Below are 57,177 nucleotides of genomic sequence, written 5' to 3' on the forward strand. Positions count from 1 at the left end.
CGAAGGAGTGGGGGCAACAGCAGCTGCGCTGGTAGACTTATCCACAGTTGCTGGTAACAAAATCAGCAATCCGCCCTGGGTCAAATTTCAATCGGCAGGGTGGGTCAATTTTCCATCAGCGCCAACACTAGTGTCGACAGTGAGTGATTCGCTTCAGGATTTTGGATTCGGAAATCCAGCGAAGAAAAGATCTGACCAAAATGCGCGACAAGCCCCGTACTTTTAGTGCGGGGAAGGATAGCGCTGGAAGGCTGTAGCCTTCCTTAATGGGGTCGGGTTTGCTGCTCGATGTATTGGCGTATCACTGAAATAGGCGCACCACCAACACTACCGGCGTAGTAACTGGGACTCCATAGCGCGTTCTTCATATACGCAGGCTTGATTAACTCTGGGTGCAGTTGCTTGAGCCTCCGACTCGACACACCTTTCAGGCTATTAACCAGTTTCGACACAGACACCTTCGGCGGAAAGTTCACCAGCAGGTGAACATGGTCGGCTTCACCATTAAACTCCACAAGCTCCGTTTCAAAGTCCTCACACACGCTGCGAAAGATACTTTCCAGCGACCTAAGATTTTCATCAGTGAACACTACGCCTCGGTACTTTGTAATAAAGACCAAATGAGCATGTAGCTCAAAAACGCAGTGCCTGCCTGTTCTGTATGGGTTGTTTTCTTTCATAGACCAATTATAATCGAATATATGAAACACACCAAGACCTTGAAAGTCCGTGTCCGAGACAAGCATCGACCGCTGCTGAACCAAATGGCACGGTCAGTCAACTTTGTCTGGAACTATGTGAACGAACTCAGTCACCGCTCTATCAAAGAGCAGGGTGTGTTTTTGTCTGCCTACGATATTCAGAAGTACACTCAAGGCGCACACAAAGAACTGGGGCTGCACAGCCACACGGTTCAGAAAGTGGGTGCTGAGTACGTTATCCGCCGTAAGCAGTTCAAGAAGGCGCGGCTCAACTGGCGTAAATCCGGGGGTGCTCGCCGCTCGCTGGGTTGGGTTCCAATCAATACCGGCATGGCGAAGTGGAAAAACGGGCAGGTGTACTACAACGGACACTACTTCAAGGTCTGGGACAGCTACGACCTAGCGTTGTACACGTTCAAGTCTGCCTCGTTCAACGAGGACGCCCGTGGTCGCTGGTATTTCAATGTCGTGGTTGAAGTTGAGGCGGACATGCCCGCCGGTCAAGACAAGATCGGTATCGACCTTGGGCTGAAAGATACCGCTACCTGCTCGGACGGCACCAAGCTAGAAGCTGGCCGGTTCTACCGTGATCTGGAGTCGAAGCTGGCTGTTGCACAACGCGCCGGAAATAAAAAACGTGTCAAAAACATTCACGCCAAGATTGCCAACCGGCGCAAAGACGCCTTGCACAAGTTCAGCCGTCAATTGGTGAACCGTGCGGGGGAAGTCTACGTTGGCAATGTGAAATCATCCTCGCTGGCCAAAACCAAGATGGCCAAGTCAGTGCTGGACGCTGGCTGGTCGATGCTGAAAACAATGCTGGAATACAAATGCGATAGCGCAGGCATTGTTTTTAAAGAGGTCAGCGAGTCGTACACCACCCAAGCCTGCTCGTGCTGCGGTTGCATTTCCGACAGTAGTCCGAAGGGTAGATCAGGTTTGCGAATAAGAGAATGGACTTGCAGTGAGTGTGGTGTCACTCACGACCGCGACATCAATGCGGCCAAGAACATTCTTGCGGTCGGGCATGGCCGTCCTGTAGAGGGAATCCCCGTCCTTTAGGGCGGGGAGGATGTCAAGATTTCCGTCCCGCTTGCTGGAAGTAGTACACGAAGTTGGTTCCGTGCTGCATCTGGCCAAAACCCGCTAACTCAAACCCACGCAACGCTGCTCAGCTTGCTGGGCCATCGTACCGAAAAAACTCAGTGAGTGAATGCATCGCTGCGGCTGTGTATTGCCGAGGGATCAGAACAGCGTCAAATTTTTATTGCTCGACGCCTGGACACCGCAACACACGCTGGGACGGCCGTGACTGCGAGGCACAAGCCTCTGCCCGCGAAAGCAGGTAGGCCAACGTTTGTGGCTCATGCCACCCCTACAACCGCAACTGCGGCTTAGTGGGAGGGAGAGTCCATGTTTTCCTAAGAGTTTTCTTAGGCACAGCAGGCAGCACTCATAATCGCCAGTGCTTCCGGCGTACCAAAAATGTCTGGGCACAGAACGGGCACGATATGGGCACGAGGCCAAATCTGCCTGTTTCCGATGGTTGAGGGCAGGTGTCATTCCAGCAAACAGCGAAAGAAGTAAGCGCAGGCGCACGCAAGAGCCGTAGCAAACCGGCAATGGTTGCTTGGTTCTAGTAAGTTTCTGAGTTTCAAGGAGAAATGGCGCACCCGACAGGATTCGAACCTGTGACCCCCGCCTTCGGAGGGCGGTACTCTATCCAGCTGAGCTACGGGTGCGTAGCGGTAAAATATCGTGCTTTGACATCTTTCTGCACCTTGGCTCAACTCAATGAGTTCTGCCTTCGGAGGGCAGTACTCTATCCAGCTGAGCTACGGATGCGTTGCGGGGCGCAATCATACGCATGTCGTTGACGGGCGTCCATGCTGGTGCGGCCGGACGGATACGGTCCAGGTGCGGCTTTTTCGCAGCTGCCCGAGGCTGGTCCGGCTGGTACCCTTGCGTGTCGCGGCCGGGGGCTGTGGGTGTTCGAATGGCGAGGGGATGGAGATGTCGGGCCATATCAAACTCTGGGATGCGCCGCTGCGGCTGTTTCACTGGTTGTTCGCCGGGGCGGTGATCGCAGCCGTCGTCACCGGCTGGGTGGGCGGCAATCTGATGCCCTGGCATGGCCGGCTCGGTCTGCTGGTGCTGGGGCTGCTGGTATTTCGTCTGGTGTGGGGCTTCGTCGGGTCGACCTACGCACGCTGGTCGCGGATCTTCGCGGCAACCGTCGGTGTGAAGGACTATCTGCAGGGCAACTGGCGCGAGGCCGGACACAACCCGCTTGGTGCTTTTTCGGTGCTGGCCATGCTACTGCTGGTGAGCTTTCAGGTGACCAGCGGCTTGATGGCAACCGATGACATCGCCTTCCAGGGCCCGCTTTATACGTTGGTCAGCAGCGAAACCGGCAGCGCGCTGAGCGGCCTGCATCGGCAGGCAAAGTGGCTGCTGCTGGTGCTGATCGGCATGCACATCGGGGCCATCATCTATTACACGCTGGTGATGCGCCGTCCGCTGGTGCGCGCGATGATTGCAGGAGGAACGCAGCGCGAGCACCCGACCCAGCAGGATGCCCGCGGTGGTTCGCTGTTTGCGGCGGTGCTGGCGATTGCGCTGGGTGCGGCTTGCGTATGGGGTGTGCAAGCGGTAGGGGATTGGCTGGAGCCGGAACCCGCCGCGGTCGCACCGAGCCTGGACTGGTAAGCCAGCCGACGGGTTGGTGTCGGCTGGCTGCGATGGGTCAGTCGGCGCGGAACTTGTCGTGGCAGGACTTGCAGCTGCCGCCGACGTCACCGAAGGCCTTCTTGATCGCGGCTTGGTCGCCTTCCGCTGCGACCTTGGCGAGCTGGTTGGCGGCGGCGGTGAAGTCGCGGCCGATGCGCCCGGCTTCGTCGAGATTCTGGAAGAACTCAGGCTTCAGGCGAGTCGTCTTGCCCAGCTGTGCGGTGGTGGTGTCCGGGCTGTACAGGCTGCCCATGCCGGAGTTTGCGATGGCGGCGATGGCATTGGCAGCGGCAGCTACCTTGGCCTGGTCGTAGGGCTCCTTGCCATCGACTACCTGGGCCTTGATCTTGCCCATGTTCCACGACATGAACTGGTAGCCGGCCTGGCGGGTTTCGACCATCTCTTCCGGTTTCATCTGCGCCTGGACGGCAGTGCTGGCCAGCAGGGCGGCGGCCATGGCGCCTGTCATCAATGCTTTCACGGTAACTCCTTATCGATCCTTGGTTATCGGCGGCCGAGGCCGCTCGCGCGCAACTATACCCCGGCCAGTAGTAGGGTTTGGGTAACAAGTCGTGACAGGCCGTGCGATGTATCAGGCTGGTCAATGGCGCGACAACGTCATGCGTCATGAGCTTGCCGGGCCAGTGGCTGCGGTCCTAGCATGGCCGTTCGCAGTGCAATGCGGCGACAGGAACCGGGCGGCGAAGGACGGTTCAGATGATCGTCGTATCAGCCAAACTTTCCGCAGCGGGCCTGCCGCTACGATGCCCGAGGAGACTGCCATGCAACTCAAAGACACCGCTCTGTTCCGTCAGCAGGCCTATATCGATGGCGCCTGGGTCGATGCCGACAGCGGCCAGACCATCAGCGTGAACAACCCGGCCACCGGCGAAACGCTCGGCACGGTGCCGAAGATGGGCGCCGCCGAAACCCGTCGCGCCGTCGATGCCGCCGAGCGTGCGCTGCCGGCCTGGCGTGATCTGACCGCCAAGGAGCGTTCGCAGAAGCTGCGCCGCTGGTTCGAGCTTTTGATGGAGAACCAGGACGATTTGGGCCGCCTGATGACCCTGGAGCAGGGCAAGCCGCTGGCCGAGGCCAAGGGCGAGATCGCCTACGCGGCCTCCTTCATCGAGTGGTTCGCCGAGGAAGCCAAGCGCATCTACGGCGATACCATTCCTGGCCATCAGAAAGACAAACGCATCATCGTCATCAAGCAGCCGATCGGCGTGACCGCGGCGATCACGCCGTGGAATTTCCCGGCAGCGATGATCACCCGCAAAGCCGGCCCGGCACTGGCTGCCGGCTGCACCATGGTGATCAAGCCTGCGTCGCAGACGCCGTTCTCGGCACTGGCGATGGTCGAGTTGGCCGAACGCGCCGGGATTCCCAAGGGCGTGCTCAGCGTGGTCACCGGCTCGGCCGGCGACATCGGCAACGAGCTGACCGCCAACCCCAAGGTCCGCAAGATTTCCTTCACCGGCTCCACCGAAGTGGGTGCCAAGCTGATGGAGCAGTGCGCGCCGGGGATCAAGAAGGTGTCCCTCGAGCTGGGCGGCAATGCGCCGTTCATCGTCTTCGACGACGCCGATCTGGACGAGGCGGTGAAGGGTGCCGTGCAGTCCAAGTACCGCAATGCGGGGCAGACCTGCGTCTGCGTCAATCGCATCTATGTGCAGGATGGCGTGTATGACGCCTTCGCCGAGAAGTTTCAGGCGGCGGTGGCCAGGCTGCGGGTCGGTAATGGCCTGGAGGAGGGCACGGATCTCGGCCCGCTGATCGATGATCGCGCTGCCGCCAAGGTCCGCGAGCATATCGAGGATGCCGTCGCCCAGGGCGCGCGACTGGTGGCGGGCGGCCAAGCCCATGCGCTTGGCGGCAGCTATTTCGAGCCGACCGTGCTGGTCGACGTGCCGGACAGCGCCAAGGTGGCCAAGGAAGAGACCTTCGGCCCGTTGGCGCCGCTGTTCCGCTTCAAGGACGAGGCCGATGCGATCACCAAGGCCAACGACACCGAGTTCGGTCTGGCCTCCTACTTCTACGCGCGCGATCTGGGCCGGGTGTTCCGCGTCGCTGAGGCGCTGGAGTACGGCATGGTCGGCATCAATACCGGGCTGATCTCTACCGAAGTGGCGCCGTTCGGCGGCGTGAAGTCCTCCGGTCTCGGCCGCGAGGGCTCGAAGTACGGCATCGAGGATTACCTGGAGATCAAGTATCTCTGCATGGGCATCTGAGCCACCTGCGACAGCTGGCCTCAGGGGCCGAGGCTGGCTGTTTGCTATAGGTCCGTGCAGAATCGCGCCCCCACTGGCGCGATCCCTCATCAAGGATCTTTCGCCATCTACCTACACCGTCGCTAGGCTGTGGTGACATCTCCAGCGAGCAGTGCAGTGAGCATCTCCGCCCAAGTTTCATTCGTTCTGGTTGCCTACAACGAGCCCTGGCGCGCGGATCAGCTTTGTCAGCTGGTGCGCGAACTGCGCCCCGGTATGCGCGTGCAGCCAGCGGCCGATGGGCATGCTGCGCTGGAACTGTGCAAGCGTCAGGTGCCCAGCCTGTTGATCGTCGATGGTGAGCTGGATGGCCTTGATGGCCGCCAACTGCTGCGCGAACTGCGTCGCCACGGTCCGACCCAGCGCCTGCCCTGCGTGCTGATCAGCGCGCGTACCGATACCGCCAGCGTACGCACCGTGCTGCCGCTGGCACCCGCCGCCTACCTGGGCAAACCCTATGATCTCGACGACCTGCGCCAGCGCCTGGACAAACTGTTGCCGCGTTCGGCCGGTCGTGCAGGGATAACGACGCCTGCATCGACAGACAGCGTGGACAGTTTTCTCGAGCGCATGCGCCCGCATAACCGCGGCGCGCCGCTGCAGGAGGGGGTGCTGGTGGCGCTGCAGCGTCTGCAGAGCGGTGATCAGGATTTCGCCGAGCTCGAAGAGCTGTTGGCCCGCGACCCGCAGGTGACCGCGCGGCTGATCAGCGTCGCCAGCAGCGGTACGCAACAGGCCGCACCATGCCTCAGCCTGGGCGAGGCACAGCGCCGACTCGGCGCTGCGCGCAGTCTCCAGCTGGTGACCGAGCTCGCGCTGCAGCACAACGCCCGGCTGATCGAGCCACGTCTGGCCGAACTGGGTGCGCAGCTTGGCGCGCAAGCGCTGCGCACCGCACGCCTGGCCAGCTGGTTGGCGCGGCAGCTGAAGCTGGACAGAGAGCTCTGCTTCAGCGCCGGCCTCCTGAGGAACATCGGAGAACTGGCGCTATTACGCAGCCTTCAGGACTGGCTCGACAGTGGCGGTGAGCTGGATGAGTCGAGTCTTCAACGCTGCCTGCGGGAACGGGCCGCAGGCTTTGGCTCGGCGTTGCGCGCGCAATGGGCGCTGCCGCTGGAGTTGCGCCAGGTGATCGCGGCCTACTACGCCCTAGGCGCCGGCGCACTCAGCCGCGAAGCGCTGGTGCTCAACCTGACGCGACTGCTGATCGATCTGCCGGAAGGCGTCGAGCCCGCCTCCCTTTCCGGCGAGCGGACGGTGCGTTTGCTGCGTATCGACCCCGACCTGCTCGCTCGCGCCCCGCGGCACGCCGTTTCCGCTGAAGCCGCCGCGCCCGCTTTGGCGGCGACATTCCTCTGACTGATAGTGCTGTCCGACGCCGGTCCGGCTGCCGGCAATATCAAGCGCTGACGCGCATTACGCGCCTTTGCCCCGCCTGATTGCTGGGCAATGCCGGCCTATCGACATGCGTAACGTGACTCCTTTATTCTGCTGTGCGAAACATGATTCCGTGAAATTACAATTCCAATCAGCATTTCACTCAGCGGAGGCCAGTCATGACAGATGTCGTACGGCTCGAAATTCAGGGCGATATCGCGCTGATCACGGTCAACAACCCACCGGTTAACGCCCTTGGCCAGGCAGTGCGTGAAGGCCTGCTGAAGGCCTTTCAGCACGCCGAAGCGGACCAGCAGGTCCGTGCCGTGGCGCTGGTGTGCGAGGGCAATACCTTTATTGCCGGCGCGGACATAAAGGAGTTCGGCAAGCCGCCGCAGGCGCCGAGCCTGCCCGAGGTGATCGAGGTCATCGAAGGCTGCAACAAGCCGAGCGTTGCAGTCATTCATGGCACCGCACTCGGTGGCGGGCTGGAAGTCGCGTTGGGCTGTCATTACCGGATCGCCCGCAAGGACGCCAAGGTCGGCCTGCCCGAAGTGAAGTTGGGTCTGTTACCCGGTGCCGGTGGTACCCAGCGATTGCCGCGTTTGGCAGGCGTCGAGAAGGCGCTGGACATGATTGTCAGCGGCACACCCATCGGTGCGGCGGAGGCGGTCGAGCACCACATCGTCGACGAGCTGTTCGAGGGTGATCTGCGCGAGGCCGGCCTCGCCTATGCCCGTCGTATGGTCGGTGAAGGCCGCGCCCCGCGACGCACCGGCGAGCAGACCAGAGGCATTGAGGGCGCCGACAACGAGGCGCTGATCCGCGCCAAGCACGCAGAAGTCGCCAAGCGCATGCCCGGACTGTTCTCGCCGCTGCGCTGCATTGCGGCGGTTGAAGCCGCGACACAGCTGCCGCTGACCGAGGGCCTCAAGCGTGAGCGCGAACTCTTCGCCGAGTGCCTGAACTCGCCGCAGCGTGGTGCCTTGGTCCATTCATTCTTCTCAGAACGCCAGGCTGGCAAGATCAATGATCTGCCATCCGATGTGAAACCTCGCTCGATCAAGACCGCCGCGGTGATCGGCGGCGGCACCATGGGTGTCGGTATCGCCTTGAGCTTCGCCAATGCCGGTGTTCCGGTGAAGCTGCTGGAAATAAATGACGAAGCGCTGCAACGCGGCCTGCAGCGTGCCCGCGACACCTATTCAGCCAGCGTCAAGCGCGGCAGCCTGACCGAGGAGGCCATGGAGCAGCGCCTGGCGCTGGTCGAAGGCGTCACCGAGTACGCCGCGCTGGCCGATGCCGATGTAGTGGTCGAAGCGGTCTTCGAGGAAATGGGCGTCAAGCAGCAGGTCTTCGAACAGCTGGATGCCGTGTGCAAGCCCGGTGCGATCCTCGCCTCGAACACGTCATCGCTGGATCTGGACGCCATCGCCGCCTTCACCAAACGGCCGGAAGACGTGGTCGGCCTGCACTTTTTCAGCCCGGCCAATGTCATGCGCCTGCTGGAAGTGGTACGCGGCGCGAAGACCAGCAATGAGGTGCTTGCCACCGCCATGGCCATCGGCAAGCAGCTGAAGAAGGTCTCGGTGGTGGTCGGCGTCTGCGACGGTTTCGTCGGCAACCGCATGGTCTTCCAGTACGGCCGCGAGGCGGAGTTCCTCTTGGAGGAGGGTGCCACGCCGCAGCAGGTCGATGGTGTGCTGCGCAACTTCGGCATGGCCATGGGGCCGTTCGCCATGCGCGACCTGTCCGGTCTCGACATCGGCCAGGCGATCCGCAAACGCCAGCGCGCGACGCTGCCGGCGCATCTGGATTTCCCTACGGTCTCCGACAAGCTCTGCGCGGCCGGCATGCTCGGGCAGAAGACTGGCGCCGGCTACTACCGCTACGAGCCGGGCAACCGCACACCGCAGGAGAATCCCGACCTCGCGCCTATGCTGGAAGCCGCGTCGCAGGAGAAAGGCATCGAGCGAAAGGCGCTGGACGAGCAGTACATCGTCGAGCGCTGCATCTTCGCGCTGGTCAACGAGGGCGCGAAGATTCTCGAAGAGGGTATCGCCCAGCGTTCCAGCGATATCGACGTCATCTACCTGAACGGCTACGGCTTCCCGGCCTTCCGTGGTGGCCCGATGTTCTATGCCGACAGCGTCGGCCTGGACAAGGTGCTGGCGCGGGTCAAGGAACTGCACGCACGTTGCGGCGACTGGTGGAAGCCAGCGCCGCTGCTGGAAAAACTGGCCGCCGAAGGCCGCACCTTCACCGACTGGCAGGCCGGGCAATGAGTGCCGCCCGCCTGCAAACCGAACGCAGCATGAGGACTTTCCCATGAACGTCAACTACACGGCCGAAGAGCTCGCCTTTCGCGATGAAGTGCGCGCCTTCCTGAAAAGCGAGCTGCCGGCGGACATCGCCGCCAAGGTCAAGCTCGGCAAGCACATGTCCAAGCAGGATCACGAGCGCTGGCAGCAGATTCTGGTCAAGCGCGGCTGGTACGCGCCGGGCTGGCCGGTGGAACTGGGCGGCACCACCTGGGGCCCGGTCGAGAAGCACATCTTCGATGAGGAGTGCTCGGCCTTCGGCGCGCCGCGTACCGTGCCCTTCGGCGTCAACATGGTCGCCCCGGTGATCATCAAGTTCGGCACGCAGCAGCAGATCGACCACTACCTGCCGCGCATTCTTTCCGGCGAGGACTGGTGGTGCCAGGGCTATTCCGAGCCCGGTGCCGGCTCCGACCTGGCCAGCCTGAAGACCCGCGCCGTGCGTGACGGCGACCATTACGTGGTCAACGGCCAGAAGACCTGGACCACCCTCGGCCAGCACGCCAACATGATCTTCTGCCTGGTGCGCACCGACCCGGAAGCCCAGCAGCAGCGCGGCATCAGCTTCCTGCTGATCGACATGAAGAGCCCGGGCATCAGCGTGCGGCCGATCATCACCCTGGACGGCGACCACGAGGTCAACGAAGTCTTCTTCGACAACGTCCGCGTGCCGGTGCAAAACCTCGTCGGCGAGGAAAACCAGGGCTGGACCTGCGCCAAATACCTGCTGACCCACGAGCGCACGGGCCTGGCCGGCATCGGCTCGTCCAAGGCGGTGCTGGCGCATCTGAAGCGCATCGCCATGAAGGAGGTCTGCGACGGCAAGCCGATGCTCGAAGACCCGTTGTTCCGCGCCCAGGTCGCGGAAGTGGAAATGCAGCTAATGGCCATCGAGATGAGCACCCTGCGCATCCTCGCGGCGGCGAAGGAGGGCGGCGTGCCGGGCGCGGAGTCCTCGATCCTCAAGGTCAAGGGCACCGAGATTCGCCAGGCGATTACTCACCTCTTGCGCAAGGTCATCGGCCCCTACGCGTTGCCATTCCTCGAAGAGGAAATGCAGCTGGACTACGACGGCGATCTCTTGCACGCCGACTACAGCGCATCGCTGGCCGGCGACTACTTCAACATGCGCAAGCTGTCGATCTTCGGCGGCTCCAACGAAATTCAGAAGAACATCGTCTCGAAGATGATTCTCGAGCTGTAAGGGGGCACCGCAATGGACTTCAAACTGACTGAAGAGCAGCAAATGCTGCAAGACACCGCGGCGCGCCTGGTGCGCGACGCCTACCCGTTCGAGCAGCGCGAGAAATTCAGTGAGTCGGAGCTGGGCTTTTCCGCCGAGTTCTGGGCGCAGCTGGGCGAGCTGGGCCTGACCGCCGTGCCGTTCTCCGAAGAGATTGGCGGCTTTGGCGGCGGTGGCGTGGAAACCATGCTGGTGATGACCGAGCTGGGCCGCGGGCTGACGCTCGAACCTTACCTGCAATCGGTGATCTTCGGTGGCGGACTGCTCACCCATTTGGGCAGTGACGCGCAGAAGGAGGAGCTGCTGCCGCAGGTGGCGGCCGGTTCGCTGCAACTGGCGGTGGCGCTCGACGAGCCGCAGAGCCACTACAACCTCAACGATGTGCAGACCAAGGCTGAGGCGGTCGACGGCGGGTATCGCCTGTCCGGACGCAAGGCAGTTGTCATCGGTGGACACAGCGCCGGGCAGATCATCGTCTCCGCGCGCACCGCTGGCGACAGTCGCGACGAAGCCGGCATCAGCCTGTTCCTGGTCGATCCGAATGCTCAAGGCATCAGTCGCCGCGTCTACCCGACCATCGACGGGCGCAAGGGCTGCGAGCTGTTCCTCGACAACGTGCAGGTCGGTGCTGACGCCGTGCTTGGCGAGATTGGTAATGCGCTGCCCGCGCTGCGTTATCAGCAGGGCCGTGCCATCGCCGCGCAGTGCGCCGATGCCCTCGGCAGCATGGACGAGGCCTGCAAGCTGACCCTCGATTATCTGAAGACGCGCAAGCAGTTCGGCGTGCCGATCGGCAAGTTCCAGGTCCTTCAGCACCGCATGGTGGACATGCAGACCGAGCTGGAGCAGGCCACCAGCATGGCGATCCTCGCCGCCACCTTTGCCGATGGCGAAGACAACGACGACCGCAGCCGTATCATCGCCGCCGCCAAATACATCTGCGCCCGCGCCGCACGCAAGGTGGCCGAGGAAGCCATCCAGCTGCACGGCGGCATCGGCATGACCTGGGAATACAACCTCGCCCACCACGCCAAGCGTCTGGTGATGATCGCCCACCAGTTCGGTGACGATGATCATCATTTGAAGGCTTATGCGAAGCTGATGCAGGTGGCATAACGCACCAACCGCCACACCACGACCGGGCCTCATGGCCCGGTTGTGCTTTTGCAGAGATAGGATCGTAGTTCTTAGCCGACTGCCAGCAGGTGTGGCGGAGGCGCAGTCTGCGCTTTCGCAGGGTGTTCCGCTTCAGCCCAGATGGTTGGTTGAAGTCCACCCTGCGGCGCTGCGTCCAAGGTGACAGACCGGATAGTCGCTTTTGCATCCATGTGATAACTCGGTGTCGCGTTGCGGTGGATCGGTAAAGCGTGATCCACCCTACGGCTTCGCAAGCAAGCTCGCGTCCCGCGGTTTCTGTGTTGCCTATCGAAAGCTGCGGCGATTCCTTGGATTTGTAGTATCGAGTTCGCTCGTGAACAGTGGTTGCGGTGCAAATAGCGAGGTATACATCGCTTGCTAACCGCTCAGTGGTGATTGCACCGGCTGGGTGATTCGGTCCAGATACGGAAAGGCCGGGCAAATGCCCGGCCTTTCTGTCACACACTCAGCGATCAGATGCTGTCGAGTTGCGGGTTCAGGCGGTCCAGCAGGCGCTTGCTGCGGCGGCCGTTCTGCAGGTCGCTCAGATCCGTCAGGCGCACGCGATCCTTCGGCTCGACCTTCAACTCCACGCCGCTGACGTCGCCGAGTAGAGCCTTCCTGAGCAGTTCGCAACTGTCTTCCATGCCCTTTGGCAGGTCCTTGAATTCACGGCTGCAGTCCTTTTCGGTCTGTTCAACGACCTTCTCGTAATGCGCCTTGCGCTGTTTTTCGCCGCTGCCTTCGGTGGGGTTCATTGGGGTGTTGTAGCGCTGATACAGAGCAATGCTGCGCTCGGCCATGCCGCGATCCTTAACGCTGAACGAGGCGCTTTGCAATTCGGCGCGCTCGACGCTCGACGCCAAGTCACCCAGCTCGCTCATGAATGCCCGCTGCCCCCGGTCGTCGCCACCGAAGCTTTCGCTCAGGCGCTGCAGCTTGCGATTCAAATCCCGCAGGTTGCTCAGCCGGTAGCTGACACGCGAATCGAACAGTTCTGGCAGGTCGACTGCCAGCTCTGTCTCCAGGGTGCCGGCATCGTCATCGATATCCACGTAGATCTCGACGTCATAGGGCTTGAGTTCGGCCAGCCCACTGATCAGCGCGGGTTCGAACCCGCGAGCGGTCGCCATGCCTCGGCCGAAGCCGCCGCCGGCCATCGCGCCGAGGCTGCTCAGGCCACCGAGTGCGCGGGTGTCGGCCTCGACGCCGTTGAAGCGCAGGCGCAAGCGGGTCCGCTCGTCGTTAATGGAGCGGTCGCTGATGATGACTTCAGCCACCTGCAGGCTTGGCTCGCGTCCACCGGCTTCCACTTGCAGCTCGGAGATTGTCACGCGGCCGCCGAAGGGGCTGGACGAAACCGACTTCCAACGCAGGGTGTCCTCAAGCTCGTGCTCGTAAACCCAGTCTTCGATCAGCTTTTCTGCCTGGCTGCTGCTGTAGGCGCTCAGGCCAAAGTAGCCGGCCACCAGTACGGCAACGGCAGCGCCGGCGATCAGGGGTAGGCGCTTGCTCATTCGTCATCTCCTTGGAGTTCGGCACGTTCGGGCCAGGCTTGTTGTATCAGCGATTTGGCCTCTTCCGGCGTCCAGTCCGGGTCACCGATTTCATGGCGTGCAAGTTTCAGCGGGTCGCGCAGGTCGGCGCAGCCCTTCTCGGTACACGCCTGTAGCGTAGTGGCGCTGATCAGCGTCAGCGGCAGGTTTTGCTCATCCTTGCGCGATGCATCCAGGCGCGCCTCGCCCTTGACCAGGAACCAGCCCTCGTCGGCGTCTTGCTCGCTGTCTTTGGTATCCAATACCGCAGGGTACGGATAGTCGACCTCCCAGCCACCATCGGTCTTGCCATCGATATGCACGATCTGGCTGTACCCCTGCGCGCGGCCTTGCATCATCGCGGCATAGCCACCGCCACTGAACGGCGAGTAGCTGGCATCGCTGAGGATGCGTCCATAGAGCTCTTCGGGTTTGCGAGTTTCACGGCGCAGTTGACGATACAGCTGCAGCTGTTGCTCTGCCTGGCGGGCCAGCAGCTCGCGCTGACGCTGGGCTTCACGCTCGCGCTCCAGCTCGGCGCGGCGCTGCAGTTCAGCTTCCTTGCGCTCGTATGCGAACAGGTGGTTATCGGCGCGGGCCGGGTCGTATTCCCACTTCTTGGTACGGTAATGACGCGAAAGCGAAATGTCGTAGAGCCAGAAATCCCGATCGCCCTCGTACAGCCCTTTTTCCAGATCCCGCATGCCGTAGAACTGGATCGCTCTGATCTTGGGCGCGCTCTTGTCGAGGTGTGCGGTGGCGAGGTCGATTGTCCGGCGAATGCTTTCCAGGTCGCGGAAAAGGTCACGGGTTTCGGTCAGAGCGATCAGCGTGACGCTACCGGCATTCCAGTGGCCGTTATAGCTATGGCCCATGCGCAGCAGGTAATGCACCTTGCTGGCAGGTTCGCTATGCAACAGCAGCAACAGGTTCTTGCGTTGGTCGATACCCACTACCGGAAGCTGCGGCGCGTCGCCGTAGATTTCCAGGCCATCCAGGAAGCTGCCTTTGAACTGATGCAGACGCACGCCATCGCGGCGGTTGAGCGTCAGCGAGCCGCTGCCCTGCGCGTAGCCGTCCGGGCCGCATGTCACGCCGCTGGATGTCGCGGAGATATTCGCTATGTCGTCCTCCGGCTTGAACCCCAGGCGGAAGCGGCAGCCGTTCTGATCGGTGATCTCTGTGATGAAGTCGGCCTTGGCAAAAACATCCCGGGCCAGCGGCGGTTGCCAGCCGTTGACGCTGAACTCTTTGGCGATAACCGGGGCGGGGGCCACGGCCTGCTCAACCGAGGCTGGCTTTTCTGCCGGCTCAGCGGGTTGGGCGTCGGCTAAAGGTGCTGTCGGCGCTGGGGATGCGGCTGGGGGTTGTGGTGCTTCGGCTTGCGTCGGTTTGGCCGGTTCCGGCTCTGCGGTGGCCGGAGCGGTCTCGCGCGCAGCAGGTGCAGCGGAAGCGGGGGCTTCAGCAGGCGCTTGGGCGACGGTTGGCGCAGGGGCTTGCTCGGCTGCAGGCTGCGGAGCTGCCGGGGCAGTATCTGCTGCTTGCGCCAACCAGCCGGCGGCCTGGCTGGCGCTACCGCTGGCCTGGGTCTTGCCGGTGCTGTCTACACTGGTCCAGCTCAGTTGCGTGGCGCTCGAGCACTGAGTGGCGAACAGGCCGCCAAGTTTTGGTAGCAAGCGGTTGATGGAGTCCTGGTCTGCTGGGCCGGCAAATGCGAAACGCAGCTTCAGGTTGTCGCTGCACCAAGGCTGGCCATCGGCGTGGTCGACAAAGACTTCGACGTTTTCCGCCTTCGAATAGGCCAGCCGATGGCTGGCTGCCTGGGCCGAAGCCGTTACGGCCAGGCTTAAGGCCAGCAGGGAAATGTGGCGTACGTTCATCAGATCAGCTCCCAGGCACCGTCGGCCGCCTGGCAGGCCTTGGCAGTCTGCTGCTCATTGCTGCCCTGGGCTGTCACGTCGTACTTGATTGTCCGGCAGGTGGCCTGGGCCGTCATGGCCTGCTCGACCGGAACAGCATCCAGATCGATGGCGTCCAAATCGATGCCCTTGGAGGCTGCGCTGGCGAGATCGAGGCTGTCGAGATCGGTCGCCGTTTCGGCTGCGGCGGTCTGGGTCGACTGGGCAGGCTTTTTAACCTGAGCCACCAACGGCGCGTAAACATAGCCGATGGTTACGCCGCGGCGGCCCACCATGATCCAGTCATTGTCGGTGCGGCCAATCGCGGTAAAGGTGGTACCGGTTGGCAACCCTGCAACCTTTTCGGCTTTGAGGTCAGGCGCATTGCGTACGTTCGCCGATTTAACCGCCTGGTAGGGCTGGTTGATGAGGGTCATGTTCGCTACCGGCTGCACTTTGGGAGTGCGCTTGACTGCGACTTCACGCTGTACGGTTTCGGTCTTGATCGGGGTAATGGTGGCTTTGGCATCGCTGTGGCTCGACGACCACTGAGTGGCCTGGCCATCCTGGGTGTACTGCAGCGCTTGCTGGGTCTGCAGCGCAAGCGCCTCGCGATCTCGCACGTCAAGCTTCGCGCCGATAGTCTTGCCCAGGTAACCGCCGGCCAGTGCGCCTGCGATCATCGCTGCGGTGCGACCGCTACCGTTTCCAACCTGGCTACCGATGAGAATGCCTGCTGCGGTGCCGACCAGGGTGCCGATGTTCTCTTTGTTCGCCCACTCGTTTTCGGCCATGTTGGCGCAACCGGCGCTGAACACGATGGCGCTGCTGAGCAACAGCACGCTGGTTTTTTTTGCAAAGCCCATGAGGTAGTCCTTATCTGAATGGCTGGCAGGTAGCATTCAGGACTGACGCGACGGCCGTTGCAGTGCCGACGGGGCTGCCGTTTCAATCCCTGAAATGGCCGGCAATTACACACAAATATGGCCTGCATCACAAACTCAAAAGCGTCTAGGACGGCAATTCGAGTGCGAACGGCTGAAGCTGCAGGGGTTTGGCAGTGCCGTGGCGGTCGGCTTTCAGCTCAACTGGCCGACAATCCGAAGGGCTGAAGTTGACGCCGTACAAGGCTTATTGGGCAGTAACGATCTGACCGCCGGCGACCAGTGCACGCAATGAATGTAGTGGCCGCCATGCGTCGATCTGTCACGCCGGGGCTGGTGTGGCTACACCTTGCGGCTTCCACTCCTGCAAGCGGTCCAGGCTGCCGCGGTAATGCTTTAGCCCCATGCCGAGCAGGATCATCGCGCCGACAAGGGCGATGCCGGTGGCGATCAGCAGCGAATAGCGCAGGGCGTTGTCGTCGCCGAAGACGAAGTCGGTGCCCAGCGCCACCGCGGTCGGGCCGATGCCCAGGCCGACCATGGTGATGACGAACAGGTACACCGCCGACGCCTGGCCGCGCATGGAGTTGGGCATGATCTCCTGGATCGCCGCCGGGCCGACGCCGAAGGGCATGGCGATGGTGAAGACGTGCAGGGCGATCAGCGCCAGTGCCAGTTCGCCGGTGCCGGCCAGGTAGGCGAGATTGAGCGGCAGGGTCAGCGCGGCGGAGATGATGCCGACGCGCAGCGGTGCGTCGCGATAACCGCGGCGGTGCAGCAGGTCCGACAGCCGCCCGCCGGCGATGATGCCGATCGAGCCGGCCACCGCCACCACCGAGCCGTAGAGCACGCCAACGTCGCTGGCCGACCAGCCGTAGGTGCGGATGAAGAATGTCGGAATCCACGCCTAACTGCCGTAGGCGGCGAACGCCAGGCAGGCGAAGCCGAAGTTGTGGCAGAGCACGGTGCGCCGGTTCTGGCGAATGTATCCGGCTACCTCGCTCAACGGCACCTCGACGCCGGCGCCGACGCCCTTGCGCGACGGCTCGCGGATCAGCAAGAGCACGGCGGTGAACAGCACGCCCGCCGCGCCGAGTACGAGGAAGATCAGCTGCCAGGGGCGCACCATGCCAAGCACCGGCAACTCCACATCGCCCTGTGCCGAAGCGAACTTGACCACCAGCCCGCCGAGCAGAAAGGCCAGACCGGAGCCGATGTAGATCCCCATCGAATAGACGCTCATCGCGGTGCCGCGCAGCTTGGGCGGGAAACTGTCGGCAATCAGCGAGTAGGCCGAAGGCGACAGCGCGGCCTCGCCGACACCGACGCCGATGCGGAACACCAGGAACTGCCAGAAGGTGCGTGCGGTGCCGCACAGCGCGGTCATCAGGCTCCACACCAGCACGCCGATGGCGATGATGCCGCGGCGGCTCTTGCGGTCGGCCAGGCGCCCGATGGGCACGCCGCAGATGGTGTAGAACACCGCGAAGGAGAAGCCCATGAGCAGGCTCATGTGGGTGTCGGTGATGTCCAGGTCACGGCGGATCGGCTCGACCAGCAGGTTGAGGATTTGCCGATCGACGAAGGACAGCACGTAGGCGAGCATGAGGATGGCGACCGTGACCCAGGCGCGGGTTTGCGAGGGGTAGCCGTTATTGTTGTTGTGCATGGCAAGGCTCCATTGGCGAGGAGGGCTGTAACCAGCCCATCCTCACTTTTGTCGGAGATCAGCCATCCGGCAAGGTGAATAACCCTCGCATATGTTTCGAAATATGCTAGCAGTGTTCCGCTCTGCGAAATTGACGATTATGGGTCATGCCACCGTTTGTTGTTGACCCGGCATCAGCTCTGGCAACAGATGTGGTGTCCAGAGGTTGTCGGCGAAACTGCGACGGAAGAAGCCGAAGTGGCCGATCCGCGTGGCGCCGATTTCCGCGGGCGCGATGCGCTGCATGGTTTTCGGTGCCGAGCTGTAGAAGCCATGCAGGGATTCGGTGTTGCGCGCCGACATCATTTCGTCGTCGCTGAAGGACAGCGAGGTCAGGGGCGTGCGCACGGCTGCGAAGGCCTGGCGCACGGGCTCGCCCTCGACACCGACCAGGTAGTCCGGATGCAGGCACCAGCGCCGCCACTGGCGAATCACCCCGGCGGGCAGGTCGCCGACCGCCCCGATGCGACCGCCGGGGAAGTAGCCGGCCACGGCGGTCAGTACGGGCGCCAGACCATGCCAGAGCAGCCAGGCCTTGTTGCGGATCTGCGGGCTGTTCTCGCGCCAGTAGCCGCTGCCGGCGGCAATGGTGACGATGCGGGTCAGGCGCTCATGGCCGTTGACCAGCGGCAGGGTCTGCGCGCCGACACTGTGGCCGATCCAGTACAGCGGCAGCTCACCGGCAACCTCGGCCGCCGCGGCGAGCACCGCGCTGCAGTCGTGGCGCGCCCAGTCGAGGATATCGACGTTCAACTGGCGGAGCGGCACCCGCCGCGAGCGGCCCATGCCCAGGTAATCGAAGGTCACCGCCAAGTAGCCCTGGCCGGCCAGCCAATTGGCAAAGTCGGTGTAGAAGCGCTGCGGCACGCCCATCGCCGGCGCGATCAGCACGACGCCGCATGGCAGGCTGCTCGGCTGATACCAGTAGCTGGACAGGGCATGGCCGTTGCCGTTGTCGATGGAGCGTTCTTCAACCTGTATCGTCGCCATCTTGTTGTTCTCCGCGCTTCTGCGATTGCTGCGATCGGTGCAGTATACGAAGGGTAGAAGATAATTCTAGAAAAATATTCTAGTTCAGACTGGAGGCCGGATGGCCCGTAGTAGCCGCAAGCAGGAAATCCTTCAGGCCGCACTCGCCTGTTTCACCGAGTTCGGCGTGGAGGCGACCACCATCGAGATGATTCGTGATCGTTCCGGCGCCAGCATCGGCAGCCTCTATCACCACTTCGGCAATCGCGAGCGGATCATCGCCGCGCTGTATCTGGAAGGCATCGGAGAGTACGCCGCGCTGCTCGAAGCCGGGCTGATCGAGACGCTGGACGCGGAAGCCTGCGTCCGGCTTTTCGTCACCAGCTACATCGACTGGGTGGTGGCGAACCCGGATTGGGCCCGCTTCGTCCTGCACAACCGCGGGCGGGTCGAGGCCGGGGAGATGGGTGAACGGCTGCGCGAGGTCAATCGCACCCACGGCGAGCGGGTTGGGGCAATTCTGCGGCGCCATCGCGAAAGCGGAGCCTTTCGGCGGATGCCCGGCGACTGCTTTCTCGCGGTGGTGATCGGACCCTGCCACGACATGGCGCGCAACTGGCTGGCGGGGCGTTCCCGCACTGCGCTGGCCGACTGCCGCGAGCTGCTCGCGGACATCGCCTGGGCCAGCGTCAGGGCCTGACGATCAGACGCCGAGGCTTTCGATATCCCGAGCGAGCATTTCCAGCTGGTGGGCCAGCGAGTTCTTCAGGGTTTCCTCGCTGAGCTGGAATGACGGCGCGCCGCAGGTGAGCGCCATGATGCTGCCGTCGGCCAGGTGCAGTGGCACACCGGCGGCCATCACGTTGCGGTCCCAGTCGCCGAGCGACAGACAGAAGCCGTGCTGCGTGAACTCCTCGAACGAGGCGTGCAGCGAAGCCTCGATGGCGGCCCAGCCATCGCCGTACTTGCTGGCCAGAGCGGCCATCAGATGCTCGCGTTCCTTCTCCGGGGTGGCGGCGAGAAAGGCGCGGCCAGCGGCGGTGGTGGCCAGCGGCAGACGCACGCCGGCGTCCATGCGCAGGGTGGTGACCTCGGCCGGGCGGCAATTCTCCACGTAGATCATCGACAGCCGGTCGCGGCAGGTCAGGCCCACGGTGGTGTTGGTGCGGCGGGCGAACTCGTCCATGTACGGCTTGGCCAGCTGGCGCACACGCAGGTTGGAGACGTAGGCGTAGCCGAGCGCCAGCACGCCGGAATCGAGCTGGTACTTCTCCAGCTGCTGCGAATAGCTGAGGTAGCCGAGCTTGGTCAGCGTGTAGGTCATGCGCGACACGGTGGGCTTGGGTAGCCCGGTGATGCGTGCGATGTCCTGGTTGCCCATCACCACCGAGCCATGGGTAAAGGCACGTAGCACGTCCAGCCCGCGGGCGAGGGCCTCGACGAACTTGCGATCCTTGGGGGTGCCGGTGTCTTCGATGTCGTCGCTCATGGTCTCGGTCTGTCTGGCTAGTGGGCAGCGGTGGCGAACGATAGCAGATCGCCCGACGCCGGGCAGTGCGGCCATTGGCGATCATTGCGACGGAAAAAGCGATCTACTACTATCGGATTCGACATCCAGTTTCGCACAGTAAAACAATAATTCATTTTGGAGAATGTCGATGTCCGCTTCCGTGCAAGGCTACGTGGCTACCGAACTCGCCCGTGGCGGCTACCAGAACGTCCATGACCTGCTGGTTCAGGCCTGCGCGAAGCATCCGCAGCGCGCGGCATTTTCCTGTGGCGACGACCAGCTCACCTACGCCGAGCTGGGCAGTCTTGCCGACGCGTTCGCGCGCTACCTGCGGCATCACGCCGGGCTGCAACCCGGTGACCGGCTGGCGCTGCAGCTGCCCAATTCGTTGCAATATCCCATCGCCGTGTTCGGCGCACTCAAGGCCGGGCTGGTGATCGTCAATACCAATCCGCAGTACACGGCCGCCGAAGCCCGCCATCAGTTCCGCGATTCCGGCGCCAGGGCGATCCTTGTGCTCGATCGGCTGCTGCCGCTGGTACGCGCGGTGCAGGCGGACACCGAGCTGGAGCACGTAATGCTCACCAGCGTCGATGATCTGCAGAGGCCGATTCACGAAGGCAGCGAGGCGGGAACGCAGCGCTTCATGCAGGCCCTGCGGCTGGGGGCGGAAAGCCCGCCTCTGGAACGCGAAGCAGGCCTCGACCGGCTGGCGTTGTTGCAGTACACCGGCGGTACGACCGGCGTTTCCAAGGGCGCGATGCTCAGTCACCGCAATCTGCTAGCCAACGTGCTGCAGACCATTGAGCTGTTCGACAAGCCGGGTCTGCTGGAGCCTGAAAAGGATGTGCGCATCGCGCCGCTGCCGCTGTATCACATCATGGCGTTTGCCACGAACTGCCTGAGTTCGGTGGGTATGGGCCTGCACACCGTATTCATCCGGGACGGGCGCAATCTGGACGAAACCATCGGTGCCATGCAGCGCTATCCGTTCAGCCTGCTCAGCGGCATCAACACGCTGTTCGTCGGGCTGATGAATCACCCGGAGTTTCGCAGCATCGATTTCTCCAATCTGAAGTGGGCGACGTCCGGCGGCGCGCCGCTCAACAGTGAAGTCGGGCGTCGCTGGCAGGCACTGACCGGGGCGCCGATCCGCGAAGGTTTCGGCCTGACCGAGGCCTCGCCTGTTGTGGCGACCGGTACACAGCTGAGCCCTTACCGCGAGGGCTACATCGGCCAGGCGCTGATCGAAACCGAGCTGCGCACCGTGGATGACGAGGGCAACGACGTAGCGCCGGAAATGCCGGGCGAGCTATGGCTGCGCGGCCCGCAGGTGATGCGGGGCTACTGGCAGCGACCGGACGAGACGGCCAAGGTGCTCACGCCCGAGGGATGGCTGAAGACTGGGGATATCGCCTTGCTGGATGCCGCGGGCTTCGTGAAGATCGTCGATCGCAAGAAGGACATGATCCTGGTCTCCGGCTTCAACGTCTTTCCCAACGAGATCGAGGATGTGCTGATGCAGCATCCATCCGTGCGTGAATGCGTGGCGGTCGGCGTACCGGATGCGCGCAAGGGTGAGGCAGTGAAGGTCTTCGTCAGCCTCAAGGACGATGCGGCCGACGAGCAGGCGTTGCTCGAGCATTGCCGGCAGTATCTCACCGGCTACAAGATGCCGAGCTATCTCGAGCTGCGCGACGAGCTGCCGAAGACAGCCGTGGGCAAGTTGCTGCGTCGGCAGCTGCGCGACGAGGCGCGGGGTAGCGCGGGTTGATTGCCACCTATATATAGGTGTGAGCTGACGAACGGGCTGCAGTGCTCAGGCCCCGGTCGGCATCGAGCAGCAACTCTCGAAGGCACGGCAGTCGGGCGGAAATTTCAATCCGCGCTTGTTGCCCTAGGGGGTTTCTGATATAAAGCAGCGCTCTTTTCTAGGGGCCCGGTATCTTCGTTCGCAACGTGGCCGGTAAGACCCCCATGAAACGTGGCGCTGAGCGCCGAACTGACAAGTGAATTCAAGCGGCCAACCCATGCCGGGTTGGGCATGTGGTTTTAGAGGGCTGAGGCATGTCGAGAGTCTGTCAAGTTACCGGTAAGGGTCCGGTAACCGGGAACAACGTTTCCCACGCAATGAACAAAACCCGTCGTCGTTTCCTGCCGAACCTGCAGCATCATCGCTTCTGGGTCGAGTCGGAGAACCGCTTCGTCCGTCTGCGCCTGAGTGCCAAAGGCATGCGCATCATCGACAAGCGCGGCATTGACGTCGTTCTGTCCGAGCTGCGCGCCCGCGGCGAAAAGGTTTAAGGAGAGCAATCATGCGTGACCTGATCCGTTTGGTGTCCAGCGCCGGTACCGGCCACTTCTACACCACCGACAAGAACAAGCGCACCACCCCCGACAAGATCGAAATCAAGAAATTCGATCCGGTCGTACGCAAGCACGTGATCTACAAGGAAGCCAAGATCAAGTAATTGATCGGCCCTTGAAGAAAGAACCCGCCTCTCGGCGGGTTTTTTCGTTTCTGGCGAACGCTTGGTGTCGATGCCTGACACCAGTCGTCGTTCGCGTTGCCTAGTTTGATATGCATCATGTACGGCGCCTGTCGAATTCGCCTATCGTGCGAGCTTTCTTTTCTCCCACTTTCGACACGAGGATGCGCAGCGCATGGCGAAGACGGACGGGCCCATCGCGGCAGACAGCAAGAGCACTTCCAGCATCGCCCTGCAGGCGGCTTCCGAAGATATCTGGGCACAGAAATACCGTCTGACCAGCAAGGACGGCACGCCGATCGATGACAGCGTCGACGCCACCTGGCAGCGCGTCGCCCGCGCCCTGGCTGACGTCGAGCCGGCCAAGCAGCGTGAGCACTGGCACGAGCGTTTCCTCTGGGCGCTGCGCAACGGCGCCATCCCGGCCGGACGGATCATCTCCAACGCCGGCGCGCAGGATTACAAGCCGGCTACCTCGACCATCAACTGCACTGTCTCGGGTTCGATCACCGACTCGATGGATGACATCCTCGGCAAGGTCCACGAGGCCGGTCTGACGCTCAAGGCCGGTTGCGGCATCGGCTACGAGTTCAGCACCCTGCGTCCGCGCGGCTCCTTCGTCTCGGGTGCCGGTGCGCACACCAGCGGCCCGCTGTCGTTCATGGATATCTTCGACAAGATGTGCTTCACCGTGAGTTCGGCCGGCGGCCGCCGCGGCGCGCAAATGGGCACCTTTGATGTCGGCCATCCGGATGTGCGCGAGTTCATCCGCGCCAAGCGCGAAGACGGCCGACTGCGCCAGTTCAACCTGAGCCTGTTGATCACCGATGAATTCATGCAGGCGGTGGAGGTCGACGGCGAGTGGCCGCTGATCTTCCCGGTGCACGCCAAGGAAGCCGCCGAGCTCGACCTGGCGGACGCCGAGCATGTACTCTGGCGCGAATGGCCGGTGCATGACGGCTACATCGTGCGTGACGACGGCCTGGTGGCCTGCAAGATATACGGGCGGGTCAAGGCGCGGCATCTGTGGGACATGATCATGGTCTCCACCTATGACTACGCCGAGCCGGGCTTCATCCTCATCGACCGCGTCAACCAGCTGAACAACAACTGGTGGTGCGAAGCGATCCGTGCGACCAACCCCTGTGGTGAGCAGCCGCTGCCGCCGTACGGGTCGTGTCTACTGGGCTCGATCAACCTGACCAACTTCGTGATCGACCCGTTCGGCGTCGAAGCGCGCTTCGACTGGGACAAGTACCGCGAAGTGGTGCGCGTCTTCACCCGCATGCTGGACAACGTCGTCGAGATCAACGGCCTGCCGCTGGAGCAGCAGCGCCACGAGATCGAGAGCAAGCGCCGCCACGGCATGGGCTTCCTCGGTCTCGGCTCGACCCTGACCCTGCTCAAGCTGCGCTATGGCAGCCCGGAAGCCTGCGTGTTCACCGAGGAAGTTTCCCGCGAGATGGCGCTGGTCGGCTGGGAGCAGGCGCTGGAGCTGTCCAAGGAAAAGGGCCCGGCACCGTTGCTGAGCCAGACCTTCGAAGTTACCGCCGAAATGCTGCGCAAGCGTCCGGAAATGGCCAAGGACGGTTACAAGGTCGGCGACCAGATTGCCGGCCGTGTGCTGCACGCCAAATACTCGCGGTATATGCAGAAGATCGCCGAATACGCGCCCGATCTGATCGAGGCACTGGCCGAGCAGGGCGCGCGCTTCACCCACCACAGCTCCATCGCGCCCACCGGCACCATCAGCCTCAGCCTGGCCAACAACGCTTCCAACGGCATCGAGCCGAGCTTCGCCCATCACTACTCGCGCAACCTGATCCGTCCGGGCCGCAAGGCCAAGGAGAAGATCGAGGTGTTCAGCTACGAGCTGCTGGCCTATCGCACGCTGATCAATGCACGCGCCAAGCCCGGCTCCGACGAGCCGGGCGAGAAGCTGCCGGACTACTTCATCACCGCCGATGACGTCAGCCCGACCCAGCATGTGGACATCCAGGCCGCGGCGCAGAAGTGGGTCGACTCATCGATCTCCAAGACCGCCAACGTGCCGACCGACTACCCGTTCGAAGCGTTCAAGGACATCTATCGCTACGCCTGGCGCCAGGGCCTCAAGGGCTGCACCACCTTCCGCTTCAACCCTGCGGCATTCCAGGGCGTGCTGGTCAAGGAGGCCGACCTGGAAAAGACCCTGTACCGCTTCACCCTTGAAGACGGCAGCGTGGTCGAGCTCAAGGGCAACCAGGAAGTCGAGTACGACGGCGAGGTGAACACCGCCGCCAACCTCTTCGACGCCCTCAAAGAAGGCTACTACGGCAAGTACTGATTCCGCCTGAACCGCTTGTACGCCGGGCCGTTCATGGCCCGGCAGGAGAGATTGCACAATGACCGTAAAGATCACCCAGCGCATCAAGGGCTTCAAGGTCGTCGACGAGACCCTCGAGCGTCCCGCGACCGCCACCAGCGGCAGCGATGGCACAGCGAGCAAGGCCGTCAACGTGGTGGAGATGGACGAGAGCCTGCAGCGCCCGGAAACCCTGATCGGCATGACCTACAAGATCAAGTCGCCGCTGTTCGAACATGCGCTGTACGTCACCGTGAACGACATCGTGCTCAACGCCGGCACGCCGCACGAGCAGCGCCGGCCGTTCGAGATCTTCATCAACTCGAAGAACATGGACCACTTCCAGTGGATCGTCGCGCTGACCCGGATCATGTCCGCGGTGTTCCGCAAGGGCGGCGACTGCACCTTCCTGGTGGAGGAACTGAAGGCGGTATTCGACCCGCGTGGCGGCTACCTGAAGAAGGGCGGCGTCTACATGCCGTCGATCGTCGCCGAGATCGGCGCAGTGCTGGAGCGCCATCTGATCGCCATCGGCATGCTCGAAGGCCATGCGCTGGACGAGACCCAGCTCAAGTACCTGGCCGAGAAGCGTGCCGCCTACGAGGCGAGCCAGGGTGCGGTGGCGGTCGAGCCGGGCGAGGGTTTCCCGGCCGGCGCGCAGCTGTGCAACAAGTGCAACACCCAGGCGGTGGTGCAGATGGACGGCTGCGCGACCTGCCTCAATTGCGGCAACTCCAAGTGTGGTTGATCCGGTTTCGCTGATTCGCGAGCCGGCTTCGTCAGGCCCCCCTTTACCAGGGCAATCGCATGAAGAGAACCGTTCTCGTTCATACGATCAAAACACAGGCTTTTGTGAAGGGAGAACCCCTCGTCGTTAGCGTTACCACTCTCATGGAAGCTATCCAGCGTCTGGTATTGGATACGGAGGCGCGGGCTGGCACCCCTCACTCCTGCCGGCGCAGCGCTCAGACCGCCACCAGATGATCCTCGCCGACCGCGTCGAAGCGCTGCGGCGGCGCCCGGAAGCCCTGCGGCTTGATCGGATCGGGCGCCTCGAAGGCCTCGAGCAGCGCCTTGAAGTCGCGCCGGCGGTCGACGTCGGGCATGGGCACCGCCTCTAGCAGGCGCCGCGTGTAGGGATGCCGCGGATTGTGCAGCACCTGGTCGCGGCGACCGATCTCGACGATCTTCCCTCCATACATCACCGCCACCCGGTGACAGATGCGCTCGACCACCGCCAGGTCGTGAGAGATGAACAGGTAGCTCAGACCATGCGTCTCGCGCAGCCGCTCGAGCAGTTCCAGCACCTGCGCCTGCACCGAGACGTCCAGCGCCGAGACCGATTCGTCGGCGATGATCAGCTTCGGGTTGAGCGACAGCGCGCGGGCGATGCAGAGGCGCTGGCGCTGGCCGCCGGAGAACTGGTGCGGGTAACGGGTCATGGCGTCGGCGGCCAGGCCGACGTCCTCGAGCAGCGCGGCGACCCGCTCGCGGCGTTCGGCCAGCGGCAGGCGGTCGTGAATCAGCAGCGGCTCGCCGACCAGTTCCAGCACCGTCTTGCGCGGGTTGAGCGCAGCGTAGGGGTCCTGGAAGATCATCTGCACGTCGCGCCGCACGGCCTGTAGCGCCTCGCCCTGCAGGCCGTTGAGCTCGCGGCCGTCGAGCTTCACGCTGCCCTGGTAGGCGAGCATGTTCATCAGCGCCTTGCCGGTGGTGGACTTGCCGCAGCCGCTCTCTCCCACCAGCCCGAGGGTTTCGCCCTGGCGCAGGGTGAAGCTGACGTGCTCCACCGCGTGAACGTTGCGCACCGGTTCGAGCCAGCCGCCACGCACCGGAAAGCGCACGCACAGGTCGTTCACCTCCAGCAGCGGTGGGCGTTCACCGAGCGCCTCGGGCTCGCCGGCGCTGCCCAGCACCGGCACCGCGGCGAGCAACTTGCGCGTATAGGCCGCGGCGGGCGCGGCGAACAGCTGGCGCACCGGCGCCCGCTCCTCCATCCGCCCCTGGTTCATCACCACCACTTCGTCGGCCATCTCGGCGACCACGCCCATGTCGTGGGTGATCAGCAGCAGGCCGGTGCCGAAGCTCTGCTGCAGCTCGCGCATGAGTTCGAGGATCTGCGCCTGGATGGTCACGTCCAGCGCGGTGGTGGGCTCGTCGGCGATCAGCACGTCCGGTCGGCAGAGCATCGCCATGGCGATCATCACCCGCTGGCGCATGCCGCCAGACAGCTCGTGCGGGTACTGCGCCAGGCGCTTCTCGGCGTGCGGCATGCGCACCGCGTCGAGCATCTCGCGGGCGCGCCGGGCGATCTCGCGGCGCCCCAGCGGCTCGTGCCGGCGCAACGTTTCCTCGAGCTGCTGGCCGACCGTCATCAGCGGGTTCAGCGAGGTCATCGGCTCCTGGAAGATCATCCCCAGGCGCTTGCCGCGCAGCGGCTGCAGCTGCCGCTCGGGCAGGCCGAGCAGGTCGCGGCCCTCGAAGATGATCGCCCCGCCGGGCACGCTGGCGGCGCGCGGCAGCAGGCCCATGATCGCCAGCGAGGTGAGCGACTTGCCGCTGCCCGATTCGCCGGCGATGCACAGCGTGCGGCCGCGTTGCAGGGCGAAGCTCAGCTCGTCGACCACCCGCCTGGGGCCAAAGTCGATGGTCAGGCGTTCGACGGAGAGCACGGGGCGGTCGGGGGATGTCGAGGTGTTCACGGCGGTTCTCTGTAGATGTTCTGGCAGGAGCGAGGGACGCCAGCGCCTTTCACGAGCAAGCTCGCTCCTGCGAGGAAGGGCGTCGCCGTCAGGCGAACACCACCTTCGGCACGTAGAAGGACACCACCCAGTTGGGCAGGTCGACGATCTCGCTGATGCGCAGGTCGCCGCACACCGAGCAGAGCATGTAGGCCTGTTCGGCCGGCATCCTGTGCTCGCGGCAGAGCCAGTCGATGGCGCTGCTGACCGCGCCGCGGGCGGCCTGCATCAGGTCCGGGCCAATCCCGGTGAAGGCTTCGTAGCCGGTGCCGTCGAGGTGCCGGGTGACCGGCCCGGGAGTGCTGAAGCGCGGCGCGGCGAGCTTCTCGCCCTTGATCAGGTCGAGCGTGACCACGGCGTTCATCCGGCTTTCGATGGCCGTGCCGCAGACCTCGCCGTCGCCCTGGGCGGCGTGGGTGTCGCCGATGGAGAGCAGCGCACCTTCGACCTCCACCGGCAGGTACAGGGTGGTGCCGGCGGCCAGGTCGCGGATGTCCAGGTTGCCGCCGACGCGCCGCGGCGGCACCACCGAGTGCAGGCCGGGTTCGGCCGGGGCGACGCCGATGGTGCCGGCGAAGGGCTTGAGCGGTATCCGCGCGAAGTCGCCGAAGGCGGCCGGCGCCAGGCTCTCGGTGTCGTACTGCCAGAGCGCCAGGGCCGGTTCGAGGAACTGGTCGGCGAGCAGGCCGAAGCCGGGGATGTTGGCGGTCCAGCCGAAGCCGGACGGCTTGAAGCTGTCGATGGTGACCTTGAGCACGTCGCCGGGCATGGCGCCTTCGACGAACACCGGGCCGCTGACCGGGTTGATCCGGTCGAACGGCATGCTGGTGACGTCGGCGACGACGGAGTCCTTGGTGAAATGGCCGTTGGACGAGTCGTGGCATTCGAACTCGAGGGTAGTGCCGGGCGCCACCCGCTCCACCGGGGTGAAGCTGTTGTCCCAGCCGAAGTGGCTGTGGACGCTGTGAATCGTCTTGACCAAGCAGTTCTGACACATGGGGCGAGGCCCTCCTAGCAGGTCCGCGGCAGCGGGACGGCGAGCGCCCGCTGCCCGGCGGTTATTTCACCGAGATGTAGTCGTAGTTGACCGGCACGTGCACCGGGTCGACGTAGAGCGCGTCGTCGCCGGCCATGCGCGCCGAGCGCACGGTGAAGCGCTGCTCGTTGAAGATCGGTACCCAGGGCGCGTCGGCCATCGCCTCGAGGAACACCTCCTTCCACAGCGCGATGCGCTCGGCTTCCTGCGCCGGGTCGGCCATGGCATCAGCCTGCGCGGCCTTGGCATCGAGCGCCTTGTTGCAGTACAGCGCCCAGTTCCAGCCGCCATCGACCGCCCCGGCGCAACCGAGAATCGGCCCATAGAAATTCGACGGATCCGGGAAGTCGGCGATCCACCCCATACCGCCGGACCAGACCATCGGCGCCTGGTTCGGCTCGCTGCCGGCGGCGATCACGTTGGCCTGCGCCAGCGACTTGATCTGCGCGCGGATGCCGACCTTGGCCAGGTCCTGCTGGATCGACTGGGCGATGCGCGGCTGCGGGTCGGTGTTCATTACGAACAGCTCGGTGTCGAAGCCGTCGGCGAAGCCGGCCTCGGCGAGCAGCTTCTTCGCGTCCTCGACATCGTAGGCGTAGCCCTGGTAGTCCTCGGCGTAGCCGGGCATGGCCGGCGGCAGCGGCTGGTTGGCCGGGGTGGCGCGGCCGTTGATGATGCGCACGATGCGGTCCTTACTGATGGCCATGTTCACCGCCTGGCGCACCTTGAGGTTGTCGAACGGCGGCAGCGTGGTCTTCAGCGTCAGGTAGCCGGTGTGCAGCTGGTCGCCGACCACCAGCAGGTCCTTGTACTTCGGGTCCTTGCGGAACTGCAGGAACTTGGCCGGCGGCACGCCGTCGCCGGCGATGTCGACCTCGCCCTTCTCCAGGCGCAGCAGGGCGACCATGGGCTCCTGGCCGACCTCGAAGGTGATGCCGTCCAGACGCGGGATGCCGGCCTTGTAGTAGTCCGGATTCTTCTTGAACACCAGCTTCTGGCCCAGCTGCCAGTCGGCCAGGGTGAAGGCGCCGGTGCCGACCGGGTGCTTGCCGAAGTCGGCGCCCCATTTCTCGGCCTCTTCCCTGGGCACCACCGAGGCGAAGTTGATCGCCATCACGTGTAGGAAGGTGGCGTTGGGCGCGCTCAGGGTGATCTTCACGGTGTAGTCGTCGAGCACCTCAATGCCGCTCAGGGTCTCGGCCTTGCCCTCGGCCATGGCGTCGAAGCCGGCGATGGAGTTGAAGAAGCCGGCGCCCGGGCTCTGGGTCTTCGGGTTGACGGTGCGCTCGAGCGAGTACTTGACGTCCGCGGCCTTCATCTCGCGGCCGTTGTGGAACTTTACGCCCTTCTTCAGGGTGAAGGTGTAGACGGTGCCGTCCTCGGAGATGTCGTAGTCCTCGGCGAGGTCCTTCTCCAGCTCGGTGGTGCCCGGCTTGTAGTCCATCAGGCCGTCGAACAGGCTCTTGATCATCGACCAGTTCTGCCAGTCGTAGCCGATCGCCGGGTCTAGCGTGGCCACGTCGTTCTGGTAGGTCACCACGATGTCGCCACCGGCCTTGGGCTCGGCGGCCAGCAGCGGGCCGGCGAACAGGGTGGCCGCGATGGCCAGGGAAATTGCCTTGCGCTTCATGCTCCTTGCCTCTTTCTGGTTAGTGTTTCTTGACGTCGATGCGCGGATCGACCAGTGGAACGGTGAGGTCCGCGATCAGGTTGCCGAGGACGATGGCCAGTGCCGACACGGTGGTCACGCCGACGATCACCGGGATGTCCACCTGCTGGATGGCCTGCCAGGCGAGCTGGCCGATGCCCGGCCAGCCGAACACCGACTCGACCACCACCAGCCCGCCCATGAAAATGCCGATATCGATGCCGATCATCGGGATCACCGGGACGATGGCGTTGGGCAGCACGTGGCGGGCGATCACCCGCAGCCGGCTCAGGCCCTTGGCGCGGGCGGTGCGGATGAAGTCCTGGTGCAGCACCTCGATCATCGAGGAGCGGGTCATGCGCGCGTACCAGCCGCTGCCGAGCACGCCAAGGGTCAGCGCCGGCAGCAGCAGGTGCTCAACGCCGCCGTAGCCACCGAGCGGGAACCAGCCGAGCTTCACCGCGAAGAAGTAGAGCGCGAGCATGGCGGCGATGAACTGCGGCGCCGACACGCCGACGAAGGAGAAGGCCATCAGCAGCTTGTCGGCGAAGCCGCCGCGGCGCAGCGCGGCGATCACCCCGAGGCCGATGCCGATCAGCAGCTCGAAGCCGATGCCGGCGGCCATCAGCTGCAGCGAAGGCTTCAGCCGTGCGCCGATCAGCTCGGCCACCTCGCTGCGCTGGATGTACGAGCGGCCCAGGTCGCCCTGTACCAGGCCGGCCAGGTAGCGCCCGTACTGCACGTAGAACGGCTGGTCGAGCCCGAGCTGGGCGCGGATGCTGGCCACCACCTCAGGGGTCGCGCTGCGCCCGGCGATTTGCCGCGCCGGGTCGGCCGGCAGCATGAACAGCAGCAGGTAGGTGATCAGGGTGACGCCGAGCAGGATCAGCAGCGAGTAGCCGAGGCGGCGCAGGATGAAAGGAGCCATCAGCGTCTCCCCGACAGGGTCGGGTCGAGCTCGTCGCGCAATGCGTCGCCCACCAGGTTGAAGGCCAGCGACAGCAGCACGATGGCCGCCCCGGGAAAGAACACCAGCCAGGGCGCCTCGGTGAAGTAGGTCTGGCTCTCGAAGATGATGTTGCCCCAGCTCGGCGTCGGCGGCTGTACGCCCACGCCGAGGAACGACAGGGTCGCCTCCAGCAGCACGGTTGTGGAGATGCCCAGCGTGGCCCAGACCAGAATGGTAGGCAGCAGGTGCGGCAGCAGGTGGCTGAACAGGATGCGCCGGGCGCTGGCGCCGAGGGTGCGCTCCACCGCGACGAAGTCGCGCGCGGCCAGGGCCACCGTCTCCGAGTAGATCACCCGGGCGATCTGCACCCAGTTCACCATGGCGATCACCAGCGCGACGATCCACACGCTCGGCTGGAAGATCGCCGCCAGCGCGATCGCCAGCAGCAGCGCCGGGAAGGCCATCATCAGGTCGGTAAAGCGCATCAGCACGCTGCCCAGCCAGCCGCGCACGAAGCCGGCGGTGAGCCCGACCAGGGTGCCGATCAGCACCGCCAGGCCGTTGGCAACCAGGCCGATGAAGAGCGAGGTGCGCGCGCCGTAGACCAGCCGCGAGAACAGGTCGCGGCCGAGCAGGTCGGTGCCCAGCCAGTAGGTCGAATCCGGCGGCAGCGGCGCGCCTTCCAGCGACAGGCCCTCGATGTACTGCTCGGAGGGGTCGTAGGGGCTGAGCCAGGGAGCCAGCACGGCGAAGGTCACCACGGTCAGCACGAACAGCAGCGACAGCGCCACCGAGGGGCGCCGCAGCAGCGCCAGCAGGATGTTCATCGCTGCCGCTCCTGCCGCGGATCGGCGCCCAGGCGGTCGACCTCGAATTCGGCACAGAGCGCCTCGACGCTGCGGTTGAGGCGCATCGACAGCTCGCGCAGTTGCTCGTAGGCCTGCTGCTCGGTCAGCGTCCGCTCCACCATCAGCCGCGCCAGGGTGCGCGCCAGCAAGGGCCCGGCCTCGACCCGCCGGGCCAGCGCCGCCTGCTGCCGGTTCGCCTCGGCCAGCCGCGCGCGCAGCCCGATGGCCATCATCAGCGTGGTGTACACCGAGCCCTGGGTGATCGGCTTGTTCAGTAGTGCGGTGACGCCGAGCTCGATGGCGCGCTGGATCTGCGACAGCGTCTCGTGGGCGGTGAGCGCGATCAGCGGCACGCCGGCGGCCTCGAGTCGGGCCAGGGTCGCCGGGCTGGCGAAATGCTCCAGTTCGACGATGGCGGCGAAGCAGCCATCGAGCGCCGGCAACGTGTCGGCGGCCACCGCCTCGGCGGTGATGCCCAGGCGCCGCAGGCTCTTATGCAGGCTGGCCAGGGTGCGCTCGTCGCAGTCGACCAGCAGCAGCCGGCCGTTCTCGAAATCGGGACGCGACAGGGACTTCATTTGACGATCCTCAGGTGCTGCCGGGGGACCTCGTGACGCAGCGCCTGGAAGGCGCCGAGGTCGGTGGCGGTGAGGTAGGGGTCGGCGGGCAGCGCTGCGGCCTCGCTGTGCAGCAGCTCGAAGCGGCCGGCGCGCAGCTCGGCGATGTGGCAGGGCAGGCTCGAATGGTTGTTGCGCGACGACACCCGCAGCTCGCCGAGCACGCCGGGCAGCGGATGCCGGTAGAGGTAGTCGCAGATCACCTCGGGCGCGTCGCTGCCGGTGTGCTGCAGGGCCTCGGCGAAGGCGTGCACCGCCACGTAGGCGCCGGTGTAGTAGTGCGAGCAGCGGTCGAGCCCGTGCACCAGTTGCTGGCACCGGCTGAATTCGGCATGCACGCTCTCGAAGAACGGACCGCAGGACAGCAGGCGCAGGTTCGGCCGCTCGCCGACCTCGCCCAGCTCCGCCTCGGTGAGGTTGCAGCTGAGCACCGGCAGGCGGATGCCGGCCTGCGCGCAGGCGGCGTCCAGCTCGCGCAGGAAGGCGTAGGAGGACTCGCCCACCAGGTTGTTCAGCACGAACGAGGGCGCCTGGCCCATGAGCGTGGGAATCGCCTCGGCGAAGCCGGTGCCGCCCAGGTGCACGTACTTCTCGCCGAGCACCCGGCCGCCGGCCAGCTCCAGCACCTCGCGGGCGATCCGGTTGCTCTCCCAGCCCCACACGTAGTTCGAGCCGATCAGGTAGCCGCGCGCGCCGAAGGTGGCCAGCGCGTAGCGCAGCAGCGGCACCAGCGTCTGGTTCGGGCAGGCGCCGAGGTAGAGCACGCTCTCGCTGCTCTCGAAGCCCTCGTAGGGGCAGCCATACCAGAGCAGCCCGCCCTGCTGTTCCAGGTCGGGAATGATTTCCTTGCGGCTGGCCGAGGTGATGGTGCCGAACAGGTGCCGCACGCCCTGCTGCATCAGCGCGGCGGTTGCCTCGCCGTAGCGGCTCAGCTCGCCACGCGGGTTGCAGTGGGTGGCGGCCAGCTGGAAGTCCAGCTGCGGGTCGGCATTGATCTCGGCCAAGGCATCGCGGGCGCCAGCCAACGCATGGCGGGCCATCCGGCGGTAGGTGCCGTCGGTGGAGAGCAGCAGGCCGATGGGCAGTGTTCGACGCATTTTTCCGTGTTCCCAGAAACGAAAAAAGCCCGATCGACCAGCAGGCTGGTGGATCGGGCTTCATTACCCGGCGCCCGGGGGCGCGAATGGTCACAAGGCTTACGAGGCAGAGCCCGGCTTGCAGTGGATGCGCTTGCCCATGAAAAAAGGATGCCAGATCGCCAACAACGGCCCTGGGCAGGCGGTGGGGCGACGCCCAGCCGCCCAGCCCGCACCACAACAGGTCGCACAATCGCTGTCACGCGCCAGCCTGGTGCGAAATGCATGCAGCCGCTCAAGCCTCGCCGGGCCCGCAGGGTGCGCCGTGCGCACCGCGTATCCATCAGCGCATCACGAAACGCCACTTCTCGCTGTCGAGCGACGACGAATGCCGTGAGGCGATCCTCGCAAGCGTTGCGTTGTTCGCATCGCAGTGCCGTGCAGCCCGCAGAAACTGCAATCTTCCAGGGCACCGACGCAGGGCAATCGCTTGAAGGCTGGCCAAGCCCGAGAAGTGCAGCGCGATAGGTATCGGAGGTGGATGCAACCAGGCGGCGGGTCTTGATACCTCCCTTCTTGCCAGTGGGGTCGAGCCGAAACAGGTTGAGGACGAGCTGTTTGAGCACGGCCAGGTTGTGTGCGGCGTATTGTGTCCTGGCACGCATCTGGCCATCGGCGAAGGCGACATCCATGCACCAGTGCAGTTGGTTCTCGACGCTCCAGTGCGCACGTATGGCTTGGGCCAGGCGTTGGGCATCGGCAGGCAACTGCTGATATAGCAACGATATTCTGTTGTCTGCCGTCCCTTGACCCGGTGCGCGGCAAGCCTCGGCCTTCAGGCCGGGGAAGGATAGCGCGGGCCGCGAGGCGGCCCTATGATGTTCTGTATATCCGAACAGTGCGTGGAACGGCGGTTGGCTGATTGCCGTGCCGCCACAGACACGAGCCGCACCTGCCCGTTGCGACCATGTGTCGGCGGACAACCGGCAGATGCAAGCGCAATTCCGCTGCGTCGAGTGCGGCTTCGAGGAAAACGCCGATGTGGTCGGCGCGATCAATGTGTTAAGGGCGGGACACGCCCGGTTCGCCCGTGAAGTGAGTGGTGCGGTAAGGCCGCCAGCAGCAGGAACCCACCGAGGTGAGTCAGCCCTCACGGGCTGAACACGGTAGGAATCCCCTTCCTTTCCGCCCCGGGCGGTGAGCGTCAGCGAGAGGGAGGGGAGGATATCAAGCTTTTCGTGCTGCTCTGGGGCAGTGCGGCCATCTTCACCCGCTGGGGACTCGACCACGGCACTCCGTTCGCGCTGCTGGTCGTGCGCTTTTCTCTGGCCCTCGCTGCGGTTCTGCTGATTGGCTTGTGCCGCAGGCGCTGGCGGCCCGCGCCAGGTACTGCCTGGCAGACGGCGGCCACCGGGCTGCTGATGATCGGCTGTTATTCGATCTGCTATTTCCAGGCCATGGCCCATAGCGTTACGCCGGGGGTAATGGCGACGCTGCTCGGCGTCCAGCCGATCCTGACCCTGCTGCTACTGGAACGGCGCTTCTTGCCGCTGCGCCTGCTCGGGCTGCTGGTGGCGCTGGCCGGGCTGGCCGCGGTGGTGTTCCAGAGCCTGGTGCTGGCGCGCTTCTCGCTCGCCGGGATGCTGTTCGCCCTCGCTGCGCTGCTGTGCATGACCTTGGGTGCGATCCTGCAACAGCGTATCCGCCAGAGTCCGGTGGAAGTGCTGCCGGCGCAGTACGGGGTAAGCCTGCTGCTGTGTCTGGTGTTCGTGCCGTTCCAGCCGTTGCGCTTCGAGGCCGTTGTCGGCTTCGTCGCCGGTGCTCTGGCTGGGGCTGGTGATTTCGGTGGCGGCGCAGCTGCTGCTGTACCGCATGATCCAGACCGGCAATCTGGTCAACGTCACCAGCCTGTTCTATCTGGTGCCGGTGGTCACCGTGGGGATGGATTACCTGTTGCTCGGCAACCGGCTGTCGCATCTCGGCCTGCTGGGCATGGGCGCGATCCTGCTGGGCCTGGCGCTGGTCTTCAAGGCGGCCCCGGCGCAGCGTTGAACGGCAGGGCCGGACGGCGCATGCGCCGTCGCGGCCCTGCACGATTTCAGCTCACCACCCGATAGCACGGCTCGTAGGGGGCACCGCCCGGCAACTTCATCCGGTGCTGCCGAACGAAGGCCTGCAGCAGGTCATCCAGCGGCCGCATGATCGCCGCGTCGCCGTGGATCTCGTAGCGCCCGTACTGTTCGATGCGGCGGATGCCCTTGTCCTTGACGTTGCCGGCGACGATGCCGGAGAACGCGCGGCGCAGGTTGGCGGCCAGCTCGTGGGCCGGCAGCCCGCGCCTGAGTTGCAGGTTGGCCATGTTCTCGTGGGTGGGGTCGAACGGGCGCTGGAAGCCTTCCTCGATCTTCAGCAGCCAGTTGAAGTGGAAGGCGTCGTTGCGTTCGCGGCGGAAGCGCCTGACCGTTCTCAGCCCCTCGGTCATCTCCCTGGCCACTTCGCTGGGGTCGTCGATGATGATCTGGTAGCGCTGCTGCGCGTCCTCGCCCAGGGTCGCGCCGACGAACGCATGGATCTGCTGCAGGTAGGCCGCGGCGTCCCGCGGGCCGGTGAGGATGACCGGGAAGGGCAGCTCGCGGTTGGCCGGATGCAGCAGGATGCCGAGCAGGTAGAGGAATTCCTCGGCCGTGCCGACCCCGCCGGGGAAGATGATGATGCCGTGGCCGACACGCACGAAGGCTTCCAGGCGTTTCTCGATATCCGGCAGGATCACCAGTTCGTTGACGATCGGGTTGGGCGCCTCGGCGGCGATGATGCCCGGCTCGGTCAGCCCCAGGTAGCGGCTGCCGACCAGCCGTTGCTTCGCATGGCCGATGGTGGCGCCCTTCATCGGGCCCTTCATCACGCCGGGGCCACAGCCGGTGCAGACGTCCAGGCTGCGCAGGCCGAGTTCGTGGCCGACGCGCTTGCTGTACTTGTATTCCTCGGTGCTGATCGAGTGCCCGCCCCAGCACACCACCATGTTCGGCTCCACGCCGGGGCGCAGGGTGCGGGCGTTGCGCAGCAGGTGGAACACGTAGTCGGTGATGCCCTGCGAGCTGCTCAGGTCGATGCGGGCGCTGTCCAGTTCGCTCTCGGTATAGACGATGTCGCGCAGCGCGCTGAAGAGCATTTCCCGCGTGCTGGCGATCATCTCGCCGTCGACGAAGGCGTCGGCCGGGGCGTTGAACAGTTCCAGGCGCACGCCGCGATCCTGTTGCAGGATGCGCACCTCGAAATCCTCGTAGGCTTCGAGGATGGTCTTGGCGTTGTCGATGCGCGTACCGGTGTTGACGATCGCCAGCGCGCACTGGCGGAACAGCTTGTGGGTCCTGCCCGCGCCGACTTCGCTGAGTTGCTGGACTTCGCGTTGCGAGAGGGTTTCCAGGCTGCCCTTGGGGCTTACCGAGGCGTTGATTACGTAGCGTTGGGTCATTCGTCATTCCCTGAGGTCGATGCCGCCGCACCGCGAAGAGCGGCGCCATCGGGATGGTGAGCGCCCATGGTCATGGTTGCCATGGGCTGCCGGGTTCACGGGCCGGTATGTCGAGCGCGATGGCCTCCAGCGAGAGGCGGTGAACGGCGGCAGGGCGGCGCCATCTTACCCGCCATGTTCCGGTTGCGGGCGTGGATTCTCGACATTCCGTTGCGCGATCGCGTAAGGCCCGGCGCAAGCTGCCGGGGTTCAGGCCGCGGCGTCAGAACGCAAAAGGTAAGACACTCGCGGGATGCTGGCGTGCGGCGAGCAGGTGGCGAAATTCGTCGGGGTTTTTTACCTGGATATCGGGCTGGCCGGCGAAGTGCTGTGCGGCGATCAGGCGCGACAACCAGAAGCGCACGCAGGCGACCCGCAGCATTGGCTGCCACAGTTCGGCTTCGGCCGGAGTGAAGCGGCGCAGGGCGGAATAGGCGGCCAACAGCGGTTCGCTGCGTTCGCCGTCGATCTCGCCGTTGGGGTGCGAGCACCAGTCGTTCACGGCGATGGCCAGGTCATAGAGCATCGGCCCGGAACAGGCGTTGTAGAAGTCGATCACGCCGGTCAGGTGAGTGCCTTCGAACAGCACGTTGTCGCGGAACAGATCGGCATGCAGGTTGGCGCGCGGCAGGGCGAGGAGCTTGGGTCGCAGTTCGGCGATCTCCGCCAGCCCGTCGCGCAGCAGCGGCAGCTGCTCTTCGGGCAGGCTCAGTGCCAGGCTCGGCCCCTGTTCCTGCATCCAGTCCAGGCCACGGTCGCTCGCGCGTTCGAGGATGTGCTCGCGGGTGGCCAGGTGCAGGCGTGCCAGCAGCCGGCCGACTTCCGCGCAATGATGAGGGTTGGGCTCGATCATGTGCCGGCCCGGCAGGCGCGGCTGCAGTAGCGCGGGTTTCTGCGCCAGCTCGCGCAATGCCTCGCCCTGCCCGGTGCGCAGCGCGTAGGGCACCGGCAATCCGGCGCGCTGCAGCACGTCGAGCAGTTCGATGAAGAACGGCAGGTCCTGCGTGGGCCCACGCTCGATCAGCGTCAGTACGTATTCTCCCTGCTCCAGGCTGACGAAGAAGTTGCTGTTCTCGCTGCCGGCGGCGATGCCCTGGAAATCGCGCAGCCGCCCGAGCCCGTAGGGCGCCAGGAAGGCTTCCAGTTCGTCGCGTTGCAGGGGCGTGAATACCGACATGGCGGGCCTCCCGAATTACCAGCTGAAAATCTTCCAGGAAGGAATGAGCATGTCCGGCTGGTCGGCACGGACGAAGTTGCCGTCGTTGCCATCGGCACGCACCAGGAAGTAGGGCTTGCCGTGCTTGGGGGTGACTTTCACGGCGTAGAGGAAACCGTTGACGCGGTATTCCTCGACGGTGCGATCGCCTTCCTGGCGGATGGTCACGTCGGGCTCGCCTTCGACCGATTCCTGGGCGAAACCGGCCAGGGGCACGCATGCCAGCAGGCTGGCCAGCATCAGGTGTTTTAGAGCGCGCATGATAACCTTGTCCCTTTATCGTCAAATGGTCCCAACATTCTAGCCTTGGGCCCGCCGAAAAGGTTGATTCCGCTCATGAGCCAAGCTCCCCTCGTCCTGGTGGACGGTTCGTCCTACCTGTACCGCGCCTTCCACGCGCTGCCTCCGCTGACCACCTCTACCGGCAAGCCGACCGGTGCGGTCAAGGGTGTGCTGAATATGTTGCTGAGCCTGCGCAAACAGTATCCGGACAGCCCGTTCGCCGTGGTTTTCGACGCCAAGGGTCCGACCTTCCGCGACGCGCTGTTCGAGAACTACAAGTCGCACCGCCCGCCGATGCCCGATGACCTGCGCGTGCAGGTCGAGCCGCTGCATGCCAGCGTCCGTGCACTGGGGCTGCCGCTGTTGTGTGTGGAAGGGGTCGAGGCCGACGACGTCATCGGCACCCTGGCGCGGCAATGCGCGGCGCTGGGCCGTGATGTGGTGATCTCCACCGGCGACAAGGACATGGCCCAGCTGGTCTGCCCACACGTCACCCTGGTCAACACCATGACCGGCAGCGTCTATGACATCGAGGGTGTGAAAACCAAGTTCGGTGTCGGGCCCGAGCTGATCATCGACTTCCTCGCGCTGATGGGCGACAAGGTCGACAACATTCCTGGCGTGCCAGGCGTGGGCGAGAAAACGGCATGTGGCCTGCTCAACGGCATCCCGGGCGGGCTCAAGGGACTCTACGAGCACCTCGATCAGGTTGCCGGGCTGCCGATCCGCGGCGCCAAGTCACTGGGCGCCAAGCTGGAGGAGCATCGCGATGCCGCCTTCATGTCCTACGAGCTGGCGACCATCAAGATCGACGTGGCGCTGGACGTCGAGGTCGGTGACCTGATGCCCGGTGAACCGCACCGCGAGGCGCTGATCGCCCTTTATCGCGAGCTGGAGTTCAAGCAGTGGCTGGACGACCTGCTGCGCGAGGCCAAGGCCGCGGGCGAGAACTGCGAGGTGCAGCCCGAAGGCCGCTCGATCCAGGCCGAAGCCGAGTACACCACGATCCTCGATCCGGCCGAGTTCGATGCCTGGCTCGAGCGCCTGAAGAACGCCGAGTGCTTCGCCTTCGATACCGAAACCACCAGCATCGATGCTCAGCGCGCCGAGCTGGTCGGCGTGTCCTTCGCCGTCGAGCCGGGCCAGGCGGCCTATGTGCCGCTGCGTCATTCCTATATGGGTGTGCCGCAGCAGCTCGAGCTTGATGCCGTGCTTGGCGCGCTCAAGCCGCTGCTGGAGGATCCGGCGAAGACCAAGATCTGCCAGCACGGCAAATACGACATGAACGTGCTGATGCACTACGGCATCGAGATGCGCGGCATGACCTTCGACACCATGCTCGAATCCTACGTGCTCGACGCCACCGCCACTCGCCACGACATGGATAGCCTGGCGCTGAAATATCTCGGCCGTGGCACCATCCGTTTCGAGGACATCGCCGGCAAGGGCGCCAAGCAGCTGACCTTCGACCAGATCGCCATCGAACAGGCCGGCCCCTACGCCGCCGAGGACGCCGATGTCACCATGCGCCTGCACCAGACCTTGCTCGGCAAGCTGGAGCAGACGCCATCGCTGCTCAAGGTGCTGACCGAGATCGAGATGCCGCTGGTGCCGGTGCTGGCGCGCATCGAGCGCAACGGCGCGCTGGTCGATGCGCAGTTGCTCGGCCAGCAGAGCGTCGAGCTGGGCGACAAGCTGGTGCAGCTGGAACGCGAGGCCTTCGATATTGCCGGCGAGGAGTTCAACCTCGGCTCGCCCAAGCAGCTCTGCGCGATCCTCTATGACAAGCTCGGCTGCCCGGTAATCTCCAAGACCGCCGGCGGCCAGCCGTCCACCGCGGAAAGCGTGCTTGCCGAACTGGCCGAGCAGGATTACCCGCTGCCCAAGGTGATCATGCAGCACCGCTCCTTGAGCAAGCTCAAGGGCACCTACACCGACAAGCTGCCGCAGCAGATCAACCCGCGCACCGGGCGCATCCACACCAGCTACCACCAGGCGGTGACCGCCACCGGCCGGCTGTCCTCCAGCGACCCGAACCTGCAGAACATCCCGATCCGCACCGCCGAGGGCCGGCGCATCCGCCAGGCCTTCATCGCGGCGCCGGGCTACAAGCTGCTGGCGGCCGACTACTCGCAGATCGAGCTGCGCATCATGGCTCATCTGGCGCAGGATGCCGGTCTGCTGCACGCTTTCCAGAACGACCTCGACGTGCACCGCGCCACGGCTGCCGAGGTGTTCGGGGTACCGCTGGAGCAGGTCAGCAGCGATCAGCGACGCAGTGCCAAAGCGATCAACTTCGGCCTGATCTACGGCATGAGCGCCTTCGGCCTGGCCAAGCAGATCGACGTCGGCCGCAAGGAAGCGCAGGAGTACATCGACCGCTATTTCGCCCGCTACCCCGGCGTGCTCGCCTATATGGAGCGCACCCGCACCCAGGCCGCCGAGCAGGGCTACGTCGAGACGCTGTTCGGCCGGCGCCTGTACCTGCCGGAGATCAATTCGAAGAACGGCGCCATGCGCAAGGGTGCCGAACGCACCGCGATCAACGCGCCGATGCAGGGCACCGCAGCGGACATCATTAAGCGCGCCATGATCGCCGTGGACGGCTGGCTGCAGCAGAGCGGGCTGGATGCGCGGGTGATCCTGCAGGTACACGATGAATTGGTGCTGGAAGTGCGCGAAGACCTGGTCGAGCAGGTCCGCCAGCAGATCTGTCCGTTGATGAGCGAGGCGGCCCAGCTGGACGTACCGCTGCTGGTCGAAGCGGGCGTTGGCAACAACTGGGACGAGGCGCACTGACCGTGCTGCCGAAAAATGTCGCTAGTCGACGAAATTTTTTTCGTCCGCGTTGAACTTCCGCTGCAACCATCCGGTCAGAGCATGCGAAGGGTGTAAAAGCCCTTCGATGCTCCTTGTTGTGTTAAGTGTTGGCAGATCTCTGGACCCCGCCCTAGCGGTCCGGATTTGGACCTCGAACTTCCCCCTCCCCCAATGAAGTTCGAGGTTTTTTTTGCCTGCAGAAAAGTGGATGAGGCCTCACCGGGGGCAATGGCCTGCGCAATCTCTTGCGCAGCATTCTGTGGATAAGTTTGTGGGTAAGCTGTTCGCAGTGCGATGAGTCGCGAGCTTGGTGGGCGTTGCGCAACTTGTTGCCATGTCTGCGCAGGAACTTGCGCAGCTTTCTGTGTCGGGCATCACTTCTGCTATTCGGGTTGTGTGATGAAAATTAACTATCTCTTTGACAAATAAGCATTTTTTATTTTTGGCACGGCGCTTGTTGTTACGAAATGGCCATTTGGCACTCATTTCAGACAAGGAGAGCACCCATGCCAACACCCGCGTATCTGTCCCTCGAAGGCACCAAGCAAGGCCTGATCACCGCCGGCACCTTCACCGAGGACTCGGTTGGCAACATCTTCCAGGAAGGCCATGAGGACCAGATCCTGGTGCAGGCCTTCCAGCATCAGGTCATCATCCCGCGTGACCCGCAGTCCGGCCAGCCGACAGGCCAGCGCGTACACAAGCCGCTGATGATCACCAAGGTATTCGATAAGTCGTCGCCACTGATCTTCAACGCTCTGACTTCCGGCGAGCGCCTGAACAAGTGCCGTCTGGAGTGGTACCGCACCTCGTCCACCGGCACCCAGGAGCACTACTTCACCATCGAGCTGGAAGATGCGGTGATCGTCGACGTGCAGTCGCGCATGCCCAACTGCCAGGACCCGAACATGTCCCATTTCACCCATCTGGAAGACGTGTACTTCACCTACCGCAAGATCGTCTGGACCCACGAGGTTTCCGGCACCTCCGGCTCCGACGACTGGCGCACCCCGATCGCTGGCTGATTCGCGGCGGTCCCGCTTCGGCCAGGCTCGCCTGGCCGAACGCTTTTTGCGAAGCACTGAACAGATTCCGCCATCGTCGTTCTGGAATGCGCTAACCATGCATTCTAGAGCGGCCGGCCTGTGTTACACGGGGCTCCGCAAGCGCCCATGCGCTGATACATGGACTGAACAGGAGGAACATGGATGTTCGCCCCAGCCAACCAGGCCCACTTCACGCTTTCCCTCGAAGGCATCGAGCACGACTTCAAAGTGCTCGAATTCCAGGGCCGCGAGGCCATCAGCCAGCCCTATCGCTTCGACCTGGAACTGGTCAGCGAGCACCCCGATCTGGATCTGGAACGCCTGCTGCATCGCCCGGCCTTCCTCGCCTTCGCCCCGGACGGCAGCGGCATCCACGGGCTGGTGCATCAAGCCGCCCAAGGTGAATCCGGCCAGCGCCTGACCCGCTATCGCCTTACGCTCGTGCCGCAGCTGGCCTACCTTGCGCACAGGACCAACCAGCGCATCTTCCAGCACCTCAGCGTGCCGCAGATCGTCGCCCAGGTGCTTGATGAACACGGTATCCAGGCCGATGCCTACCGCTTCGGGCTTGGCCCGATGATCTACCCGCCGCGCGAATATTGCGTGCAGTACGACGAATCGGACCTGCACTTCATCCAGCGCCTGTGCGAGGAAGAGGGCATCCACTATCACTTCCAGCACAGCGCGGCCGGTCATGCCCTGGTCTTCGGTGATGACCAGACCGTCTTCCCCAGGCTCGCTGCCACCGCCTATCAGCAGGACAGCGGTCTGGTCGCCGACCAGCCGGTGATCAAGCGCTTCGGCCTGCGCCTGGAAACCCGTACCAGCCGGCTCACGCGCCGCGATTACGATTTCGAGAAGCCACGTCTGACCATGGAGGCCGCGTTTCATAGCGACTTCCAGCCCGACCTTGAAGACTACGATTACCCCGGCCGCTTCACCGAGCGCGCCCGCGGCAAGCACCTGTCGCAACGCGCCCTGGAGCGCCACCGCCACGACTACGAACTGGCCGAAGGCGAAAGCGACCAGCCGCAGCTGGCGAGCGGGCACTTCCTCCCGCTCACCGAACACCCCCGCAGCGACTGGAACCAGCTCTGGCTGCTGGCCGAAGTGCTGCATGAAGGCAAGCAGCCGCAGGTGTTGGAGGAGTCAATTACCAATGTCCCAGCTCACCACGGACTGGCCCCCTCTCCCCTATGGGGAGAGGGCTGGGGTGAGGGGGCTCTTACCAGCTCCCACTTCCAACAAGGCTACCGCAACCAATTCACTGCCACCCCCTGGGACATCCCCTTCCGCCCGGCTCTGAAGCATCCGAAGCCGAAGGTTCTCGGCAGCCAGACCGCCGTGGTTACCGGCCCGGCCGGCGAAGAAATCCACTGCGACGAGTACGGCCGAGTACGCGTTCAATTTCACTGGGATCGTGAAGGCCAGGCCGACGACAAGACCAGCTGCTGGCTGCGCGTCAGCTCCAGCTGGGCCGGCGACCGCTACGGCGGCATCGCCATTCCGAGGGTCGGCATGGAAGTGCTGGTGACCTTCCTCGAAGGCGACCCCGACCAGCCGCTGGTGACCGGTTGCCTGTACCACAAGGAACACCAGGTCCCCTACGACCTGCCGGCCAACAAGACCCGCAGCGTCTTCAAGACCCTGAGCAGCCCGGGCGGTGGCGGCTATAACGAACTGCGCATCGAAGACCGCAAGGGCGCCGAACAGATCTACGTCCACGCCCAGCGCGACTGGGACGAGAACATCGAGCACGACCAGAAGATCCGCGTCGGCCACGAACGTCACGACACGGTGGAGGCCAACAGCTACAGCGAGTTCCGCGCCGAAGAACACCGCACCACCCACGCCGACCGCAATACCGAAATCCGCGCCAACGACCACCTCACCGTGGGCAATACCCAGCACCTGAAGATCGGCACCGGGCAATTCATCGAGGCGGGCAACGAAATCCACCTCTCCAGCGGCCTCAAGGTTGTACTGGAAGCCGGAAGTGAACTGACCTTCAAGGCTGGTGGCAGCTTTATCAAGCTCGATGCCAGCAGCGTGACGATGGTCGGGCCAGTGATCAGGATGAACTCGGGAGGGAGTTCAGGCAAAGGCTCTGGTGCGGCGCCGATATTGCCTGGGAAGGCCAAGCCGGCGGATGCGGATAAGGCGGGTGTACCGCTGGAAGCCTTGCTTAAGCAAAACCTGCTATTTCGCAGTACTCGAGCGGGCGTATGCGAACTATGCGAGGCGGCCAAAGCACAGCAGGAGACCAAGGTATGAGCGCGCCCACGATCACAGGCAATGGCGCCATTCTGCTAGACGGTGCGCGGTATGAAAACGCAACGGCCTGGCTCTATCAGACCTTCCCCAGCCATCAGCCCTGGCCTTTACTGCTCAACACTCCCTATGAGGCAATCGCTGAGGCAGGGCCTATCCTGCTGGATGCCCCCATGGGTAGCCCAGCCTATGAAGCCTGGAAGCACGGCAGTGGAGTTAAGGACAGCGTTTGGCTGGAAAGCGATGCCTCAGTGGAAGAACTACACCGCATTCTGCAGCGCCGTCTGCGCATCTTTACCCCAGAACACCGCGAGCTCTGGTTGCGCTTTGCTGACGCCCGCCCTTTGTACCAAGCGTGGCAAAGCAAGGCGCAATGGCCAGAGGGTTTCTGGCATCGCATCGCCCGTATCTGGCTCCATTACAAGGGCACAAATTTCTGTGCCTGGAACAATGAACACCCAGAAAAAGACGGCGCCCCGACCAGTCAGGGGATCGCGGCCCAACTGACACTTGACTGGCCGCTGCTGGAAGCACTTGCCAAACAGGGCGACACGGCACAGGAGGCGGCTCTATGACCGCTCAAACCACCGCACCAGCCAGCTTGACGGTAGCCGCCTGCCCACTGCTTAGCGCCGTCCTGCCGTTGCGCTATGCGCTCGGGCCAACACTGGCGGTGGATACCGCCGCCTATGATTTGCCCGCACTGCAGGGCAACTTCCCGGCCATCGGTGATTACTTCGAGCCCCTGCAAGGCCGTCCGCTTAACTACACCGCCCGCCTTTTGCGTGATGGCTGGTTATACGTTTGGCAAAGCACCATGCAGCAATTAGTCGAGTACCGCGTCAGCCAGGCTACCTTTTCCCAGACAGCCCGTGGCGGGAAAGTCATTGACGGACGCAGCTTGCCCTACCTGCTTCTCCCTGCCGGAACACCCGCGATGTTGGTCTGGTCGCCGCAGCAATGGGTCGATGCGTCATTCGCGGCAGCCAAAAACAAACCAGAGGTGCGCCAACGCGTGATGCGTACCATCACTCCTGGCGCCGCACCCTTCAGCGGCCAGGCTCGCACTGTCCACGAACGCATCGGCGACTACATGGACGCCAACTGGTATGGCTGGAGCTGCGAACCATCCACATCCCACCGCCCAGCCTGGCCACAACTGCTGGAAGATATGCAACGCTGCGAACAACAGTCCTATGCCCTGATCGACGATCCCTGGGGCGTACTACTGGATCTGGCTGAATTGCTCCGCGCGCGCCAACAAGCTTTCAACGTCACCCGGGAAGTCCGTGGCGAAGATTGGGCCATGGCCGGTGTGCTCAAGTCTCTGGCCAAGAGCGACTCGCAAATTGGCGGTCAGCTACGCAGCATGACCAATTACCGCAAATTGCAAACCGCTTGGCAGGAGCAAGCTCAGGAAGAGAATGCATACACTGCTGATGTGCGTCGTCTCAGTGAACTCTGGTCGGCCTGGTTCAATACCCTGGCACAGCGTGGCCCCGCCAGCCTAGACACTGCCTGCGGTCACTTCGACATTACCCAACCGGCCCCACGAACGGAGCTAGAGCTGCACTTCGCCGCTGCCTGCCTTGGCCCAGCGACAACGGGTCCTGGCGCGCAGGCCATCGCCAATGCTTTTACGCTTCAGCAACAGGCAGGTAAACCCTGGTTGGTCTGGTCACTATTGGGTCTGGGTAAACGCCTGGGTATTGGCGAGATCAACACCATTGTCGGGCTGGCTGATGGCGCCAGAGATAATGGTGCCAGTGCCCTGGCCGAAGCACGCAAGGTGGCGGAACTGCTTAACCTAGCGGCCGAAAAACTGGCCCGCCATATTCAGGGATCAGCACTGGAAGCGCTGTTCACCGCCCTAGCCCCAATTGCTGGGGTGGGTCTGCAACAAGCCAATGATGGCACCAAGGCTGCCGGACGCCTCTACCTGGCTGCCGCGCTGGCGCGTAGTCAGCAGCGTCTGGCTATCGAGGTCGTCAGTCGGCGCCAAGTCGGGGAGTGGATGAGCGACCTGATGGGCACACGGCCCCAACTGCCCGCCAAACTCAGACCCACACAACTGAGCGTTGCGGTCAGTGATGCCTTGCCGTTCTTCCGACTGCTACCGGCCAAAGACCTGCCCGCGTTGACCGGGCACTTGGCAGCCGACGTCAATCTCAAGGGAATGCTCGACCTTAGCAAAGGAGCGATGGAAAAGGCTCCGGTAAAGTGTCTGGTGGCTCTAGTCGCCGGAATGAATTTTTTTTGGGGTGGGGCACAGCTGACTGAAAAACAGTCAGGTAAAAGCTGGCTGAGTTTTACAGGAGGAGCTTTTGGCGTTGCCTCTGCTACATCCGCAATAGCACAAAAAGTTGCCGAAGTAGACTGGGAAGCAACCACCAAGATTGCAGGTTCCCATTCTCTCTCGTCACAAGCAGCTCTGACCAAAGCCCTGGGCGTCGGAGCGAGAACCGCTTTATGGCAATCCGTCACCTCAGGCTTTGATGTAATGGTCTTCAGTATTGAGGCATTGGAGTCCTATCAAGCCGGTGATATCGATACCGCGAATATTAATGCCGGACTTACCCTGGCCTCCGCCGCCAACCTGCGGCTGTACGTGCAGAGTTTTCGAGCCATACGCGCCGCCCGAGCGGCGGTGATCGCTGGCGAGACTGCGGCTATCGGACGAGGTGTTAGCGTAGTCCCGCACCTGGCCACCCGCGCACTGGGCTGGACCTTGCTGATTGTCGGCGGGGTCATCGCCCGGCAATACACGCAAGACACGCCACTGGAAACCTGGGTCAAGCGCACCCGCTTTGGCATCCGCCCTGCCGACTGGGCCGATAGTTACGAGCAATCGATGACCGAGCTTTATAGAATCGTCTTCCCCATCAGCTTCCAGGCTTATCGTCTCAACGAGCTGAACCCCTATCGCGGCATGCAGACCATCACCTATGTACTACTGCGCCTACCGGGCAGGGATACCCTAACCGACGAGATGATCCACTTCAAAGGGCACGAAACCTGGGGCACCTTTCTGGGCTTCGGCGGCACCCGCAAGGCCGTGGAATGGACGGGCAAAGATTTTGATCATCACGGCGGTACTCAAGTCAGAACCGAACCAGGGGTTGCAGTCTACCGCCGCGTTTACCATGAAAAAAACGGCGACGAACTCGATGCCATTCATGGCGAACTAAGCTATTCGCCCATTGAAGGCCTGACCCTGCCACCTATTGAAATCAAGGAACTCGCGTGGCTGTAAGCGACCTGATCCAGCAAGCCCGCGCCCGCTTCGGACAAGCGCCCAGTGTACTGTTGCGCGCCGACCAGTCCACGGGGGAAAAGCCTTGGGAGATGTTCGTTACCGAAGAACATACCGAACACTATCTGGCCTTAAAGGCAGGAGGCGATACTGATAGGGGAATGCTTACTGGAGTAATGGGCGGTGTTGGAGGAGTAGCCACAATTCTCATGAGTGCCATTTTGATCCTGACTGGGAAGATAGAAGGCGTTTGGATGGGACTGGCATTGGCTGTCATTTTCTTCATCGTCCCTTTTCTCTGGGAAACCCGCCGCCCTCTCCCCCTGCCAATCCTCTTCAACCGCCGTACCCGCGAGGTCTATTTCGATCACAACGGTGAGCTCTACCACAGCCCATGGGATGGTATTCAAGCGCTGGCCGGTGAGTACGTGATGGTCGGCCCCCATACCGGCGGTATGCGTAACGCTTCGCTGGAAGTTCTGGTGCGCCGGTTGGGGGAACCGGATAAGGCGCTGCTAGTCAGTCTCGGGCTGCCCATGGGCAAGACGTTGCAAATGCAAAAAGGCTTCTGGGAATGGCTGCGTGCCTATATGGACAACGGCCCCTGGTTTGATGAAAACGGCCAACGCAGCGATTCGGATGCCTATATCAAGGAAATGCTCAAGGCCGGCACTATCAAAGGCACTGACTGGCACTCATTGACACTGGCCAAGATAGCCGAGAAGAAAGCCGCCAACGGCGGAAAGAACTACCTGGAGTGGACCGATGCTTTCATGCTGGCTTGGGAAGTGCTGTCTTACCCGACGAGCTGGCTACACGAGTACACCTATAGAATTGCCAAACGTCGCTCGCGCAATCGCTGGCCGCAGATTGTCACCGAACGTCTGCAAGCTGATGGCCCAACTACGCGACTGATCGACCTGGAGCGAGAGCGGGGATTGGACGTGTGAACTAACCCTCGTACCCGACGGAAGAGGTAGTTGTCCGATTACTGCAATTGAGTTGTTTGGCTAATTTGCTTACTACCGAAACGTAATTTCTCACGGCAACTCCAACCCACCCCCAGCCTTGTGCAACCCGCGCAGATGCTCGCCGATCTGCGCCAGGTTCACTTCGATCGCTTCGAGTTCCTCCCGCCGCTCGTCCCCCAGCAGCACCCGGACTTCCTGGTCCAGCTCTTCGCTCAGCTGATTCAGGCGCAGTTGGCGTTGTTCGCTTTCGCGTTCGAGGCGGGTCCATTCGCTGGGTTGTGGCAGGCCGTAGCCTTGGCCGTCGAGCAGTTCGGCGGGACGGCTGAGGTAGCCGCTGTTGGCGAGGATTTCCTGCAAGGCGACGTCGGCCTTGTTCAGGCTGGCGTCGCGCCCGCGGCCTCCGAGGTAGCGGTTCTTCAGTTCATCCTGGGCAAGGAGTAGCTGGCGGCGCAGGGCGGCCTGTTCGACCAACAGCAAAGCAGCAGCGGCGCGCAGGTCGGCGCGGTCGATCCACGGCTGGCGTTCGGCGGCACTGAGTTCCAGCCACTGCTCGACGCTGTCCTGCGGCAGACCGAGGCGCTCCTTGAGGATCGCGAACATGGCCTGATAGCGGTCGCGGTAGGAGTCGAATCGATAGCCCAGGCGCAGCGCCTCGCGGGGGTCGTCGAGCACGCTGGCGTCGGCCAGGCCGCGGTGGACCAGCACCTCCAGCAGCCCGTTGGGCATGATGCTGTCCAGGGCGACGAGTTCGTCGCGTGCGGTTCCGCTGCGCAGCAGCTTGAGGGTTTCCACCGCGCAGTTGTTGGACAGGAAGTAGTAGTCGCCGTCATAGCTCCAGTGCAATTCGGCGCTGCGCTCGACCAGTGCGCGGATCTCGTCTCGCTGCAGTTTCAGCGGCACCGAGGCCAGCCCGCGCAGCTCCACCTTGGTGTATTCGTCAATCACCTGACCCAGCGGCAGGATGAACAGCCGCGAGGGATAGACGCCGGTGAGACCGTCCCAGCTGGACAGCTGCACATCATCGACGAAGGCGCGGAAGGACAGTACCAGGTGGTGGTCCAGATCCAGCCGACAAGCGGGACCGGGCTCCCGATCGGGCGCGCAGATCACCAGGCGCAGCATGCTGTGGCCCCAGCGGCTGACCCAGGCCTCGTTGGCTTCGGCGAACAGGTAGTCGACCTCGTAGACGCGTGACGGATCGAGGCTCAGCAGTGGCGTGCGGCCGAACTCGCGACCGGCGTTGAGAAACGGGTAGTTATCGGTGCAATCGGCAGCGGCATCCGGTGCCCAGCCGAAGTGTTCGCTGAAGTAGCGGTGCAGGGACGGGCGACGGCAGGCGTAGCTGGGGTCAAGCAGGAAGTATTCGAGGTTCACCGCGACGAATTCCAGCGGGCTGGTCAGCTCGTACGGATCGGGACTGCGCGCCAGCTGCGCGTTTTCCTGTTCACGCAGGCCGCGCTTGCCGACGCGTTGTGGCCAGCCGGCCAGATCGAGCAGGCGCGGCTCATCGCTGAAGGTGAAGCGGCGGTCGATCTGTCCCCGGCAGTGATCCGGCAGGCCGACCTGCCCGAGGTGGCTGGCGCGCTGACGGCACTGGCCCTGCAACAGGTGCTCACTGGGCGACCACAGGCGCGCGCGGTCATAGAGATGCGCCACTTCGTGAGTGACCGTGGCGAGCAGCTCGCGGCGCACCGTGCCGTGGGGTCGATTGGTCTTTTCCTCGGCAGCGCTGCCGTTGGTGAGCGCCGGCAGCAGGCGGCGGTTGAGTTCCAGGCGATTGCCACCGGCGCGGCCATAGGCCTGTTCCGGCAGATCATCGCGCCACTGCACGCGCACCTCGCGATCGAGGCTCTGCACCAGGCGGGGTGGCAGTGCGGCCATGGCTTCGTCCAGCAGCGCCTGGCTGGCGGCGCGTTGCTCGGCGTCCAGTGTGCGTGAGTCGAGAACCAGGCGCAGGTCGGCCTGGGCTACACCTGCAGCAAGGCTCAGGCAGCCTGCCAGCAGCCAGGCGCCGGGGCGTATCACAGGGCGAGGATGGCTTCGGCCAGTTGCAGGTCGCTGGCATTGCGCGCTGCAGGGAGTTCGCTGCGCAGGGTGCCGATCGCGGCTTCCAGATGCGCACCGCGAATCTCGCCGGCGCTGGCGACGAAGCTGGCGGCGTCTTCACGCGCTTCGACGACGACCTTCATGTCACTGATGCGGCTGGTCACATCGGAGGTGAAATTGATGCTTCGGTCCAGGGCACGCACGACGATGTTGCTGGTGGCGACGAGGGTCTGTGCCTGGGCTGTGCCCGCGGCGACGGCCAGCGCCAGCGGGGCGGCGAGCAATAGCTTGTTCATCGGTTGGAATCTCTCACGGTCGGGGCACCGGCAGGCCGGTGCGATTATTGGACGAGGATCGCTTCGGCCAGTTCCAGGTCGCTGGCGGCAAGCTCCGGGTGTTCCTGGCGCAGCCGCGCCATGGCCGCTTGCAGGCGAGCCGCGTCGAGCTGGCCTTCGCTGGCGACGAAGCCGGCCGCGTCTTCGCGGGCCTCGGCGATCAGCTTGTTGTCGAAGGGAGCACTGGTCAGCTGGCTGCTGACGTAGCTGGTCTGCACGACACCTGCGGTGGTGACATCGAAAGCCTGGGCGGCGCCAGCTGTGAGGCCGAGAAATAAGAGAACGATTGAATACGAACGCATGCGGAACCTGTTGCCGGGAAAAACGGCGCCAAGGCTAGCGAAACGCCGGCTGTAGAGCCAGCGCCCGGTTGCTTCCGCAGGTTGCAGCAGCGCTCATGCGCTGCTGCACGCATCAGAGCGCCAGAATCGCCTGAGCCAGTTGCAGATCGCTGGCGCCCAGCTCTGGCTGCTGGCTACGAATGTGGCGCAGCGCCGCTTCGAGGTGGGCGCCGCGCAGATCGCCCTGGCTGGCAACGAAACGCGCCGCATCGTCGCGAGCATCGAGCACCAGTTTGTCGTCGCGCAGCGACGAGGTCAGGTCCGAGGTTGCGTCCACGGTATTGATCAGGCCGCCGACCACCATGTCGGTGGTAGCGGTGAAGCTGGCAGCGGACGCGCCGCCGCTCAGCAGCAAGCCGGCAGCGAAGAAGGGGAGCAGGATTCGGGACATGGCAGATCTCCAGTGGTGAGGCTCTAGACCGCGCCATGGGTGCGACGTTCCCGTTGCTGCGGCTTTGTAGCACGCAGCATAGGCTCGAATCGGTGGGCGCGGAATGCCTCAGCGCCAGAACGGCTTGTCCAGCTCTGCCGAGCGGTCGCTATGGCTGATGCCGACATCCGCCAGCTGGCGGTCGTCAAGCTGCGCCAGTTGCTGGCGGGTACGGTAGTTGCGTTGCCAGCGCTGCAATACTTGCAGCAGCTGTAGCCAGTTGCGGCGGGCGCGGGTGGCGACATACGGACAAGACAGCGTGCGATCCATGCTGCGCTCCTTCCCGGTGTGACCGGGTACGGGTTATGGGAGAACAGGATCGCGCGCGTCAGCCAAGTGCAACAGCCACAGGGATTCTCGATTGTGCCGGTGCAGTTCCAGAAATGGATGCAACTGTATTGGTCGCGAACGTGCCAACTGTTTTCGCTGCGCTGATTATCGGTCCGGTGTGCGTGCCAGAGCGCCTGGTGTGGTGCCGAACTGTTGACCGAACGCGGCGATAAACGCCGAGGTGGATTCGTAGCCGCAGGCCAGCGCGACATCGGTAACCGGCTGGCCCTGCTCCAGCAAAGGGAGCGCGCTGAGCAGGCGCAGACGCTGGCGCCAGGCGCGGAAGCTGAGGCCGGTGTCACGCTGGAACTGGCGGGTCAGGGTTTTCTCCGAGACCTGGAGGCGCTCGCTCCATTGCTTCAGGCTGAGTGAAAGATCGGGCTGCTCATAGAGCGCTTCGCACAGCTGACGAAGCCGGGCATCCCCGGGCCAGGGCAGGGAATAGCCGATTGCCGGCGCCGCCCGCAGCTGGTCCAGCAGCACCGCTGCCAGGCGGCCTTCGGCACCTTGCTCGTCATACTCCGCCGGCAGCGCGCCAAAGGCGCGGATCAGCTCGCGCAGCAGTGGGCTGACCGCGAGCACCTGGCAATGCTCGGGCGCCCAGGCCACGGCGCGCTGGTCGATGTACAGGCTGCGCATCTCGGTGTGCGGCGAGCTGATCACCTCGTGCAGCAGGCCCGGCGGAATCAGGATGGCGCGCTGCGGCGGAGCGAGAAAGCGCCCGCGCTCGGTATGCACGCGCAGCACGCCGCTGATGGCGTAGGACAGCTGTGCCCAGGGATGGCGGTGGCGTGGCGTGGTGGTTCGTTCAGCCAGGGATTCGCTGCGGGCGAAGAGCGGGCGCGGCAGTGCATCCATGGCTGGGATGCTGCGTTGCACGAAACTGCTTTGTCCTTTTCTCGACATTTGTCTGGCTTATGGCGTTAGTCGGATATGCAGCGCGACAGTAGACTCGCTGGCAACCTGCCGCAAGCCACACAATCAGGAGCGCCCATGGCCAGACCTCGCCTGTTACCGGACAACTTCACTCTGGCCCTGCTCGGTGCGGTGGCCATCGCCACGCTGCTGCCAGCGCGGGGGCAGGGCGTGGCGGTATTCGAGTGGATCACCAACCTGGCCATCGGCCTGCTGTTCTTCATGCACGGCGCCAAGCTCTCGGGCAGTGCGATCCTCGCCGGCATGGGCCATTGGCGCCTGCATCTCCTGGTGTTCAGCTGCACCTTCGTGCTGTTCCCGCTGCTCGGGCTGGCGCTGCGCCCGCTGCTGACGCCGATGATCGGCGCCGAACTGTACCTGGGCATGCTCTACCTCTGTGCCTTGCCGGCCACGGTGCAGTCGGCCATCGCCTTCACCTCGCTGGCGCGCGGCAACATCCCTGCGGCGGTATGCAGCGCGGCGGCTTCCAGCCTGATCGGCATCTTCCTCACGCCGCTGCTGGTACTGCTGCTGATGGGCGCGCAGGGCGAAGGCGGCTCGACGCTGGATGCCATCGGCAAGATCGTCGTGCAGCTGCTGCTGCCGTTCATCGCCGGGCAGATCGTGCGGCGCTGGATTGGCGACTGGGTGGCGCGCAACAAGGGCTGGCTAAAGAACGTCGACCAGAGCTCTATCCTGCTGGTGGTCTACACCGCATTCAGCCATGCGGTGGTCGAGGGCATCTGGCAGCAGGTGCCGCTGCCGCAGCTGCTGGGTCTGGTGCTGGCCTGCTGTCTGCTGCTGGCGCTGGCCCTGCTGATTACCTGGCTAGCGGCGCGCTGGCTGGGCTTCGATCTGGAGGACCGCATCACCATTCTCTTCGCCGGCTCGAAGAAGAGCCTGGCCACCGGCATCCCCATGGCGCAGGTGCTGTTCGCCGGCGGTGCGCTGGGCACGCTGATCCTGCCATTGATGCTGTTTCACCAGATTCAGCTGATGGTATGCGCGGTACTGGCGCAGCGCTATGCGTCGCGACCAGAAACAACAGCGGTCGCAAAAGCGGGCTGACTCGAAGCCAATCAGCGGCGGATTCGTGACTGCAGCGCAAAGATCATTTGCCCGTTACGGTCTGGGAGCGGTGCGCAGGGGTGGCTAAGCTGCGCGCCATTCTGTTGCTGAGGCATTCCCATGAAGAAGATTCTGCTACTCAACGGCGGCAAGGCCTTCGCCCACTCGGCCGGCCAGTACAACGCCACGCTGCATCAGGCAGCCATCGAAACCCTGACCGCGGCCGGCTTCGAGGTCCGCACCACCGAGATCGACGCCGGCTACGACGTGCAGCAGGAGGTCGAGAAGATTCTCTGGGCGGATGCGCTGATCTACCAGATGCCTGGCTGGTGGATGGGCGCGCCCTGGACGGTGAAGAAGTACCTGGACGAGGTGTTCACCGCCGGCCACGGCAGCCTCTACGCCAACGACGGCCGCACCCGCTCCGATGCGTCGCAGAAGTACGGTAGCGGCGGTCTGCTGCAGGGCAAACGCTACATGATTTCCGCCACCTGGAACGCGCCGCAGCAGGCCTTCGACGACCCCAGCGATTTCTTCGCCGGCAAGGGCGTGGATGCCGTCTACCTGCCGTTTCACAAGGCCAACGAGTTTCTCGGCATGCAGGGCTTGCCGACCTTCCTCAGTGTCGATGTGATGAAACGGCCGCAGATCAAGGCGGATGTCGCACGCTATCGGCGGCACCTGGGCGAGGTGTTCGGCTTCAGTGTCTGACCTTCGCGTCAGGCAAAGAAAAAACCCCTCGCGGCAAGGGCCGGGAGGGGTTTTTCGTTTCAGCGCGAGGCGATCACTCCACGGCCTTGACCATATCCTCGACCACCTTCTTGGCGTCGCCGAAGACCATCATGGTCTTGTCCATGTAGAACAGCTCGTTGTCCAGGCCGGCATAGCCGCTGGCCATGGAGCGCTTGTTGACGATGACGGTCTTGGCCTTGTACGCCTCGAGGATCGGCATGCCGGCGATCGGCGACTTCGGATCGGTCTTGGCCGCCGGGTTGACCACGTCGTTGGCGCCGAGCACCAGCACCACGTCGGCCTGGCCGAACTCGGAGTTGATGTCCTCCATTTCGAACACCTGCTCGTAAGGCACTTCGGCTTCGGCCAGCAGCACGTTCATGTGCCCCGGCATGCGGCCGGCGACCGGGTGGATCGCGTACTTCACGGTCACGCCCATGTGCGTCAGCTTCTCGGCCAGTTCCATCAGCGCGTGCTGCGCGCGGGCCACCGCCAGGCCGTAGCCAGGCACAATGATCACGGTGTCGGCGTTGGTCAGCAGGAAGGCGGCATCGTCGGCCGAACCGGACTTCACGTTGCGTTCCAGCTGGGCGCCCGCCGGGCCGCCGGCATCGGCGTCGGCACCGAAGCCGCCGAGGATCACGTTGAAGAACGAGCGGTTCATCGCCTTGCACATGATGTACGAGAGGATCGCGCCGCTCGAGCCCACCAGTGAGCCGGCGATGATCAGCATCGAGTTGTTCAGCGAGAAGCCGATACCGGCGGCCGCCCAGCCCGAATACGAGTTGAGCATCGACACCACTACCGGCATGTCCGCACCGCCGATGGGGATGATGATCAGCACGCCGATGACGAACGCCAGCGCCACCAGGATGGCGAAGGCGGTCAGGTTGCCGGTGAAGGTGTAGACCAGGCCCAGGCCGACGATCGCCAGGCCCACGGCCAGGTTGACCATGTGCTGGCCCTTGAATACCACCGGGGCACCCTGGAACAGGCGGAACTTGTACTTGCCGGACAGCTTGCCAAAGGCGATCACCGAACCGGAGAAGGTGATGGCACCGATGGCCGCGCCGAGGAACAGCTCCAGGCGGTTACCCACCGGAATCGCGTAGCCGATCTGCTCGACGATGCCCAGCGACTGCGGCTCGACGACGGCGGCGATGGCGATGAACACCGCGGCCAGGCCGATCATGCTGTGCATGAAGGCGACCAGCTCGGGCATCTTGGTCATCTCGACGCGCTTGGCCATGACGGTGCCGACGCTGCCGCCGATCAGCAGACCGACGATCACGTAGCCGATGCCGGCGGTGGCCAGCTCGCTGCCGAGCTTGAAGATCAGGCCGACCGTGGTCAGTACCGCCAGCCCCATGCCGATCATGCCGAACAGGTTGCCGCGTCGTGAGGTGGTGGGGTGGGACAGCCCCTTCAGTGCCTGGATGAAGCACACCGAGGCGACCAGATAGAGCAGGGTGATCAGGTTCATGCTCATGGCTTACTTGCCCTCCGCCTTGGCCGCACTGCGGTCCTTCTTCTTGAACATTTCCAGCATGCGGCGGGTGACCAGGAAGCCCCCGAACAC

47 protein-coding genes, 1 tRNA gene and 4 pseudogenes (1 of these 52 only partly in view) are annotated in these 57,177 nt (G+C 63.9%); 24 read left to right on the forward strand and 28 right to left on the reverse strand.

What is annotated here, in order from left to right; all coding sequences use genetic code 11:
• Positions 1–226: hypothetical protein (locus IEG05_RS23255; protein ID WP_224742734.1), on the forward strand; the 226-nt coding region annotated here is incomplete at its 5' end.
• Positions 227–263: 37 nt separating this feature from the next.
• Here the strand turns inward: IEG05_RS23255 and tnpA are convergent.
• A complete protein-coding gene (gene tnpA / locus IEG05_RS07260) occupies positions 264–680 on the reverse strand; it encodes an IS200/IS605 family transposase (RefSeq protein ID WP_042920275.1) in 417 nt (138 codons plus the stop codon).
• Positions 681–701: 21 nt separating this feature from the next.
• Between tnpA and IEG05_RS07265 the strand changes: the two genes are divergently transcribed.
• Complete coding sequence (locus IEG05_RS07265; RefSeq protein WP_042920272.1) at positions 702–1,763, forward strand: RNA-guided endonuclease InsQ/TnpB family protein; 1,062 nt, start codon at positions 702–704, stop codon at positions 1,761–1,763.
• Positions 1,764–2,366: 603 nt separating this feature from the next.
• Here IEG05_RS07265 and IEG05_RS07270 read toward each other — a convergent pair.
• Positions 2,367–2,443 (reverse strand) — tRNA-Arg (locus tag IEG05_RS07270).
• 265 nt (positions 2,444–2,708) lie between these two features.
• Between IEG05_RS07270 and IEG05_RS07275 the strand changes: the two genes are divergently transcribed.
• On the forward strand, positions 2,709–3,410 hold the full coding sequence (locus tag IEG05_RS07275; RefSeq protein WP_080950560.1) for a cytochrome b/b6 domain-containing protein: 702 nt from the start codon (positions 2,709–2,711) through the stop codon (positions 3,408–3,410).
• A 37-nt stretch (positions 3,411–3,447) separates the two neighbouring features.
• Here IEG05_RS07275 and IEG05_RS07280 read toward each other — a convergent pair whose 3' ends face one another.
• Complete coding sequence (locus tag IEG05_RS07280; protein WP_046618152.1) at positions 3,448–3,900, reverse strand: c-type cytochrome; 453 nt, start codon at positions 3,898–3,900, stop codon at positions 3,448–3,450.
• A gap of 313 nt (positions 3,901–4,213) precedes the next feature.
• On the opposite strand from IEG05_RS07280, the gene gabD reads away from it, so the two are divergent.
• From gabD to IEG05_RS07305, 5 genes are all read left to right on the forward strand, one after another.
• Positions 4,214–5,662, forward strand: a complete 1,449-nt coding sequence (gene gabD / locus IEG05_RS07285; RefSeq protein ID WP_046618151.1) for an NADP-dependent succinate-semialdehyde dehydrogenase — start codon at positions 4,214–4,216, stop codon at positions 5,660–5,662.
• 156 nt (positions 5,663–5,818) lie between these two features.
• Positions 5,819–7,060: an HDOD domain-containing protein gene (locus IEG05_RS07290; protein WP_046618150.1), complete on the forward strand. Its 1,242-nt coding sequence runs from the start codon at positions 5,819–5,821 to the stop codon at positions 7,058–7,060.
• 197 nt (positions 7,061–7,257) lie between these two features.
• Entirely contained in the window at positions 7,258–9,363 is a 2,106-nt protein-coding gene (locus IEG05_RS07295; protein WP_046618149.1) for a 3-hydroxyacyl-CoA dehydrogenase NAD-binding domain-containing protein, read from the forward strand.
• 43 nt (positions 9,364–9,406) lie between these two features.
• Positions 9,407–10,603 (forward strand): acyl-CoA dehydrogenase family protein, encoded by a 1,197-nt coding sequence (locus tag IEG05_RS07300; RefSeq protein WP_046618148.1) that lies wholly within the window; start codon positions 9,407–9,409, stop codon positions 10,601–10,603.
• Positions 10,604–10,615: 12 nt separating this feature from the next.
• Positions 10,616–11,758: an acyl-CoA dehydrogenase family protein gene (locus IEG05_RS07305; protein ID WP_046618147.1), complete on the forward strand. Its 1,143-nt coding sequence runs from the start codon at positions 10,616–10,618 to the stop codon at positions 11,756–11,758.
• Between the two features lie 494 nt (positions 11,759–12,252).
• Here IEG05_RS07305 and IEG05_RS07310 read toward each other — a convergent pair whose 3' ends face one another.
• From IEG05_RS07310 to IEG05_RS07330, 5 genes and pseudogenes are all read right to left on the reverse strand, one after another.
• Complete coding sequence (locus IEG05_RS07310; RefSeq protein WP_046618146.1) at positions 12,253–13,296, reverse strand: hypothetical protein; 1,044 nt, start codon at positions 13,294–13,296, stop codon at positions 12,253–12,255.
• Entirely contained in the window at positions 13,293–15,194 is a 1,902-nt protein-coding gene (locus tag IEG05_RS07315) for a hypothetical protein (protein WP_052742200.1), read from the reverse strand. The genes IEG05_RS07310 and IEG05_RS07315 overlap by 4 nt, the downstream gene beginning before the upstream one ends.
• Entirely contained in the window at positions 15,194–16,078 is an 885-nt protein-coding gene (locus IEG05_RS07320; RefSeq protein ID WP_041015460.1) for an SH3 domain-containing protein, read from the reverse strand. Before IEG05_RS07320 ends, IEG05_RS07315 begins: the two co-directional genes overlap by 1 nt.
• Positions 16,079–16,418: 340 nt before the next feature.
• Positions 16,419–17,765 (reverse strand): annotated as a pseudogene (locus IEG05_RS07325) (spinster family MFS transporter).
• A gap of 144 nt (positions 17,766–17,909) precedes the next feature.
• Positions 17,910–18,794, reverse strand: a complete 885-nt coding sequence (locus tag IEG05_RS07330) for an alpha/beta hydrolase family protein (RefSeq protein ID WP_046618145.1) — start codon at positions 18,792–18,794, stop codon at positions 17,910–17,912.
• A gap of 100 nt (positions 18,795–18,894) precedes the next feature.
• On the opposite strand from IEG05_RS07330, the gene IEG05_RS07335 reads away from it, so the two are divergent.
• The gene (locus tag IEG05_RS07335; RefSeq protein ID WP_038664913.1) at positions 18,895–19,473 is read left to right on the forward strand and encodes a TetR/AcrR family transcriptional regulator; all 579 of its coding nucleotides are present in this window, start codon (positions 18,895–18,897) and stop codon (positions 19,471–19,473) included.
• A 3-nt stretch (positions 19,474–19,476) separates the two neighbouring features.
• On the opposite strand, the gene IEG05_RS07340 is transcribed toward IEG05_RS07335, so the two are convergent.
• Positions 19,477–20,262: an IclR family transcriptional regulator gene (locus tag IEG05_RS07340; protein WP_046618144.1), complete on the reverse strand. Its 786-nt coding sequence runs from the start codon at positions 20,260–20,262 to the stop codon at positions 19,477–19,479.
• A gap of 169 nt (positions 20,263–20,431) precedes the next feature.
• Here IEG05_RS07340 and IEG05_RS07345 point away from each other — a divergent pair, with 169 nt between their 5' ends.
• The 5 genes from IEG05_RS07345 to IEG05_RS07365 all read left to right on the forward strand — a co-directional run bounded on the left by IEG05_RS07345 (position 20,432) and on the right by IEG05_RS07365 (position 25,864).
• Positions 20,432–22,057, forward strand: a complete 1,626-nt coding sequence (locus tag IEG05_RS07345; protein WP_046618143.1) for an AMP-binding protein — start codon at positions 20,432–20,434, stop codon at positions 22,055–22,057.
• Between the two features lie 293 nt (positions 22,058–22,350).
• Positions 22,351–22,587 carry a 50S ribosomal protein L28 gene (gene rpmB / locus IEG05_RS07350; protein WP_003284186.1) on the forward strand — a complete coding sequence of 79 codons (237 nt, stop codon included), beginning with the start codon at positions 22,351–22,353 and terminating at the stop codon, positions 22,585–22,587.
• A gap of 11 nt (positions 22,588–22,598) precedes the next feature.
• Positions 22,599–22,754, forward strand: coding sequence for a 50S ribosomal protein L33 (gene rpmG, locus IEG05_RS07355; protein ID WP_003284185.1), 156 nt, complete (start codon positions 22,599–22,601; stop codon positions 22,752–22,754).
• A 193-nt stretch (positions 22,755–22,947) separates the two neighbouring features.
• Positions 22,948–25,098: an adenosylcobalamin-dependent ribonucleoside-diphosphate reductase gene (locus tag IEG05_RS07360; RefSeq protein WP_046618142.1), complete on the forward strand. Its 2,151-nt coding sequence runs from the start codon at positions 22,948–22,950 to the stop codon at positions 25,096–25,098.
• A 58-nt stretch (positions 25,099–25,156) separates the two neighbouring features.
• On the forward strand, positions 25,157–25,864 hold the full coding sequence (locus IEG05_RS07365) for a TSCPD domain-containing protein (RefSeq protein ID WP_011911357.1): 708 nt from the start codon (positions 25,157–25,159) through the stop codon (positions 25,862–25,864).
• Between the two features lie 217 nt (positions 25,865–26,081).
• Here the strand turns inward: IEG05_RS07365 and IEG05_RS07370 are convergent, their stop codons facing one another.
• From IEG05_RS07370 to IEG05_RS07405, 8 genes and pseudogenes are all read right to left on the reverse strand, one after another.
• On the reverse strand, positions 26,082–27,818 hold the full coding sequence (locus tag IEG05_RS07370) for an ABC transporter ATP-binding protein (protein WP_003160985.1): 1,737 nt from the start codon (positions 27,816–27,818) through the stop codon (positions 26,082–26,084).
• A gap of 88 nt (positions 27,819–27,906) precedes the next feature.
• A complete protein-coding gene (locus IEG05_RS07375) occupies positions 27,907–28,854 on the reverse strand; it encodes an acetamidase/formamidase family protein (protein ID WP_003160984.1) in 948 nt (315 codons plus the stop codon).
• 61 nt (positions 28,855–28,915) lie between these two features.
• The gene (locus tag IEG05_RS07380; protein WP_003160983.1) at positions 28,916–30,523 is read right to left on the reverse strand and encodes an ABC transporter substrate-binding protein; all 1,608 of its coding nucleotides are present in this window, start codon (positions 30,521–30,523) and stop codon (positions 28,916–28,918) included.
• Positions 30,524–30,542: 19 nt separating this feature from the next.
• Positions 30,543–31,469: an ABC transporter permease gene (locus IEG05_RS07385; protein ID WP_003160982.1), complete on the reverse strand. Its 927-nt coding sequence runs from the start codon at positions 31,467–31,469 to the stop codon at positions 30,543–30,545.
• A complete protein-coding gene (locus tag IEG05_RS07390; protein WP_003160981.1) occupies positions 31,469–32,317 on the reverse strand; it encodes an ABC transporter permease in 849 nt (282 codons plus the stop codon). Before IEG05_RS07390 ends, IEG05_RS07385 begins: the two co-directional genes overlap by 1 nt.
• On the reverse strand, positions 32,314–32,916 hold the full coding sequence (locus IEG05_RS07395; protein ID WP_003160980.1) for an ANTAR domain-containing response regulator: 603 nt from the start codon (positions 32,914–32,916) through the stop codon (positions 32,314–32,316). Before IEG05_RS07395 ends, IEG05_RS07390 begins: the two co-directional genes overlap by 4 nt.
• Positions 32,913–34,052 carry a transporter substrate-binding protein gene (locus tag IEG05_RS07400; protein ID WP_003160979.1) on the reverse strand — a complete coding sequence of 380 codons (1,140 nt, stop codon included), beginning with the start codon at positions 34,050–34,052 and terminating at the stop codon, positions 32,913–32,915. The genes IEG05_RS07395 and IEG05_RS07400 overlap by 4 nt, the downstream gene beginning before the upstream one ends.
• 482 nt (positions 34,053–34,534) lie before the next feature.
• A pseudogene (locus tag IEG05_RS07405) lies at positions 34,535–34,839 on the reverse strand (ISAs1 family transposase); the annotation flags it as partial.
• A gap of 104 nt (positions 34,840–34,943) precedes the next feature.
• Here IEG05_RS07405 and IEG05_RS07410 point away from each other — a divergent pair.
• Positions 34,944–35,192 (forward strand): annotated as a pseudogene (locus IEG05_RS07410) (zinc ribbon domain-containing protein); the annotation flags it as partial.
• A 65-nt stretch (positions 35,193–35,257) separates the two neighbouring features.
• Positions 35,258–36,083 (forward strand): annotated as a pseudogene (locus IEG05_RS07415) (DMT family transporter).
• A gap of 46 nt (positions 36,084–36,129) precedes the next feature.
• Here the strand turns inward: IEG05_RS07415 and ppnN are convergent.
• From ppnN to IEG05_RS07430, 3 genes are all read right to left on the reverse strand, one after another.
• Positions 36,130–37,503, reverse strand: coding sequence for a nucleotide 5'-monophosphate nucleosidase PpnN (ppnN, locus tag IEG05_RS07420; RefSeq protein WP_046618141.1), 1,374 nt, complete (start codon positions 37,501–37,503; stop codon positions 36,130–36,132).
• Between the two features lie 262 nt (positions 37,504–37,765).
• Positions 37,766–38,719 (reverse strand): homoserine kinase, encoded by a 954-nt coding sequence (locus IEG05_RS07425; protein WP_046618140.1) that lies wholly within the window; start codon positions 38,717–38,719, stop codon positions 37,766–37,768.
• A 15-nt stretch (positions 38,720–38,734) separates the two neighbouring features.
• Complete coding sequence (locus IEG05_RS07430) at positions 38,735–39,019, reverse strand: DUF2782 domain-containing protein (protein WP_046618139.1); 285 nt, start codon at positions 39,017–39,019, stop codon at positions 38,735–38,737.
• Positions 39,020–39,094: 75 nt separating this feature from the next.
• Between IEG05_RS07430 and polA the strand changes: the two genes are divergently transcribed.
• The 6 genes from polA to IEG05_RS07460 all read left to right on the forward strand — a co-directional run bounded on the left by polA (position 39,095) and on the right by IEG05_RS07460 (position 49,380).
• Positions 39,095–41,839 carry a DNA polymerase I gene (gene polA, locus IEG05_RS07435; protein WP_191121820.1) on the forward strand — a complete coding sequence of 915 codons (2,745 nt, stop codon included), beginning with the start codon at positions 39,095–39,097 and terminating at the stop codon, positions 41,837–41,839.
• 527 nt (positions 41,840–42,366) lie between these two features.
• Positions 42,367–42,885: an Hcp family type VI secretion system effector gene (locus IEG05_RS07440; RefSeq protein ID WP_003286458.1), complete on the forward strand. Its 519-nt coding sequence runs from the start codon at positions 42,367–42,369 to the stop codon at positions 42,883–42,885.
• A 183-nt stretch (positions 42,886–43,068) separates the two neighbouring features.
• The gene (locus IEG05_RS07445; RefSeq protein ID WP_191121821.1) at positions 43,069–45,180 is read left to right on the forward strand and encodes a type VI secretion system Vgr family protein; all 2,112 of its coding nucleotides are present in this window, start codon (positions 43,069–43,071) and stop codon (positions 45,178–45,180) included.
• The gene (locus IEG05_RS07450; protein ID WP_090522563.1) at positions 45,177–45,752 is read left to right on the forward strand and encodes a DUF4123 domain-containing protein; all 576 of its coding nucleotides are present in this window, start codon (positions 45,177–45,179) and stop codon (positions 45,750–45,752) included. Before IEG05_RS07445 ends, IEG05_RS07450 begins: the two co-directional genes overlap by 4 nt.
• The gene (locus IEG05_RS07455) at positions 45,749–48,430 is read left to right on the forward strand and encodes a toxin VasX (protein WP_191121822.1); all 2,682 of its coding nucleotides are present in this window, start codon (positions 45,749–45,751) and stop codon (positions 48,428–48,430) included. Before IEG05_RS07450 ends, IEG05_RS07455 begins: the two co-directional genes overlap by 4 nt.
• On the forward strand, positions 48,421–49,380 hold the full coding sequence (locus tag IEG05_RS07460; RefSeq protein ID WP_191121823.1) for a hypothetical protein: 960 nt from the start codon (positions 48,421–48,423) through the stop codon (positions 49,378–49,380). The genes IEG05_RS07455 and IEG05_RS07460 overlap by 10 nt, the downstream gene beginning before the upstream one ends.
• A gap of 90 nt (positions 49,381–49,470) precedes the next feature.
• On the opposite strand, the gene IEG05_RS07465 is transcribed toward IEG05_RS07460, so the two are convergent.
• From IEG05_RS07465 to IEG05_RS07490, 6 genes are all read right to left on the reverse strand, one after another.
• Positions 49,471–51,426, reverse strand: a complete 1,956-nt coding sequence (locus IEG05_RS07465; RefSeq protein ID WP_191121824.1) for a DUF7844 domain-containing protein — start codon at positions 51,424–51,426, stop codon at positions 49,471–49,473.
• The gene (locus IEG05_RS07470; RefSeq protein WP_014822100.1) at positions 51,423–51,743 is read right to left on the reverse strand and encodes a DUF2388 domain-containing protein; all 321 of its coding nucleotides are present in this window, start codon (positions 51,741–51,743) and stop codon (positions 51,423–51,425) included. Before IEG05_RS07470 ends, IEG05_RS07465 begins: the two co-directional genes overlap by 4 nt.
• A 44-nt stretch (positions 51,744–51,787) precedes the next feature.
• Positions 51,788–52,084: a DUF2388 domain-containing protein gene (locus IEG05_RS07475; protein ID WP_191121825.1), complete on the reverse strand. Its 297-nt coding sequence runs from the start codon at positions 52,082–52,084 to the stop codon at positions 51,788–51,790.
• Between the two features lie 112 nt (positions 52,085–52,196).
• Positions 52,197–52,514 carry a DUF2388 domain-containing protein gene (locus IEG05_RS07480; protein ID WP_023445583.1) on the reverse strand — a complete coding sequence of 106 codons (318 nt, stop codon included), beginning with the start codon at positions 52,512–52,514 and terminating at the stop codon, positions 52,197–52,199.
• A gap of 108 nt (positions 52,515–52,622) precedes the next feature.
• A complete protein-coding gene (locus IEG05_RS07485) occupies positions 52,623–52,823 on the reverse strand; it encodes a DUF1127 domain-containing protein (RefSeq protein WP_191121826.1) in 201 nt (66 codons plus the stop codon).
• Positions 52,824–52,988: 165 nt separating this feature from the next.
• Positions 52,989–53,789: an AraC family transcriptional regulator gene (locus IEG05_RS07490; RefSeq protein ID WP_180982762.1), complete on the reverse strand. Its 801-nt coding sequence runs from the start codon at positions 53,787–53,789 to the stop codon at positions 52,989–52,991.
• 87 nt (positions 53,790–53,876) lie between these two features.
• Between IEG05_RS07490 and IEG05_RS07495 the strand changes: the two genes are divergently transcribed.
• Together IEG05_RS07495 and mdaB are read left to right on the forward strand one after the other, a co-directional pair.
• On the forward strand, positions 53,877–54,866 hold the full coding sequence (locus tag IEG05_RS07495; RefSeq protein ID WP_191121827.1) for a bile acid:sodium symporter family protein: 990 nt from the start codon (positions 53,877–53,879) through the stop codon (positions 54,864–54,866).
• 120 nt (positions 54,867–54,986) lie between these two features.
• Positions 54,987–55,577, forward strand: a complete 591-nt coding sequence (gene mdaB, locus IEG05_RS07500) for an NADPH:quinone oxidoreductase MdaB (protein WP_191121828.1) — start codon at positions 54,987–54,989, stop codon at positions 55,575–55,577.
• 73 nt (positions 55,578–55,650) lie between these two features.
• Here mdaB and IEG05_RS07505 read toward each other — a convergent pair whose 3' ends face one another.
• Positions 55,651–57,087 (reverse strand): NAD(P)(+) transhydrogenase (Re/Si-specific) subunit beta, encoded by a 1,437-nt coding sequence (locus IEG05_RS07505; protein ID WP_023445578.1) that lies wholly within the window; start codon positions 57,085–57,087, stop codon positions 55,651–55,653.
• A gap of 3 nt (positions 57,088–57,090) precedes the next feature.
• Positions 57,091–57,177, reverse strand: partial view of an NAD(P) transhydrogenase subunit alpha part 2 gene (locus IEG05_RS07510; protein WP_003284152.1) — the 3' end only. It continues 231 nt past the right edge of the window; only the last 87 of its 318 coding nucleotides appear in the window; its start codon lies off the right edge, out of view — the gene reads right to left on this strand; the stop codon is at positions 57,091–57,093.

It is taken from the genome of Stutzerimonas kunmingensis (assembly GCF_014764705.1).
Classification (GTDB): Bacteria; Pseudomonadota; Gammaproteobacteria; order Pseudomonadales; family Pseudomonadaceae; genus Stutzerimonas.

Coding starts and splice junctions, on each gene's coding strand:
- tnpA (WP_042920275.1), bottom strand. CDS start 680: ATGAAAGAAAACAACCCATACAGAACAGGCAGGCACTGCGTTTTTGAG.
- IEG05_RS07265 (WP_042920272.1), top strand. CDS start 702: ATGAAACACACCAAGACCTTGAAAGTCCGTGTCCGAGACAAGCATCGA.
- IEG05_RS07275 (WP_080950560.1), top strand. CDS start 2,709: ATGGAGATGTCGGGCCATATCAAACTCTGGGATGCGCCGCTGCGGCTG.
- IEG05_RS07280 (WP_046618152.1), bottom strand. CDS start 3,900: ATGACAGGCGCCATGGCCGCCGCCCTGCTGGCCAGCACTGCCGTCCAG.
- gabD (WP_046618151.1), top strand. CDS start 4,214: ATGCAACTCAAAGACACCGCTCTGTTCCGTCAGCAGGCCTATATCGAT.
- IEG05_RS07295 (WP_046618149.1), top strand. CDS start 7,258: ATGACAGATGTCGTACGGCTCGAAATTCAGGGCGATATCGCGCTGATC.
- IEG05_RS07300 (WP_046618148.1), top strand. CDS start 9,407: ATGAACGTCAACTACACGGCCGAAGAGCTCGCCTTTCGCGATGAAGTG.
- IEG05_RS07305 (WP_046618147.1), top strand. CDS start 10,616: ATGGACTTCAAACTGACTGAAGAGCAGCAAATGCTGCAAGACACCGCG.
- IEG05_RS07310 (WP_046618146.1), bottom strand. CDS start 13,296: ATGAGCAAGCGCCTACCCCTGATCGCCGGCGCTGCCGTTGCCGTACTG.
- IEG05_RS07315 (WP_052742200.1), bottom strand. CDS start 15,194: ATGAACGTACGCCACATTTCCCTGCTGGCCTTAAGCCTGGCCGTAACG.
- IEG05_RS07320 (WP_041015460.1), bottom strand. CDS start 16,078: ATGGGCTTTGCAAAAAAAACCAGCGTGCTGTTGCTCAGCAGCGCCATC.
- IEG05_RS07330 (WP_046618145.1), bottom strand. CDS start 18,794: ATGGCGACGATACAGGTTGAAGAACGCTCCATCGACAACGGCAACGGC.
- IEG05_RS07335 (WP_038664913.1), top strand. CDS start 18,895: ATGGCCCGTAGTAGCCGCAAGCAGGAAATCCTTCAGGCCGCACTCGCC.
- IEG05_RS07340 (WP_046618144.1), bottom strand. CDS start 20,262: ATGAGCGACGACATCGAAGACACCGGCACCCCCAAGGATCGCAAGTTC.
- IEG05_RS07345 (WP_046618143.1), top strand. CDS start 20,432: ATGTCCGCTTCCGTGCAAGGCTACGTGGCTACCGAACTCGCCCGTGGC.
- rpmB (WP_003284186.1), top strand. CDS start 22,351: ATGTCGAGAGTCTGTCAAGTTACCGGTAAGGGTCCGGTAACCGGGAAC.
- rpmG (WP_003284185.1), top strand. CDS start 22,599: ATGCGTGACCTGATCCGTTTGGTGTCCAGCGCCGGTACCGGCCACTTC.
- IEG05_RS07360 (WP_046618142.1), top strand. CDS start 22,948: ATGGCGAAGACGGACGGGCCCATCGCGGCAGACAGCAAGAGCACTTCC.
- IEG05_RS07365 (WP_011911357.1), top strand. CDS start 25,157: ATGACCGTAAAGATCACCCAGCGCATCAAGGGCTTCAAGGTCGTCGAC.
- IEG05_RS07375 (WP_003160984.1), bottom strand. CDS start 28,854: ATGTGTCAGAACTGCTTGGTCAAGACGATTCACAGCGTCCACAGCCAC.
- IEG05_RS07380 (WP_003160983.1), bottom strand. CDS start 30,523: ATGAAGCGCAAGGCAATTTCCCTGGCCATCGCGGCCACCCTGTTCGCC.
- IEG05_RS07385 (WP_003160982.1), bottom strand. CDS start 31,469: ATGGCTCCTTTCATCCTGCGCCGCCTCGGCTACTCGCTGCTGATCCTG.
- IEG05_RS07390 (WP_003160981.1), bottom strand. CDS start 32,317: ATGAACATCCTGCTGGCGCTGCTGCGGCGCCCCTCGGTGGCGCTGTCG.
- IEG05_RS07395 (WP_003160980.1), bottom strand. CDS start 32,916: ATGAAGTCCCTGTCGCGTCCCGATTTCGAGAACGGCCGGCTGCTGCTG.
- IEG05_RS07400 (WP_003160979.1), bottom strand. CDS start 34,052: ATGCGTCGAACACTGCCCATCGGCCTGCTGCTCTCCACCGACGGCACC.
- ppnN (WP_046618141.1), bottom strand. CDS start 37,503: ATGACCCAACGCTACGTAATCAACGCCTCGGTAAGCCCCAAGGGCAGC.
- IEG05_RS07425 (WP_046618140.1), bottom strand. CDS start 38,719: ATGTCGGTATTCACGCCCCTGCAACGCGACGAACTGGAAGCCTTCCTG.
- IEG05_RS07430 (WP_046618139.1), bottom strand. CDS start 39,019: ATGCGCGCTCTAAAACACCTGATGCTGGCCAGCCTGCTGGCATGCGTG.
- polA (WP_191121820.1), top strand. CDS start 39,095: ATGAGCCAAGCTCCCCTCGTCCTGGTGGACGGTTCGTCCTACCTGTAC.
- IEG05_RS07440 (WP_003286458.1), top strand. CDS start 42,367: ATGCCAACACCCGCGTATCTGTCCCTCGAAGGCACCAAGCAAGGCCTG.
- IEG05_RS07445 (WP_191121821.1), top strand. CDS start 43,069: ATGTTCGCCCCAGCCAACCAGGCCCACTTCACGCTTTCCCTCGAAGGC.
- IEG05_RS07450 (WP_090522563.1), top strand. CDS start 45,177: ATGAGCGCGCCCACGATCACAGGCAATGGCGCCATTCTGCTAGACGGT.
- IEG05_RS07455 (WP_191121822.1), top strand. CDS start 45,749: ATGACCGCTCAAACCACCGCACCAGCCAGCTTGACGGTAGCCGCCTGC.
- IEG05_RS07470 (WP_014822100.1), bottom strand. CDS start 51,743: ATGAACAAGCTATTGCTCGCCGCCCCGCTGGCGCTGGCCGTCGCCGCG.
- IEG05_RS07475 (WP_191121825.1), bottom strand. CDS start 52,084: ATGCGTTCGTATTCAATCGTTCTCTTATTTCTCGGCCTCACAGCTGGC.
- IEG05_RS07480 (WP_023445583.1), bottom strand. CDS start 52,514: ATGTCCCGAATCCTGCTCCCCTTCTTCGCTGCCGGCTTGCTGCTGAGC.
- IEG05_RS07485 (WP_191121826.1), bottom strand. CDS start 52,823: ATGGATCGCACGCTGTCTTGTCCGTATGTCGCCACCCGCGCCCGCCGC.
- IEG05_RS07490 (WP_180982762.1), bottom strand. CDS start 53,789: ATGTCGAGAAAAGGACAAAGCAGTTTCGTGCAACGCAGCATCCCAGCC.
- IEG05_RS07495 (WP_191121827.1), top strand. CDS start 53,877: ATGGCCAGACCTCGCCTGTTACCGGACAACTTCACTCTGGCCCTGCTC.
- mdaB (WP_191121828.1), top strand. CDS start 54,987: ATGAAGAAGATTCTGCTACTCAACGGCGGCAAGGCCTTCGCCCACTCG.
- IEG05_RS07505 (WP_023445578.1), bottom strand. CDS start 57,087: ATGAGCATGAACCTGATCACCCTGCTCTATCTGGTCGCCTCGGTGTGC.